At 70.6% G+C, this 54,788-nt stretch carries 57 protein-coding genes, 3 tRNA genes and 1 pseudogene (1 of these 61 running past the window's edge); 32 read left to right on the plus strand and 29 right to left on the minus strand.

From position 1 onward, the window contains the following. The 12 genes and pseudogenes from ASF71_RS21515 to ASF71_RS21570 all read left to right on the plus strand — a co-directional run. Positions 1-978: ATP-dependent metallopeptidase FtsH/Yme1/Tma family protein (locus tag ASF71_RS21515; protein WP_235514686.1), on the plus strand; the 978-nt coding region annotated here is incomplete at both ends. A 1-nt stretch (position 979) separates the two neighbouring features. Next, positions 980-1,664: pseudogene (locus ASF71_RS21520) on the plus strand (cell division protein FtsH); the annotation flags it as partial. Between the two features lie 78 nt (positions 1,665-1,742). Further along, positions 1,743-3,419 (plus strand): carboxylesterase/lipase family protein, encoded by a 1,677-nt coding sequence (locus tag ASF71_RS21525; protein ID WP_056303971.1) that lies wholly within the window; start codon positions 1,743-1,745, stop codon positions 3,417-3,419. Positions 3,420-3,595: 176 nt separating this feature from the next. After that, positions 3,596-4,393 (plus strand): diadenylate cyclase CdaA, encoded by a 798-nt coding sequence (cdaA, locus tag ASF71_RS21530; protein ID WP_056303974.1) that lies wholly within the window; start codon positions 3,596-3,598, stop codon positions 4,391-4,393. After that, positions 4,390-5,364 (plus strand): YbbR-like domain-containing protein, encoded by a 975-nt coding sequence (locus ASF71_RS21535; RefSeq protein WP_056303976.1) that lies wholly within the window; start codon positions 4,390-4,392, stop codon positions 5,362-5,364. The genes cdaA and ASF71_RS21535 overlap by 4 nt, the downstream gene beginning before the upstream one ends. Positions 5,365-5,557: 193 nt before the next feature. Beyond that, positions 5,558-6,220 (plus strand): bis(5'-nucleosyl)-tetraphosphatase (symmetrical) YqeK, encoded by a 663-nt coding sequence (yqeK, locus tag ASF71_RS21540; RefSeq protein WP_056303978.1) that lies wholly within the window; start codon positions 5,558-5,560, stop codon positions 6,218-6,220. 81 nt (positions 6,221-6,301) lie between these two features. After that, complete coding sequence (locus tag ASF71_RS21545; protein ID WP_056303980.1) at positions 6,302-7,633, plus strand: LCP family protein; 1,332 nt, start codon at positions 6,302-6,304, stop codon at positions 7,631-7,633. Next, positions 7,630-8,001 (plus strand): ribosome silencing factor, encoded by a 372-nt coding sequence (gene rsfS / locus ASF71_RS21550; RefSeq protein ID WP_056303982.1) that lies wholly within the window; start codon positions 7,630-7,632, stop codon positions 7,999-8,001. The genes ASF71_RS21545 and rsfS overlap by 4 nt, the downstream gene beginning before the upstream one ends. A 133-nt stretch (positions 8,002-8,134) precedes the next feature. Then, positions 8,135-8,866 (plus strand): winged helix-turn-helix domain-containing protein, encoded by a 732-nt coding sequence (locus ASF71_RS21555; protein WP_056303984.1) that lies wholly within the window; start codon positions 8,135-8,137, stop codon positions 8,864-8,866. Then, entirely contained in the window at positions 8,863-9,843 is a 981-nt protein-coding gene (locus ASF71_RS21560) for a cell wall metabolism sensor histidine kinase WalK (RefSeq protein ID WP_056303987.1), read from the plus strand. The genes ASF71_RS21555 and ASF71_RS21560 overlap by 4 nt, the downstream gene beginning before the upstream one ends. 87 nt (positions 9,844-9,930) lie before the next feature. Beyond that, entirely contained in the window at positions 9,931-10,572 is a 642-nt protein-coding gene (phoU, locus tag ASF71_RS21565; RefSeq protein WP_056303989.1) for a phosphate signaling complex protein PhoU, read from the plus strand. A 67-nt stretch (positions 10,573-10,639) separates the two neighbouring features. Next, a complete protein-coding gene (locus tag ASF71_RS21570; RefSeq protein ID WP_056303990.1) occupies positions 10,640-11,095 on the plus strand; it encodes a peroxiredoxin in 456 nt (151 codons plus the stop codon). A gap of 8 nt (positions 11,096-11,103) precedes the next feature. On the opposite strand, the gene ASF71_RS21575 is transcribed toward ASF71_RS21570, so the two are convergent. The 5 genes from ASF71_RS21575 to nth form a co-directional block, all read right to left on the minus strand. Further along, positions 11,104-12,309: an MFS transporter gene (locus ASF71_RS21575; RefSeq protein ID WP_056303993.1), complete on the minus strand. Its 1,206-nt coding sequence runs from the start codon at positions 12,307-12,309 to the stop codon at positions 11,104-11,106. 30 nt (positions 12,310-12,339) lie between these two features. Beyond that, a complete protein-coding gene (locus ASF71_RS21580; protein ID WP_056303995.1) occupies positions 12,340-12,711 on the minus strand; it encodes a hypothetical protein in 372 nt (123 codons plus the stop codon). A 112-nt stretch (positions 12,712-12,823) separates the two neighbouring features. Then, complete coding sequence (locus tag ASF71_RS21585) at positions 12,824-13,543, minus strand: zinc ribbon domain-containing protein (RefSeq protein WP_056303996.1); 720 nt, start codon at positions 13,541-13,543, stop codon at positions 12,824-12,826. A gap of 11 nt (positions 13,544-13,554) precedes the next feature. Next, positions 13,555-14,784, minus strand: coding sequence for an MFS transporter (locus ASF71_RS21590; RefSeq protein WP_056303998.1), 1,230 nt, complete (start codon positions 14,782-14,784; stop codon positions 13,555-13,557). Continuing rightward, complete coding sequence (gene nth / locus ASF71_RS21595; protein WP_056304000.1) at positions 14,781-15,470, minus strand: endonuclease III; 690 nt, start codon at positions 15,468-15,470, stop codon at positions 14,781-14,783. The genes ASF71_RS21590 and nth overlap by 4 nt, the downstream gene beginning before the upstream one ends. Before the next feature lie 107 nt (positions 15,471-15,577). Between nth and ASF71_RS21600 the strand changes: the two genes are divergently transcribed. Next, positions 15,578-15,799, plus strand: coding sequence for a hypothetical protein (locus tag ASF71_RS21600; protein ID WP_056304001.1), 222 nt, complete (start codon positions 15,578-15,580; stop codon positions 15,797-15,799). Positions 15,800-15,881: 82 nt separating this feature from the next. Then, positions 15,882-15,957 (plus strand) — tRNA-Trp (locus ASF71_RS21605). Positions 15,958-16,014: 57 nt separating this feature from the next. Here the strand turns inward: ASF71_RS21605 and cutA are convergent. Then, a complete protein-coding gene (gene cutA, locus ASF71_RS21610; RefSeq protein ID WP_056304003.1) occupies positions 16,015-16,332 on the minus strand; it encodes a divalent-cation tolerance protein CutA in 318 nt (105 codons plus the stop codon). An 84-nt stretch (positions 16,333-16,416) separates the two neighbouring features. Further along, complete coding sequence (locus tag ASF71_RS21615) at positions 16,417-16,833, minus strand: cell division protein FtsB (protein ID WP_235514687.1); 417 nt, start codon at positions 16,831-16,833, stop codon at positions 16,417-16,419. Positions 16,834-16,870: 37 nt separating this feature from the next. Between ASF71_RS21615 and ASF71_RS21620 the strand changes: the two genes are divergently transcribed. The 3 genes from ASF71_RS21620 to ASF71_RS21630 all read left to right on the plus strand — a co-directional run bounded on the left by ASF71_RS21620 (position 16,871) and on the right by ASF71_RS21630 (position 18,663). Beyond that, positions 16,871-17,359, plus strand: coding sequence for a thioesterase family protein (locus ASF71_RS21620; protein WP_056304005.1), 489 nt, complete (start codon positions 16,871-16,873; stop codon positions 17,357-17,359). Continuing rightward, positions 17,356-17,616 carry a hypothetical protein gene (locus ASF71_RS21625; RefSeq protein ID WP_056304008.1) on the plus strand — a complete coding sequence of 87 codons (261 nt, stop codon included), beginning with the start codon at positions 17,356-17,358 and terminating at the stop codon, positions 17,614-17,616. The genes ASF71_RS21620 and ASF71_RS21625 overlap by 4 nt, the downstream gene beginning before the upstream one ends. A 138-nt stretch (positions 17,617-17,754) precedes the next feature. Beyond that, positions 17,755-18,663 carry an ROK family protein gene (locus ASF71_RS21630; protein WP_056304164.1) on the plus strand — a complete coding sequence of 303 codons (909 nt, stop codon included), beginning with the start codon at positions 17,755-17,757 and terminating at the stop codon, positions 18,661-18,663. 43 nt (positions 18,664-18,706) lie between these two features. On the opposite strand, the gene ASF71_RS21635 is transcribed toward ASF71_RS21630, so the two are convergent. The 4 genes from ASF71_RS21635 to ASF71_RS21650 all read right to left on the minus strand — a co-directional run bounded on the left by ASF71_RS21635 (position 18,707) and on the right by ASF71_RS21650 (position 22,859). Further along, positions 18,707-19,459 (minus strand): TM2 domain-containing protein, encoded by a 753-nt coding sequence (locus ASF71_RS21635; RefSeq protein WP_056304009.1) that lies wholly within the window; start codon positions 19,457-19,459, stop codon positions 18,707-18,709. A 128-nt stretch (positions 19,460-19,587) separates the two neighbouring features. Further along, a complete protein-coding gene (locus ASF71_RS21640; RefSeq protein ID WP_056304167.1) occupies positions 19,588-20,976 on the minus strand; it encodes a nicotinate phosphoribosyltransferase in 1,389 nt (462 codons plus the stop codon). A gap of 129 nt (positions 20,977-21,105) precedes the next feature. Next, entirely contained in the window at positions 21,106-21,405 is a 300-nt protein-coding gene (gene rpoZ, locus ASF71_RS21645; protein WP_014686077.1) for a DNA-directed RNA polymerase subunit omega, read from the minus strand. Positions 21,406-21,542: 137 nt separating this feature from the next. Beyond that, positions 21,543-22,859: a hemolysin family protein gene (locus ASF71_RS21650; RefSeq protein WP_056304011.1), complete on the minus strand. Its 1,317-nt coding sequence runs from the start codon at positions 22,857-22,859 to the stop codon at positions 21,543-21,545. A 132-nt stretch (positions 22,860-22,991) separates the two neighbouring features. Between ASF71_RS21650 and hemC the strand changes: the two genes are divergently transcribed. The 3 genes from hemC to ASF71_RS21665 are packed head-to-tail and all read left to right on the plus strand — an operon-like array spanning position 22,992 to position 25,180. Continuing rightward, the gene (gene hemC / locus ASF71_RS21655) at positions 22,992-23,921 is read left to right on the plus strand and encodes a hydroxymethylbilane synthase (RefSeq protein ID WP_056304013.1); all 930 of its coding nucleotides are present in this window, start codon (positions 22,992-22,994) and stop codon (positions 23,919-23,921) included. After that, a complete protein-coding gene (locus ASF71_RS21660) occupies positions 23,905-24,168 on the plus strand; it encodes a hypothetical protein (RefSeq protein WP_056304015.1) in 264 nt (87 codons plus the stop codon). The genes hemC and ASF71_RS21660 overlap by 17 nt, the downstream gene beginning before the upstream one ends. A gap of 1 nt (position 24,169) precedes the next feature. After that, positions 24,170-25,180 (plus strand): asparaginase, encoded by a 1,011-nt coding sequence (locus ASF71_RS21665; protein WP_056304017.1) that lies wholly within the window; start codon positions 24,170-24,172, stop codon positions 25,178-25,180. 58 nt (positions 25,181-25,238) lie between these two features. Here ASF71_RS21665 and purK read toward each other — a convergent pair whose 3' ends face one another. From purK to ASF71_RS21680, 3 genes are all read right to left on the minus strand, one after another. Continuing rightward, positions 25,239-26,387 carry a 5-(carboxyamino)imidazole ribonucleotide synthase gene (gene purK, locus ASF71_RS21670; RefSeq protein WP_255354765.1) on the minus strand — a complete coding sequence of 383 codons (1,149 nt, stop codon included), beginning with the start codon at positions 26,385-26,387 and terminating at the stop codon, positions 25,239-25,241. Continuing rightward, positions 26,384-26,917: a 5-(carboxyamino)imidazole ribonucleotide mutase gene (gene purE, locus ASF71_RS21675; RefSeq protein ID WP_056304019.1), complete on the minus strand. Its 534-nt coding sequence runs from the start codon at positions 26,915-26,917 to the stop codon at positions 26,384-26,386. The genes purK and purE overlap by 4 nt, the downstream gene beginning before the upstream one ends. 90 nt (positions 26,918-27,007) lie before the next feature. Then, complete coding sequence (locus ASF71_RS21680) at positions 27,008-28,240, minus strand: lipid-A-disaccharide synthase-related protein (RefSeq protein WP_056304021.1); 1,233 nt, start codon at positions 28,238-28,240, stop codon at positions 27,008-27,010. 53 nt (positions 28,241-28,293) lie between these two features. On the opposite strand from ASF71_RS21680, the gene ASF71_RS21685 reads away from it, so the two are divergent. Further along, positions 28,294-29,286 carry an NUDIX domain-containing protein gene (locus tag ASF71_RS21685; protein WP_056304023.1) on the plus strand — a complete coding sequence of 331 codons (993 nt, stop codon included), beginning with the start codon at positions 28,294-28,296 and terminating at the stop codon, positions 29,284-29,286. Positions 29,287-29,364: 78 nt separating this feature from the next. Here the strand turns inward: ASF71_RS21685 and ASF71_RS21690 are convergent, their stop codons facing one another. From ASF71_RS21690 to ASF71_RS21720, 7 genes are all read right to left on the minus strand, one after another. Further along, entirely contained in the window at positions 29,365-31,824 is a 2,460-nt protein-coding gene (locus ASF71_RS21690; protein ID WP_056304025.1) for a phenylalanine--tRNA ligase subunit beta, read from the minus strand. Beyond that, positions 31,821-32,246, minus strand: coding sequence for an NUDIX domain-containing protein (locus ASF71_RS21695; protein WP_235514688.1), 426 nt, complete (start codon positions 32,244-32,246; stop codon positions 31,821-31,823). The genes ASF71_RS21690 and ASF71_RS21695 overlap by 4 nt, the downstream gene beginning before the upstream one ends. After that, a complete protein-coding gene (locus ASF71_RS21700; protein WP_056304027.1) occupies positions 32,243-32,962 on the minus strand; it encodes an aspartate/glutamate racemase family protein in 720 nt (239 codons plus the stop codon). Before ASF71_RS21700 ends, ASF71_RS21695 begins: the two co-directional genes overlap by 4 nt. Then, on the minus strand, positions 32,959-33,267 hold the full coding sequence (locus ASF71_RS21705) for a hypothetical protein (protein WP_056304029.1): 309 nt from the start codon (positions 33,265-33,267) through the stop codon (positions 32,959-32,961). Before ASF71_RS21705 ends, ASF71_RS21700 begins: the two co-directional genes overlap by 4 nt. A gap of 8 nt (positions 33,268-33,275) precedes the next feature. Beyond that, positions 33,276-34,295: a phenylalanine--tRNA ligase subunit alpha gene (pheS, locus tag ASF71_RS21710; RefSeq protein WP_056304032.1), complete on the minus strand. Its 1,020-nt coding sequence runs from the start codon at positions 34,293-34,295 to the stop codon at positions 33,276-33,278. A gap of 257 nt (positions 34,296-34,552) precedes the next feature. Beyond that, positions 34,553-34,990, minus strand: coding sequence for a response regulator (locus ASF71_RS21715; protein WP_056304034.1), 438 nt, complete (start codon positions 34,988-34,990; stop codon positions 34,553-34,555). Continuing rightward, positions 34,977-36,623, minus strand: coding sequence for an ATP-binding protein (locus ASF71_RS21720; protein WP_235514689.1), 1,647 nt, complete (start codon positions 36,621-36,623; stop codon positions 34,977-34,979). Before ASF71_RS21720 ends, ASF71_RS21715 begins: the two co-directional genes overlap by 14 nt. A 75-nt stretch (positions 36,624-36,698) precedes the next feature. On the opposite strand from ASF71_RS21720, the gene ASF71_RS21725 reads away from it, so the two are divergent. The 3 genes from ASF71_RS21725 to glyA all read left to right on the plus strand — a co-directional run bounded on the left by ASF71_RS21725 (position 36,699) and on the right by glyA (position 40,024). Continuing rightward, positions 36,699-38,180, plus strand: coding sequence for a potassium/proton antiporter (locus tag ASF71_RS21725; RefSeq protein WP_056304035.1), 1,482 nt, complete (start codon positions 36,699-36,701; stop codon positions 38,178-38,180). A 5-nt stretch (positions 38,181-38,185) separates the two neighbouring features. After that, complete coding sequence (locus tag ASF71_RS21730; protein ID WP_056304037.1) at positions 38,186-38,704, plus strand: hypothetical protein; 519 nt, start codon at positions 38,186-38,188, stop codon at positions 38,702-38,704. Positions 38,705-38,797: 93 nt separating this feature from the next. Beyond that, positions 38,798-40,024, plus strand: coding sequence for a serine hydroxymethyltransferase (glyA, locus tag ASF71_RS21735; protein WP_056304038.1), 1,227 nt, complete (start codon positions 38,798-38,800; stop codon positions 40,022-40,024). Positions 40,025-40,080: 56 nt separating this feature from the next. On the opposite strand, the gene ASF71_RS21740 is transcribed toward glyA, so the two are convergent. From ASF71_RS21740 to ASF71_RS21760, 5 genes are all read right to left on the minus strand, one after another. Continuing rightward, a complete protein-coding gene (locus tag ASF71_RS21740) occupies positions 40,081-40,395 on the minus strand; it encodes a hypothetical protein (protein ID WP_056304040.1) in 315 nt (104 codons plus the stop codon). A gap of 139 nt (positions 40,396-40,534) precedes the next feature. After that, a complete protein-coding gene (locus tag ASF71_RS21745) occupies positions 40,535-41,137 on the minus strand; it encodes a response regulator transcription factor (protein ID WP_056304042.1) in 603 nt (200 codons plus the stop codon). Next, a complete protein-coding gene (locus tag ASF71_RS21750) occupies positions 41,134-42,255 on the minus strand; it encodes a sensor histidine kinase (RefSeq protein ID WP_056304044.1) in 1,122 nt (373 codons plus the stop codon). The genes ASF71_RS21745 and ASF71_RS21750 overlap by 4 nt, the downstream gene beginning before the upstream one ends. A 153-nt stretch (positions 42,256-42,408) precedes the next feature. Then, positions 42,409-43,230: an ABC transporter permease gene (locus ASF71_RS21755; protein WP_056304045.1), complete on the minus strand. Its 822-nt coding sequence runs from the start codon at positions 43,228-43,230 to the stop codon at positions 42,409-42,411. Between the two features lie 31 nt (positions 43,231-43,261). Beyond that, positions 43,262-44,164: an ABC transporter ATP-binding protein gene (locus ASF71_RS21760; protein ID WP_056304048.1), complete on the minus strand. Its 903-nt coding sequence runs from the start codon at positions 44,162-44,164 to the stop codon at positions 43,262-43,264. A gap of 141 nt (positions 44,165-44,305) precedes the next feature. Here ASF71_RS21760 and ASF71_RS21765 point away from each other — a divergent pair, with 141 nt between their 5' ends. The 8 genes from ASF71_RS21765 (at position 44,306) to queC (ending at position 48,693) form a co-directional block, all read left to right on the plus strand. Continuing rightward, complete coding sequence (locus ASF71_RS21765) at positions 44,306-44,914, plus strand: hypothetical protein (RefSeq protein WP_056304051.1); 609 nt, start codon at positions 44,306-44,308, stop codon at positions 44,912-44,914. Positions 44,915-44,917: 3 nt separating this feature from the next. Then, positions 44,918-45,691 (plus strand): metallophosphoesterase, encoded by a 774-nt coding sequence (locus ASF71_RS21770; protein ID WP_056304053.1) that lies wholly within the window; start codon positions 44,918-44,920, stop codon positions 45,689-45,691. 83 nt (positions 45,692-45,774) lie between these two features. Next, positions 45,775-45,850 (plus strand) — tRNA-Asp (locus tag ASF71_RS21775). 18 nt (positions 45,851-45,868) lie between these two features. Next, a tRNA-Phe gene (locus tag ASF71_RS21780) sits at positions 45,869-45,944 on the plus strand. A gap of 439 nt (positions 45,945-46,383) precedes the next feature. After that, positions 46,384-46,887 carry a preQ(1) synthase gene (gene queF, locus ASF71_RS21785; protein WP_235514691.1) on the plus strand — a complete coding sequence of 168 codons (504 nt, stop codon included), beginning with the start codon at positions 46,384-46,386 and terminating at the stop codon, positions 46,885-46,887. Then, a complete protein-coding gene (locus tag ASF71_RS21790; RefSeq protein ID WP_056304055.1) occupies positions 46,887-47,297 on the plus strand; it encodes a 6-carboxytetrahydropterin synthase in 411 nt (136 codons plus the stop codon). Before queF ends, ASF71_RS21790 begins: the two co-directional genes overlap by 1 nt. Positions 47,298-47,303: 6 nt before the next feature. After that, positions 47,304-47,996 carry a 7-carboxy-7-deazaguanine synthase QueE gene (locus ASF71_RS21795; protein ID WP_056304057.1) on the plus strand — a complete coding sequence of 231 codons (693 nt, stop codon included), beginning with the start codon at positions 47,304-47,306 and terminating at the stop codon, positions 47,994-47,996. Between the two features lies 1 nt (position 47,997). Continuing rightward, positions 47,998-48,693, plus strand: a complete 696-nt coding sequence (gene queC / locus ASF71_RS21800; protein ID WP_056304058.1) for a 7-cyano-7-deazaguanine synthase QueC — start codon at positions 47,998-48,000, stop codon at positions 48,691-48,693. A gap of 51 nt (positions 48,694-48,744) precedes the next feature. Here queC and ASF71_RS21805 read toward each other — a convergent pair whose 3' ends face one another. From ASF71_RS21805 to ASF71_RS21815, 3 genes are all read right to left on the minus strand, one after another. Continuing rightward, entirely contained in the window at positions 48,745-49,647 is a 903-nt protein-coding gene (locus ASF71_RS21805) for a DMT family transporter (protein ID WP_056304060.1), read from the minus strand. A 139-nt stretch (positions 49,648-49,786) separates the two neighbouring features. Further along, entirely contained in the window at positions 49,787-53,875 is a 4,089-nt protein-coding gene (locus ASF71_RS21810; RefSeq protein WP_056304062.1) for a DUF11 domain-containing protein, read from the minus strand. A 32-nt stretch (positions 53,876-53,907) separates the two neighbouring features. After that, positions 53,908-54,788 carry the 3' portion of a hypothetical protein gene (locus ASF71_RS21815; protein WP_056304064.1) on the minus strand. 2,377 nt of this gene lie beyond the right edge of the window, so 881 of the gene's 3,258 nt are visible here — the last part of the coding sequence; the start codon falls outside the window, past its right edge — the gene reads right to left on this strand; the stop codon is at positions 53,908-53,910.

Genomic DNA, 54,788 nt, shown 5'->3' on the forward strand with positions numbered 1-54,788 from the left:
TTCGGGAAGTCGAAGGCGGCGATCATCAACGAGGGACAGATCAAGCTGTCGTTCGCCGATGTGGCCGGCTGCGACGAGGCCAAGCAGGACCTGCAGGAAGTCGTCGACTTCCTGCGCCAGCCCGACAAATACCACCAGCTCGGTGCCCGCATTCCCCACGGCGTCCTCCTCGTCGGTCCCCCCGGCTCCGGCAAGACCCTGCTGGCCAAAGCCGTCGCCGGCGAGGCCAAGGTCCCCTACTTCTCCATCAGCGGCTCGGACTTCGTCGAGATGTTCGTCGGTGTCGGCGCCGCCCGCGTCCGCGACCTCTTCGAACAGGCGCGCAAAAGCGCGCCCTGCATCGTCTTCATCGACGAGATCGACGCCGTCGGCCGCAAACGCGGCATGAACCTCCAGGGCGGCAACGACGAGCGCGAGCAGACCCTCAACCAGCTGCTCGTCGAGATGGACGGCTTCTCCTCGGGGCAGGAGGTCATCATCCTCGCGGCGACCAACCGGCCCGACGTGCTCGACGCCGCGCTGCTGCGCCCGGGCCGCTTCGACCGTCAGGTGGTGGTGGATGCCCCCGACGTGCGGGGGCGTGAACAGATCCTGCGGATTCACGCGCGCAAGAAGCCGCTGGACGTGACGGTAGACCTCGGGGTAGTGGCGCGCCGGACGGCGGGGATGGTGGGGGCGGACCTGGAGAACCTGCTGAACGAGGCGGCGCTGGGGGCGGCGCGGGAGGGGAGGAGTCGGATCGTCGCGCGGGACGTGGACGAGGCGCGCGACCGGGTGCTGATGGGCCCCGAGCGGCGCTCGCTGGTGGTACGGGAAGCCGACCGCAAGGTCACGGCCTACCACGAGGTCGGCCACGCTCTCGCCGCTCAACTGTTCCGAGCAGATTGCTGCCCTCGTGCGCCAGCAGCGCGCCGTGCTGGCCGCGCTGCGCGAAGGCGTGATCGCCGTGAGCTCACGACGTGGCCGGCGGCGAGACGGNCGACCGGGTGCTGATGGGCCCCGAGCGGCGCTCGCTGGTGGTACGGGAAGCCGACCGCAAGGTCACGGCCTACCACGAGGTCGGCCACGCTCTCGCCGCCCAACTGTTGCCGCATTCGGACAAGGCCCACAAACTCACGGTCGTGCCGCGCGGCCGCAGCCTCGGCTCGGCGCTGTACACCCCGGAAGACCGGATGCACCACACCCGCTCGGCGCTGCTCGACCGCATCTGCGTGGCGCTTGCGGGCCACGCCGCCGAGGAGATCGTGTACGGCGAGGTCACGACCGGCGCGGCGAACGACTTTCAGCAGGCCACGGGTATCGCGCGGCGCATGATCACCGAGTGGGGCATGTCAGGAGTCGGGCAGCTCGCGCTGGCGCAGGACAACGGCAATTATCTGGGCTTCGGGCCGCAGGCCGCGCCCTACAGCGACCACACCGCCGCGCAGATCGACGCCGAGCTCGGCCGCATCCTGAACGGCGAATACGCGCGCGCCGTCGCGCTGCTGGGCGAGCACGTGCACGTGCTTCACCGCCTCACCGACGCCCTGATCGCCCGCGAGAGCCTGAGCGGCGAGGACGTGCAACTGGCCCTGGCCGGCGGGCTGCTCGACAAGCCGAGCACCCCCGACCGCGAGGACGACGATCCACCCGCGCCGGTGGGCCTGCAACCCACCCCGGCCTAGGCCGGCTGGCCCCCACCTTCCAACTTCTGCTCAAGGCCGCTCCCACCCGCGCCGGACCCTGCCTCCCTACCCTGAGGCATGGTCCGGTTCCTGCAGGTGGTGACGACTCTGGCGCTTCTCGCGGCAGGGGGGTCGTCCGGGCAGGACGCCGCGCCCCTCCCCAGTGCGTTGCCCCGCCCCCTCACGTTGAACGTCGCGCCGACCCCCGCCGCCGCCTTTCCGGTCCCCGACCTGCGGGTCCGGGTTCACGGGGGTGCGCTGCTGGGCCGCGCCCTGGACGGCGGGATCCGGGTCTGGCAGGGCGTTCCCTACGCGGCTCCCCCGACCGGCGAGCGGCGCTGGCAGCCCCCGCAGCCGCCCGCGCCCTGGACGGGCCTGCGCGCCGCGACCGCACTGGGCGACGTGTGCCCGCAGCCCCTGTCGCAGATGCCCGGCGACGGCCGCAGTGGCGTGCGTGGCGCCGAGGACTGCCTGTTTCTCAACGTCTACGCGCCGCCCCTGCCCACCGCCGGACGGGCGACTCGCACGCCAGTCATGGTCTGGCTTCACGGTGGGTCGTTCCGCAGCGGTGCGGGCAGTGACTACGCGGCCGAAGTCCTCGCCCGCGAGCAGGGCGTGACCGTCGTGACCCTCAACTACCGCCTGGGAGCCCTGGGGTTCCTGGCGGCCCCGGCCCTGGCGGACGGAACGGGCGGCAGCGGCAACTACGGCCTGATGGACCAGCAGGAGGCCCTGCGCTGGGTACGCCGCAACATTGCCGCCTTCGGGGGCGACCCGCGCAACGTCACGGTGTTCGGCGAGTCGGCCGGGGCCATGAGCATCTGTGCGCAGCTCGCCTCACCTCTGTCGCGCGGGCTGTTCGACCGCGCAATTCTCCAGAGCGGGCCATGTACGCCGCAGGGCATCACCACCCCCCTGAGCAGCGCGCTGACCACCGGCAGTGCCTACGCCCGTGCGCTGGGCTGCGCGCCGCAGGACGCCGCCTGCCTGCGCGCCGTGCCGGCTGCCCGGTTGCTGGACGTGCCCGTGCCCGGCAGCCGGGTGCCCGGCGCGGTCGAGCTGGGCATCGTATCGGGGGACCGCGCGCTGCCCCGGCCCCCCGCCGAGGTGTTCGCGGCGGGCGCGGGCCTGCGGGTACCGGTGCTGCTGGGCACCAACCGGGACGAGGGCACGCTGTTCGTGGCCCCAGTAGCGGGCGCCGGACAGGACCTGCCGCTGTGGCAGTTCTGGGCCGTGGTGGCGCTGCTTGAGCGCTGGGACGCGCCGCGCGCCCTCGCCAGCTACCCGGCGGCCGGCGGCACGGTGGGGAACGCGGCCGCCGCCCTGGTCACCGACAGCATCTTCGCCTGCCCGACCAGCGACCTCGCCGCCGACCTCGCGCGGACAGGGCCGGTGTATACCTACGAGTTCCGCGATCCCGCGCCTCCGCTGGAGCTGTCTCCGACCGCCAGCGTGCCGCGTTACGGCGCCTCGCACGCCTCGGAGCTCGTCAGCGTGTTCGGCACGCGCCTCGCCGGGTTGGCCGATCCCGCGCAGTTCACCGCCCCGCAGGCCGAACTCGCCCGCACCCTGCGGACCTACTGGGCCAACTTCGCGCGCCGGGGCGATCCCAACGGACCGGGGCTGGCCCCCTGGGCCCCCTACGACGCCGATACGGGCCGGGTAATGGGCCTTGCCCCCGGGGCCACCGCCGAGTTCACAGGGTTTCGTCAGGACCACCGCTGCGGCCTGTGGGACCGCCTCGCCGTCCGCTGAGCGCAGACGCACACGGCGCGGCGGGTTCTTGGTGGCTCCTCTCCCCTGCCGGCTCAGGTTTTCCTCAAGGCGTGCGGACGCCGGCCGGGCCAGCGCCTCATGGCCTTACGGGGCGCGCCCGTATAGTGGGAGGGCCTCTTTTCGCCCCGCCCCCGCCCCCAAGGAGTCTGCCCCCGTTGCCTGCGCTGTCCCTCGGCCCCGTCAGCCCCCGTGACCTGCTCGATATCCTGCTGGTCACGACACTGGTGTACCAGGGCTACAAGCTGGTCGTGGGGACCCGCGCGGTGAACGTGCTGCGCGGCATCCTGATCTTTGCGGGCGTGTGGGGCGCGGCGCAGATCCTGGGCCTCGTTACCCTCAGTACCCTGCTTGGGCGTGCGGGGACCGTGGGACTCTTTGCCCTGGTCATCCTCTTTCAGCCCGAGCTGCGCGCCGCGCTGGAACGGGTGGGGCGCCCACGCGGCCGCGAGGCCCAGAGCGGAGCGGCGTTGCAGGACCTCGCCCGCGCCCTCGAACGCCTCGCCGAGCGCAAGGTGGGCGCCCTGGTCGCCATCGAGCGCAGCACGCCGCTGGGCGAATACGCCGCGACCGGCGTGCGGCTCGACGCGGTGGTCAGCGCGCCCTTCCTGGAGGCGCTGTTTGCCCGCAACGCGCCCCTGCACGACGGAGGCGTCATCCTGCAGGGCTCGCGGGTGGTGGCGGCGGGCTGCCTCTTTCCGCTGCAGCAGAGCGACGGCACATACCGCCGTTACGGCACCCGCCACCGCGCGGCTATCGGGCTGTCGGAACTGACCGACGCCGTGGTGTTGATCGCCAGTGAGGAACGCGGCAGCATCCGCATCGCACTGGGAGGGCGCCTGGGACCGGACCTCAACGGCAGTGAGCTGCGCGAGCAGCTGCGCACCCTGGTCTACGACTACGGCGGTCCGGGCTACGTGTCCAGCCCGGCGCCGGATACGGGGCGCGGCCCGTGAGCGGCCCCGGCCACCTGCCCGAGAAGGTGCGGCGCTGGCTGCGCCCGGCCTACGTCTGGCGCCGCCTGACCCACAACCTGCTGCCCAAACTCACGGCGCTGGTGGTCGCCTCGGTGCTGTGGTACGTGACGACCGGCGACCGGCGAGCCAACGTCGAGCAGGGTTTCGACGTGCCGGTGACGGTGCGCGACACCACTGGGGGCGACGAGCGCCGCGCCGTCGCCTCACTCAATCCGGACACCGTCCGCGTGACGCTCTCGGGCCGCCCGGAGCGCCTGAGCGAGCTGCGCGGCGCGAACATCGAGGCGGTCGTGGACGTAACCGGCGTCCCCGAGGGCGGCTTCAACCGCCCCGTGACGGTCACGGTGCCGGCCGACACCACCCTGACCCGCCGCAGCCCCGAGCGGGTGCAGGGCTCGGTCGAGACGCAGCTCGCGCGCACGGTCACGGTCACGGCGAGTGTCACGGCCCCCCAGGACAGCAGCCTGCCGCGCTACTCGACCTCGCCGGCCGACGTGACCCTGAGCGGCCCGAGCCGCGCCGTAGCCACCGTGACCCGGGTCGTGACCACCCCGACCGGGCTGCAACCAGGCGAGTCCCGCGAGGTGCGGCTGCTGGCCCTCGACGAGCGTGGTCTGCCGGTCGAGAGCGTGCAGACCCGGCCCACCAGCGTCACGCTGCGCCGGCAGGACCGGGGCGAGGTTCCGCTCAAGACCCTGCGGGTTACGCTGGCCGGCCCGCCCACCGGGCTACGGGTCGCCTCGGCCACCCTGGAACCGGCCAATGTGCGGGTGGTGGCCTCGCCGGCCCTGCTTGCCCGGCTGCGCGAGGTCGTGGGCCGCGTGACCTACCGCCCCGGCACCTACAGCGTCCCTGTCCAACTCGACCTTCCAGGCGGTGCCCAGGCGCTCGATACAGTCAACGTGCGGCTGGTCGTAGAAACGGCAGCGAGCAGTTCACCGTCAAACTGACAGAAGCCTTCGTCCTACAGCTGTGGGATGAATGAGAATCTGTTCAAGGAGTTTTTCAACCAAACCGAGAGCTGTCCTCAGACCTAGAAAGACTGACCTTATGGAATCAGTTCCATGACCAGTGCGGTCTGTGCAGGCTGGGGGGCGGCCTTATACTGACGATCATGTGGTCCGGAAAGGCTTGTCACTCCGCATGAACGTCGCGCTCCGGCTGCCTGCTGCCTGGCCCGCGCTGGGCGCCTGGGAAGCCCGTGTCCGGCTCATGGTCCGGCCCCGGCGCTTCGAGCACGTGCAGCGCGTCGCCACCCTGGCGCGGCAGATCGCCGTCGCCAACCACCTGAGCGCCCAGCAGATCGAGCAGGCCTACGCCGCCGGCATCCTGCACGACATCGCCCGCGACCTGCCCGACGCCGAGCTGCTGCGCCTCGCGCCGCCCGAATGCGACATCGACGCTCTGCATCCGCTGGCGCTGCACGGCCGCGCGGCCCGGACCCTCCTCGAACACTGGGGCTACCGCGACGCGGTGGTCTTGGAGGCCGTCGAGGACCATACGACCGGCCCACGCGGGGGCAACCCGGTGGCGGCGTGCGTCTATATCGCCGACGTCTCCGAACCGGGCCGGGGGGTGAATGACGATATCCGTGAGCTGGCGCTGCACGACCTGGGTGCAGCCCTGAACCGCGCGATCGTCTCGAAGGTCACCTACCTGCAGGGCCGGGGGATCACAGTGCACCCACGGACCATGACGGCCTACCAGGCGCTGGAGCCGGGAAGCAGCGCGGCGCCCACGTCCGTCGAGAATGCCCAGACGGCGTCTGGTACGACCATCCGCTTTCCGGCGCCCTCCCGGTTCTGAGGTTGCGGACGCCGCTCACCGCTTCTCGGGAAGCCCGGCGACGTTTGCCCCGGTTCCCCTGCGCTAAGGTGCCAGACCACGTTGACCCACTCTGATCCCCTGCCCCCCACCCCCCGCGCTGCTGCGCGCCGCGCCAACTCGCTGCTGCGCGCGGCGCAGGCGTTCGGGCTGAGCCTGTCGGCCCTGACCCTGGGCGGCTTCGCGCTGCTGGGCGCGCCCGGCACGGCGGCGCCCGTCACCACGTTGCCGGGCCAGGCGCCGCAGTTCACGGTCCTGCTTGCCGGACGCGACGTGATCTACTGCTACTACCGCCAGCCGTGCAGGAACCAGGATCAGCGCACCGGCCTGGTCCAGACCCCCAACACCGACACCCTGATGCTCGTCAAGGTGAGCGGAGACCGGGTGGACGTCCTGAACATTCCGCGCGATACGACGGTCGGCGAGTTCAGCTGGCGCCAGTCGGCCGCCGCCCAGAAGGTGAACAGCAAATACTGGTCTGGCGGCCCCGAGGCCCTGACCCGCGCGGTCGAGGAGATCACCGGGGAGCGGGTGGATTCCTACGTCGTCGTGCGGACCGACTATGTGGCGCGGGTCATCGACGCGCTCGGGGGTCTGGACGTGACGGTGCCCGAGCCGGGTATCGAGTGGGTGGATCAGGCGGCGGGCGTGAATCTCAAGCTCACGCCGGGCAACCACCACCTCGGAGGCGACCAAGCGGTGCTATTCCTGCGGGTACGCAAGGGCTTCGGGGACGACTACGGCCGCATCGACCATCAGAAGCAGGCCCTGACCCAGCTCGCCGCCCGCCTCAAGTCGCCCCAGGGCCTCGTCGCGCTGCCGACCATCCTGGGCGGGGTGGGCAACGGCGTCGAGACCAACGTGGACCCGAACCTGCTGCCCTCGCTGCTGCCGCACCTGTCGGCCATGCGGCTGCGCTTCGCCACGCTGCCCACCGACACCATCCGGGGCAGCTTCAATCTCGCGCCCGACCGCGAGCGGCTGGCCCAGGTGTGGGGCGCGGCTCCAGTCCGTACCGGGCAGGACGTGGCGGGCACGGCCCGTCCGGCGCCCGTCCGGGTTACTATTCAGGATGCCAGCGGCGCCGACCTCGGCGAAGCACTGGCCCGCGCCCTGAAGGTGCTGGGCTACGCACAGGTGCAGGTGCAGCGTGCGCCGGCCAGCAGCGTGAGCAGTCAGGTGTTTACCCAGCAGGACGTGGGGGCCGCCGAGACCCTCGCCGACCTGCTGGGCCTGCCGCGTCTCCAGGGCGAGCGCTTTCCCGTCGCGCCCGGCGAAGTGGGCATCTTGCTGGGCGCCGACGCCGCGCAGCAGCTCGCCGGTCTGCGTGCCTATCAGACCCCAACCACCCCGACCCCCGTCCCCATCCAGACCCCCACGCCGGAGACCCCATGACCACAGATTCCCAGACCCGACAGCAACTGCGCGCCATTGTGGACGCCGCGCGCGAGCGCCGCGCCGAAGACGTGACCGTCCTCGACCTGACGGGCGTAAGCAGCACCCTCGACTACTTCATCATCTGCACCGCCACGGCCGGACTACAGCTCAGCGCCGTGCAGGAAAACGTCCGCCAGAAGGCGCAGGAGGCCGGTCTGCCGCGCCCCAGCGTCGAAGGCCCCAGCGAACGCTGGCTGCTGATGGCCTTCGGCGGCAGCATCGTCGTGCACATCATGACCAAGGATGCCCGCGAGTACTACGACCTCGAAGGCCTGTGGAGCGACGCCGGGCGCATTGAGTTCCCTGAAGCGCCACGCGCAGAGTAAGACTCGGCGTAACCGCGGAGGTGGCGGGCGTTCCCTGACGGGGAGCGGCTCGCCACCTCCTTTTGGTAGCGGGCGCGCAAAGGTGGCGCGGGGGGCTGACACCCGGCTGACAGCGCGGGTCAGAATGAGGGCAATGAGCCATGTGGTCGTGATCGAGGATGAGGGCACCGTCCGGGATGTGCTGCGCTTTCATCTGGAGCGGGCCGGGCTGCGCGTCTCGGCCTTCGGAAGTACCCGTGAGGCCCAGGACGCGCTGACCGCAGCCGACGTGTTGGTGCTCGACTGGATGCTGCCCGGAGAGAGCGGCCTGGGCTTCCTGCGCCGGCTGCGCGCCGACCAGGAACTGCGCCGGCTGCCGGTGCTCATGCTCACCGCCCGCGCCGCCGAAGCCGAGCGGGTCGAAGGCCTGGAGACGGGCGCCGACGACTACCTGACCAAGCCCTTCTCAGCCGCCGAGCTCGTGGCCCGCGTGCGCGCCCTGCTGCGCCGCTCGCAGCCCGACGCCCCGCAGCACCTGGGCAACGGGCCCCTGAACATCGACCTCGCGGCGGCCGAGGCGCGCATGGACGGGCGTCGCCTGAACCTCACGCGGCGCGAGTTCGACCTGCTGGCCTTCCTGACCCAGCACGCCGGGCGGGTGTACTCGCGCACCGAACTGCTCGACCGGGTCTGGGGCGCGGATTTCCTGGGCGGCGAGCGCACGGTGGACCAGCACGTCACGCAGCTTCGGGCGCACCTGGGCGACGATCCGGGCCAGCCCGACTTTCTGGAGACGGTGCGCGGCAAGGGCTACCGCATGCGCCCCCGCACGGCCGAGCGCGCCGAATCCGGGCGCACCCTGCCCGACCGGGCTGAGTCGGCATGACCGCCCAGCCGAACGTCCCGCTGCCCCCTGCCTCCGCGCCGGGCGCCTGGATGGACGCGCTGCCCCAGGCAGTGCTGCTCACCGAGCGCGGCCTAGTCACGCGCCTGAACGCCGCCGCCGTGCGGCTGTGGGGCGTACCCCAGGAGCGCGCCGCCGGGCGTCCGGTGCTGGAGGTCGTGCGCCGTCACACCCTGGAAACGCTGCTGGAGCGCGGCGGCGAGCTCGAGCTGGAAGCGGGCGGGCGCACCCTGCGCTGCACTGCCACCCGCGACAGAGACGGCTCGGCCCTCATCGTCGAGGACGTCACCGAGCACCGCCGCCGCGAGGCGGAGCTTAGAGAGGCGACGGCCGTCCTGTCGCACGAGTTCCGCACGCCCGTCGCCGCGCTGCGCGGGGTGCTCGAAGCCCTGGAATACGACATGCCCACCGACCTCGCGCAGAACTTCGTGCGGCAGGGGCTTCAGGAGACCGAGCGGCTCGCCCGGCTGGTCGAGGACCTCGCGGTGGGATTCCGGCCCACCCGCGCGCGCACCCTAGCCCTCGCCGAGGCCTTTGCGCGCGCCGAGCGGCTGCTGGGCAGCGAACTCTCGGCGCGGCAGGCCAGCCTGAGCTTCGGGCAGGACTACCTCGTGCGGGCGGACCCCGACAAGCTGCTGCAGGTGCTGCTCAATCTCGTCGAGAACGCCCTGAAGTACGGTCCGGCCGGGCAGCCGGTGGGGGTCGTGACCACCCTGCGCGGCACCTGGGTCGAGGTCTGCGTGCTCGACCGGGGCGCGCCGCTGACCGACACGGACAACCTGTTCCGGGCACACACGCGTGGGCGCGCAGCCACCGGCCAGGGCAGCGGTATGGGGCTGTATATCGTGCGCAGCATCGTGCAGGGCTGGGGCGGCCAGGTCTGGGTCGAGCGCCAGGGCGAGCACAACGCCTTCTGCTTTACGCTGCCGGGCGTGGCGGGCATCGGTGAGCCGCGCTGAGCTATCTCCTCTACCCCCACCGCGTCCTGACCGCAGCCTGACCATTCCCTGACCTGCCGAGTGCTACGGTGCCCCGAGGTTACAAGCATGCGTGAGACCCTGGAAAATGACCTGAGAGCCGTCCTGAACGGCGCCCTGAATATGCTCGGCACCGTCGAGCAGATGCTGCCGGTGGCGGCCGACGTGCTGCTGCGCGAACAGGCCGACCGCCTGGACGAGATCCGCTCGCTTGACCGCGAGGTCGACGCCCAGGAAGCCGCGCTGGAGGCCGAGTGCCTGCGCATCATCGCGCTGCACCAGCCGGTGGCGCGCGACCTGCGGCTCGTGGCCCTGATTCTCAAGAGCCTGTCGGACATCGAGCGCATGGGCGACTACGCCGTGCATGTGGCCGAGGACGGCGCCGAGCTGGCCCAGGCCCCGGCCCTCAAGCGTTACGTCAACTTGGGGCGGATGCTCGAACGCCTGGGCGAGATGAGCCAGAACCTGCGCACGGCCCTGGCCGACCGCGACGTGACCCGCGCCGAGCAGACCACCGTGATGGACGACGAGGTCGACGAGCTGTACGAGCAGATCCAGCGTGAACTCGTGACCTACATGCTCGAGGACCCGCGCAACATCTCCAAGGCGCTGACGCTGATGCGGGTGGGCCGCAGCCTGGAGCGCATCGGCGACCACATGGAAAACGTCTCCGAGCGCGTGCGCTACTGGGTCACGGGCGCGCGCGACTGAGCGCGGCGGGCCGGCTCTGGGCTGGTCCCCTGACCCTTCCCTGGACCCTGCGGGCTATCCTGGCGTCATGAACCTCGTCGGTCAACTGGCCCCCGACTTCACCCTGCCCGCCTCGACGGGGCAGACCATCACCCTGAGCAGCTACCGGGGGCACAGCGCGGTCGTGCTGGTGTTCTATCCGCTCGATTTCAGTCCGGTGTGCAGCATGCAGCTTCCCGAGTATTCGGGGCGCCAGGACGACTTCGCCGAGGCGGGGGCGACGGTGCTGGGCATCAACCGTGACAGCGTTCACGCGCACAAGGCCTGGGCCGCCGAGTACGGCATCGACGTGCCGCTGCTGGCCGACATGCGCCTGGACGTGGCGCGGCTCTACGGGGTCGCCATCGACGACCGCGGGATCAGTGGGCGCGCCGTATTCCTGATCGACAAGGGCGGCGTCGTCCGCTACGAACACGTCGAGGAGAAGACCAGCGACTACACCGTGCGCCCCGAAGCGGTCCTGGCACAGCTGCGGGCGCTGTAGGGTTCCTCTCAGGCCTCGCCGGCCCGGCGCACGAGCCGGCGCCCGGGCCACAGGTAGTACAGCTCGGTCAGCAGGAATACGGCGGCCCCCAGCCCGAACACACCCGCCTGGGAACCGAGCTGCCACGCCGCACCCCCCAGCAGCGGCCCCGCCGCGTAGCCCAGCGACTCGACCGCCATGACGGTTCCCCAGGCGGCGGCGCGGTGCTGCGGCGGCAGGGTGCGCGCCACCAGCCCGTTCCAGCCCGCCATGAAGGCCCCGTAGCCCACCCCCAGCAGCGGCGCGATGATCCATAGCCGCGCCCGGACCTCCTGGGGAGCAGACACGGCGACGAGGGCGAAGACGGCCGCGAGCAGCAGCAGCCCCGGCGTCAGCGCGCGCCGGGGATGAACCTGGTCGGCGAGGCGGCCCAGCACCCCCAGGCTCAGGGCGAAGGCCGCCGCTCCGATCAGTCCCGGCAACGCGAGGTCCCGCAGGCCCAGCCCCAGGTGCGCGAGCAGCGGATACAGCAGCGTGACGAGCAGCCCCGGCGCCAGCGTCTGCGCGAAGGCGGCGGGCAGCAGCACCGCGACCCGGCCCCACTCGCCGGGCAGCCGGAGGCGGGGCGCGGCCGGGGTCGGCCGCTCCGCAGCCGGGAGCGGACCTTCAGGCACGGGCAGGCGCAGGCGCCACAGGCCCAGGGCCAGCAGCAGGGCGAGCCCCTGCGCGCCCAGCAGCAGGGCCCAGCCCCCGCGGGAGCTGCCCTGCAACAGTGGCCCGACCAGCAGGACCCCCGCCAAGATGGCCGGCGCCACGCTGAGGTTACTGACCGCTAGCGCCCGCGCGGTGCGCCCCGGCCGGGCCAGGGCCTGCGAGACGCTCATCAGGCCGGGCCACAGCGTGCCGAACGCCAGACCCCACAGCGCACAGGCCAGCACTCCCCACCAGGCCGAGGGCCACAGCCGCGTCCCCAGCACCGTCAGCAGGCCCAGAAACGCGCCGAGCACGAGCACCCGGCCCAGCCCCCAGCGTTCGGAGACGAGGCCCATCGGTCCCTTGCCGACCGCGTCGGTGAGGTAATGCGCCCCGACCATCGCCCCGATCACGGCCGGCCCCAGCCCCAGCCCCGGCCCCAGCAGCGGCAGCGCCGCCACAAAAAAACCGGTGCGGACCAGCTCCGAGGCCAGCAGCAGCGCCAGAAGCTGGAGCATGGTCAGGGGACGGGTCCACAGCACCCGCCGAGTCTACCGGGCCGGGGCGGGTCCTCAGCCCTGCTTGCGGGTCGCGGGGGGCTCTTCCGGGCGGCCCCCGTCCGCGCGGCGCATGGCGGCCCAGTCCTCGTAGGCCAGGGCGGGCAACAGGGCGAAACTCCCGGCGAACAGCGTGGCGACCGCGCCCGGTACGCGCACGGCCGTCTTACCCTCCAGGACGAGGTACAGCGCACCCAGGGTACTCAGCGCCCCGATATCGGCGAACATCACGCGGGCGAAAGAACTGCGGCGCAGCGTGTCACGCATGCCGAATTCGCCCTCGCGGCGGCGGCCGAGGACGGCAGTCAGGACGAGCATCGCCAGAAGGGACAGCAGCAGCCGCAACCGTTCGGGACTGGGGCGGCGGTAGGCGTCGAGGGGAGGCATGGGTCAGCTTAGGGGGCCGGGCGCACGCTGTGAGGTGCAGCGCGTACAGACTGCGCAAACGAGAGGTGCCCGGCGAAGTCTCCCCCGCCGGGCACCTCTGGACTGGCCGTGCTCAGAGATCCAGACGAATCAGGAACCGGCCGCAGGACGGGCACTTCACCGGGGGCAGCTTGCCCTGGGCAGCCTTCTGCTGAATGTTGACCGGCAGCATCACGTTGCAGGCCGAGCAGCGCCCGCCCTTGACCTCCGAGACGCCCACGCCCTTCTTGGCCCTGCGGATCATGTCGTATTCGCGCACGGTGCGGGCGTCGAGACCGCCGACCAGCTCGGCACGCTCCTGGCGGGTACCCTCGCCCTGGGCGCGCAGGTCCTCGACACGCTGCTCATCGGCAGTTTCCAGGCTGCTCAGGCTGGGACGCAGGGCGCGGTGCTCGGCGCGCAGGCTGGTGGCCCGGTCTCCGAGTTCCTGCTGGCGTCCGCGCAGCGGCGCGAGGTCTTCCTCCATCTCCTCGGCGCGCTCCTGAAGCATCTGGATGCGGCTGCCGTACTGGCTCTGGGCGCGGGCGTCGAAGGCGTTCTTGTCCTGCTCCTCCTGGGCGCGCTTGATCTGCTCGCGGGTGCCAGCGAGATCCTGCTCCTGGGCGCGGAGTTTTTTCTCGACACCCTCCAGTGAGATTTCGGTGTCTTCCAGTTCGTTGTTCAGGCGGTCCTGCTCGGCGCGGGCGGCGCGCAGGTCCGCCGGAATGTTGCCTTCCTCGTCTCGCAGGCGGTCAAGGTTCAGGTCGAGTTCCTGAACACGGTGCAGACGTTGAAGGGGTCCGGTCTCGCTCATCACCTGGCAGTCTAACGCGCTCCGGCCTCGGCGGGGCCGCGCGGCGCACGCATGGCCGGACGGTAAAGCCCCAGATAGATCGCCACGAGGCTCAGGGCGTACATCGCCAGGGTCCAGGCGAACAGGGCGTTAAAGGCCGTCCCGAAGGGCAGCGCGCCGCGCACCACACCCGAGAGCAGGCTGCTGACCGCCCAGCCGGTATCCCAGGCCAGGGTGTTGACGGCCGAGTACATCGGCCGGTCCTCCTCGGGCAGCGCCGACATGGCGTAGGCGCTGTACACCGGTCCCGCCGCGTTCATCAGCGCGCCGCGCGTGAACAGCGCCGCTGTGACCATCCATAGTGAGGGCGCGAACCCCAGCATCGCCAGGAAGGGCAGACTGCTCGCCTGCACCAGCAACACGGCCTGGAGCGGCCCCAGTCGCCGCACGAGGAGGGGTTGCAGCAGGGCCGTGGCCGCCGTCGCCAGACTGGCCCAGGCGAACAGCGTGCCCAGCCCCGAGTAGCTGATGCCGAACTTGCCCTCAATGTAGATGTTCAGGAAGGGAATGGTGGCGCCGGCTCCCAGCCCCACGAGCACGTTCGGCGCCACCAGCCGGGCCATCGTGCCCTTGTCGCGCACCGCCAGCGAGCGCCCCGGCGGGCGGGGGGCCCCCGTGGGTTTCAGGGCCAGAACGGGCAGCAGCCCGGCGAGCTGCAGGGCGGAAGCGACCAGCAGGGCGGCGCGCAGAGCGCCCAGACCGTCCGGCGCCGTGTCGGTCGCGGCGGCGTACAGCTCGGGCACGCGGCCCCCCAGCAGGTTGCCCACGAAACCCGCGCCGGTCATCAGGGCGCTCTGCACGCTGAACAGGGTCATGCGCGAGCGTTCGTCGCTGTTGTTCGCCATGAAGGGGCCGCCCGCGACCACGCTCAGGGCCGCGCCCGCCCCCTGCACGATCGCCCCGACGATGGCGAGGCCCGCTCCCCCCGCCAGGGCCAGCAGCACCAGCCCGACGAGGCTCAGCAGCGCCCCGAGCTTGAGGGTATGCGCGTTGCTGATGCGCCGGGCCAGCGCCACTGCCGGCAGGCTCAGGGCCGCCAGGGTCAGGGCGGGCAGCGCGTTGATGAGGCCTTGCCACTCGGCCCCCAGTCCCAGCGACCGCAGGTAGAAGTTGAGAAACAGCGCCGTGAACGCCTGCGCCAGCCCGAAGCTGAACGCCGACGTAAGGTACAGCCAGAGCTGGCGTGAGAACCGCCAGGTCATGCGGGCCGCGCCGGGGCAGGCAGCCCCACCCCGATCTGCGGGCAGTAAGGCAGCAGGGCGCACTCGCCGCACAGCGGCCGGCGCGCGGCGCACACCCGGCGCCCGTGCAGGATCAGCGCGTGGTGCAAGAAGACCCAGCGCTCTTTCGGAAAGAGCCGCTCCAGGTCGGCCTCCACCCGGTCGGGATTGGTCTGGGCGCTCAGGCCCAGGCGCCGGGCGAGGCGGCCCACGTGGGTATCCACGGCGATCGCCGGATAACCGTAGGCGTTGCTGAGGACCACGTTGGCGGTCTTGCGCCCCGCGCCGGGCAGGGCGACCACCGCCGCGAAGTCGTTCGGCACCTCGCCGCCGTGCCGCTCGACGAGTAGCCGGGCCAGGGCGGCGAGGTGGCGTGCCTTGCCCCGGTACAGCCCGATCCGCCGGATATAGAGCTCGATGTCCTCCGGGGTGGCCGTGCTCAGGGCGTGGGCGTCGGGGTAGCGGCCAAAGAGGGCGGGGGTGGCGGCATTCACGCTCACGTCGGTCGCCTGAGCACTCAGGACCGTGGCGACGAGAAGCTCGAAGGGCGTGCGGTACTCCAGTTCGGTGCGGGCGTCCGGGTAGAGCGTTTCCAGGGCCGCGAGCACCTGGGGAGCGCGGGCCTTCGCGCCGGTGGGCAGGCGCGGCGCGGCAGTCTTGCGGGTCACGCCCCGCAGCCTAGAGCATCGGCCAAATGCCCGCTCCGGCGCTGTCCCGGCCTCACGGACCCCGCGCGCCCCGGAACCCCCCGCCCCCCGGCCCCGTACCTGGGAGCATGAGAGTCGTCTCGCTGATCTTCGGTATCCTGGCTGCCCTGGGCCTCGTCCTGGGCTTCTTGCCCCTGTTCGGATGGCTGAACTGGATCGTGGTACTGCCGCCCGCCCTGCTGGGACTGGTCTTCGGCGCCCTGAGCCGCGACCGCGGCGCCACCACCCTGAGCGCCGTCGTGACGGGCATCGCCCTGCTGCGGCTGTTCCTGGGCGGCGGGATCATCTGAGGGCGGACGGCGCGGGGCCGACTTGCGCGCCCGGCCCAGGTGCGCTACTCTGCTCAGGCCTGCGCAGCAGCCGGGCGAACGCGGGTTCTTAGCTCAGTTGGTAGAGCGGCGGTCTCCAAAACCGTAGGTCGAGGGTTCAAGTCCTTCAGGGCCCGCCAGAAATTTCCCCCACTTCACGGTGGGGGATTTCTTTTTGGGCCGGCACGCCCTGAGCTTCAGGTGACCGGCTCGGTCGACTCGCGCAACCAGCTCTGGAATTCGGGCAGGGCGCGGTCGAAGGGCAGCGCCACGATCTCGGGCACCTCGTAGGGATGCAGCGAGCGCACGCGGGCCTCCAGGGCCGGGTACTGCTCGCCGGTCGTCTTGATGAGCAGCAGGGTCTCGGGGTCCTCGGCGACCTCACCTTCCCAGCGGTAGATGCTCTGCACGCCGGGCAGCACGTTGACGCAGCCGGCCAGGCGCTCGCTGACCAGGGTACGTGCCAGCTCGTGCGCGCGCTCGGGCGGAACCGTGACCAGAACGACCAGTGACATGACGCCACAATAGCGGGCCAGCCCGGCGGCTCGCCCTGAGCCGGCCTTAGCGTTGCCTGTGGGACGCGCCGGCCAGAGGGTGACTCAGGGCAGGCGCACGAGTTCGCAGTTCTCGCCCCGGCCCGGCGTCCTGGCGGCGTCGGGCGCGATCAATACCGTCTCGGTCTTGCCCACGAACCCCTGACAGCGCGCGAGTTCCTGCAGGTAGGCCGGGTCGGCCGCCGAACGCTCGGCGGCCTGCAACACCGCCACGTCGCGCTCCAGGGCGGCGACGCGCACGCGGGTCTCGCGCGTCTCCCGGGTCCAGGTGACGCTGCGGTAGGCGGTGTTGCCGAGCTGAAAGGCGAGCTGCACAATCCCCAGACCCAACAGGAGACTCGCGGCGATCAAGGTGACGGGCAGGCGCTGCCACGCGCGCCAGCGGCCCCGCCAGCTGCCCCTGACGGCGACGGGACGGCCCGGAGACAGCGGTGAGGACGGGGGCGCGCGGTGGTCTTCCATTCGTTTCAGAAGATACGCCGCCCCTACACTGAGGGGCATGAGGACTCCTGACCCCGCCCCCCGCTCCCGCCCGGAGGAGGCGTTCGGGCGCCTGGACTGGCGCGCTCCCCACCGCGCCGGAATCCAGATGCGCTACGGCGATCTCGACACCATGGGGCACCTGAACAACGCCGTGTACGTGCAGTATCTCGAAACTTCGCGCGTGATCCTCATGACCGACCTCGGCGTGCCGCCCAGTCAGGACCGCTCGGTGATCGCCCGGCTGGAACTGGACTACCGGCACGAAATCCGCCCCGGCCAGACGGTGGTGGTCGAGACGCTGGTCGAGCGGATCGGCCACACCTCCTGGACCCTGGTCTCACGCGTGGTGGCCGACGGCGTGCCCTGCGCCTACGCCCGCACGGTGCAGGTGCGCGTCGACGCCGACCTGCGCCCGGTGCCCCTGGCCGGCGACCTGCGGGAGCGGCTCTCGGGGCTGCTGGCCCAGGAGACGGAACCCGTGGCCGGCGCGCCGGGCGGGGCATGAGCCGCGCGGCCTACGAGGACCGCGTGCTGTACCAGGGCGACCCCTGGGTCCGCCTGGACACCCTGCCCCGGCTGCTGGCCGAGGGTTGGCGGCGCACCCTGTCGGCAGGCGGGGTGGTCAGCGTGATCCGCACGCCCTTCCAGTGGGCGATGGCCAGCCCGGTCATCGAGATCGAGACGGGCGGCTACCTGGGCGACGTCGGGCTGTACGTCCCCGAGGTGCAACTTGCAGAAGCGCTGGCCCTGCTGGGCGAGTAGGCTGGCCCGCACGCTACAGTGAGGGTCTGAGCACGGCTGGAAGCGGTTCCTGACCGGGGAACCCCGGCACGGACACCACAGCGGCAGGGAGAGCAGGCGCGCCGCAGGCAGCGGCGGAGGACGGGAGGCGCAGTGACCATGACAGGACAGACGGCAGCGGAGCAGATCAGTATCGGCGTGGACGTGGGCGGCACCAAGATCGCCTGCGGGGTCCTGCGCGGCGAGCACCTTCTGGAGCGCCACGTGCAGCCCACGCCCGACACCGGCTGGGAAGGGGTCCTCGACGCCATCGCCGCGCAGGTGAAAGCCCTCCAGGCCGCGCAACCTGAGGCCCGCCTGATCGGGGTGGGGGTGCCGGGACCGCTGAACGCCGACCGCACCCGCGTCAAGTTCGCGCCCAACATCTACGGCTTTACCGACGTGCCGCTGGTCGACGGCCTGCGCGAGCGGCTGGGGCAGCGCATCATCCTGGAAAACGACGCCAAGGCCGCCGCCCTGGCCGAGGCCCACCTGGGCGCGGCGCGCGGCACCGAGAGCAGCGTGTACGTGACGGTCAGCACCGGCATCGGCGCGGGGCTGGTCCTGAACGGGCGACTGTGGCGCGGCCGCCACGGCATCGCGGGCGAGATCGGGCACATCACGGTGATGCCCGGCGGCCCCGTGAGCGGCGCGGGGCTGGACGGCGCGCTCGAGGCGGTCGCCAGCGGCACGGCCATCGCGCGCGACGCGAGCTACGCCCTGAACCGCGACGTGAGCACCGCCGAGGCCTTCTCGCTGGCCGAGCAGGGCCACCCAGCCGCGCGGCGCGTGGTCGCGCAGGCGCTGAGGCACATCGGCACGGCGCTGGCCGACCTGCAAAAGACCCTCGACCCCGAGGTGTTCGTGATCGGCGGGGGTGTCGCCAGCGTGGGCGACTACTTCTTCCAGGGCGTGCAGCGCGCCGCCGACGAATACTCGAAGGGCTTCGCGCCCGTCACCATCCGCCGCGCGCAGCTCGGCACCGACGCGGGCGTGATCGGTGCGGCACTCGCGGCGCGGCACGGCTGAACAGGGCTGGGGAGGCCGCCACCTGCGGGCCTCCCTACCTCTTTTACAGCCAGGCTTTCTTGCCCACCAGATACTCGCGCGCGAAGGCGTCATCGCTCTTGGTGAGGTAGATGATGCCCTCGACCAGGCCCAGCACGCCCAAAGCGAAGCTCAGGAGGCTGGCCAGGGGCAGGGTGATGAGAAAGCCCACTCCCAGCGTAATGATTCCCAGCAGGGTCGCCAGCACCCACACGCCGACGTTCAGGCCCAGCAGCACGGCGCCGGGACGGTTCATGCCCAGGTAGAACTTGTGTACGCCCAGGCTGCCCAGGAAGATCGCCAGCAGCCCCGCGATCAGCTTCTTCTGGGCCACGTCCCCGCCCGCGAGGCCGCCCACGTACGGAGCCACCGGACGGGCACCGTTCCACGCGTCCCGCGGCGGCTCCTGCGGCCACGCGCCGCGGGACGGCTCCGGCTCGGCATAGGTCGTTTCGGAGAAGGGGCGCCCGGTCGGAGGGGCGCTGGACGTGCGGGCCGGCCCCCCGGTCATGCGGCTCACCCAGGCGTCACTGGAAAAATCGTCGGGCCGGCCTGCACGGGTGGGCTCGGGAATCCGCAGATTTTCCGGGCCTTCCAGTGGGGTCCGCGGCGGCGCCGGGGGCGCCGGACGCTCCTTGCTCAGGTCGGGGCGGCCCGGGCCAGTCTGGGGCGCGGCGGCGGGAGCAGCCGAGGCCCCCAGCACCTCGTCCACCCACGAGGGCGCGTTGCCCTGGGGGGTCAGGTCCGGGTTGCCGGAGGGGTCGTCTCGCTTGGTCATGCTCCACAGTACGCGCCTGCGGGCGGGCGGGTTGCGTCGGCCAAAAGTGGGGCCGGGAAATCAGGGAGAGGCCCAAAGATACAGGCCGCGCCGGACGCAGAGGTCCGGGCGGCCTGGATACCTCCTGCCTACGCCCGTGCGCGGATCTCGTCGAGCGTGTCGCGCACGAGCAGGTCGCCGTCGCGGTACACCGTGCGCATCAGCGAGCCCGGAAAGTCGGTGTCGAAGGTGCGGTACTGCCGCGTGACGAGGCGCCCCCCCTCCTCGACGAGGTCGAGGACGCCGTCCTTGCTGCGTTTGCCAGGATCGGTCACGGGGTCCTTGTAGATACCCCGGTACTCGCCGTCGACGAGGCCCGCGCTGGCCTTGTAGGCGAAGCGCTGCGTGTCGCGGTCCACCTTCTGGAGCAGGGCGCCGCCCATGCCGAACGACACGTTCTCGGCGCTGTAGCCGTCCACCACGAGATTCTGGAGAATCTGCCCGATGGTCTGCTCGTCGATGCCGTCGCCCTGGATCACGCGGACGTGCCGCAGGACCTTGAAGCCCTTGCTGTTGGTGTCCGTGCCGTACTTGGCTGCCAGCGCGTGCACGGCGAGACGCACCATCGCAGGAGGGTCGCCGCTGTCCGGGCGTACAACGAGCGTCGCGCCGCTTTCCTCGACCTCACGACGCAGGGTCTCGCCCCAGTGCACGTTGATGGCGTATTTGAGGTCGTAGCTGTCGCTCACCACCGCGAATACCCCGCCGGGCTTGCCGAAGGTGCGCACCATGTTGCGGTAGGCGTCCACCTCGTGCTCCTTGCCCCAACTGGTGACGGTGCTGTGTTCGGCCGCCGGGATCGAGAACCCCGCAAGGTCGGCGCCGTAGTGGTTGCGGCCCACCCGCAGGGCTTCGAGGGTGTCTGTGCCCTGAAAGTTCACAAGATGGGCGAGAGCGCCCAGGCCCGCGCTCTCGCGGCTGCTCACGCCCCGGCTGCCAAAATCGTGCAGCTTGAAGGGCAGTTCCTCGGCGGCGCGGTCGCTCGTCTCCTCCAGCGCCTTGCCGATGATCTGGCGGATATGCCAGCTCTGGGTGCAGACCGTGATGGGGTACCACACCCGCATCAGCATCGTCTCGAACCAGCCGACGAGCCAGGGCAGCTCGGGATCAGTGTTCGTCACCGACATCAAGACGTTGTGGATAGGGACGAGCGAGCCTTCGGGCACCGCGCGGATTTCCAGCGGCAGCCGCCCGCCGTGTACGCGGACGACCCGCATCCAGCCGTCGTAGGGAAAGGGCTCGCCGTGCGCCTCGATCAGGGTGCGGGCCTCCTCGACCATCTCGGCCGTGACGCGGCGCGTCAGGTAGCGGTCCAGAATGTACTGGAGCCCGAAAAAGCGCGTGACCGGGTAGCGCCCGCCGCGCGACTCGAGGTAGCTGAACAGCCGCGTGGTGCCGGGGGGGTACTGCAGGAAGTGGCTGCTCTTGTAGCTATCGGTGTCGAGAATCAGGTTCTGGTCGGACAGGTGCGCACTCATGGCGGTCTCCTCCAGGGCGGCCCCTACAGGCAGGGCGTCCTTATGTCTCATAATCTAATTCTCTGTTTATGAGTCAGGTGAGACAAAAAGGGAGGAACGGCTGAAACCGTTCCCCTGGAGCCGCGCTGCTCAGTCGCGTTCGCGTTCGCGCTCGGCGTTGAGCTGGGCCTGAATCTGGGCCTGCCGCTGGCGCATGTAGTCCTGATGGAAGCGGCCCTCGTCGATGAGGTTGGTGCCCACCGTGAGCTGGCCGGTGGCGAGTTCACGCATGGCCTGGGTCACGAGGTTGTGGGTCCGCACGCGCTGCTCAACCGGCAGCACGCTGGGCGCGCCGCTGCGCAGTTGCAGGGCCCGCTTGGCCGTAACCACCGAGAGGCGGTACTTGCTGTCGGTCATCGAAAGCAACTTGTCGATATCTTTTTCTGCCATGTCTGTCTCCCCCGCGCCGCACTGGCCTCCTCATCTCCGGGACTGGACCGAGACCGGGGCGCATTTCAGCCACGCAGTCTACCGCCCACCGCCGGATCAGGGCAACTGTGAGGCGCACACTGCCGCGCGCGCGGCCCTCAGACCGTGTGGGTAGGGCCGGTAAAATTCACATCGTCACCCTCGGTGCGGGGAGGCCGGATGAGCAGGCGGTCCACACGCGGGCCGTCGATGTCCATGACCTCAATCTCCCAGCCCTCAATCTGGAGGGTGGTGCCCACGTGCGGAAACTCGCCCAGCAGATCGAGGACGTAGCCCGCCAGCGTGCTGAATTCCTCGCGCGGCAGTTCGGGCAGGGGCAGGTCCTCGCGCAGTTCGTGCATGGCCATGCTGCCGCCCACGAGGTAGCTGCCGTCGGCGCGGCGCACGATCCCTTCCTCGTCGGAAGTGTTCATCTCGACGCCGGCGAGCACCGAGAGCAGGTCGGTGATGCTCAGCAGACCCGTGAAGTCACCGTACTCGTCCACGATGACGGCCAGGCGGGCCTGCCCCTCGCCCTCAAGACGCTTCAGGGCGTCCTCAGCCCACGCCGATTCGGGAAGGTAGACGGCCGGGCGCACCAGATCGGCCAGCGATTCCCCGGTGTGCAGGGCGCGCAGCACATCAATGACGGCCACCTGCCCGACCACCTCGCCCTGTTCGTCGCGCACGAGGTAGCGGTCATGGTCCGAGGCGAGGACCGTATCCACGACCTCGGCCACCGACATCCGCACGTCAAGCGTGACCGCCTCCGAGCGCGGGGTCATGAGGTCGCGGACCCGGCGGTCGTTGAAGCGCAGCATGGCCCCGAAGCGGGCGTGCTCGGCCTCTTCCAGGCTGCCGCTGCGGGCGGCCTGAGACACCACGGCCTTGACGTCCTCCTCGGTGATGACCTCGGCGGACTCGCCCCGGACACCGATCAGGGCCAGCAACCCCCGCGAGGTGACGTCGAGCAGCCACACCACCGGCCGCGCCACCACCGAGAGCCCCGCAAAGAAAGGCGCCACCCGCGCCGCAAGGCTCTCGGGATTACGCAGCGCGATGTTCTTGGGCGCGAGTTCGCCCAGCACCAGCGACAGGAAGGTCACAAGTAGCACCACCGCGATGCTCGCCGCCGTGTCGGCCGCGTCCCCGAATACGGGACGCAGCAGCGGTTCGGCGTAGCGGGTCAGGCTGCCGCCCGCGAACACCGCGCTGATGGTGCCGATGAGGGTAATACCGATCTGCACGGTCGCCAGAAAGGCCCCCGGCCTATCGGCAAGGCGCACGGCCGCCGCCGCACCGCGCTCGCCCCGCGCCGCCGCCGCCTCCAGCCGGGAACGCCGCGCCGACACCACCCCCAGCTCGGACGCTGAAAAAAAGCCGTTGATCAGCAGCAGAAGGATGAGGATGCCGAACTCCAGCACGGGGTTGCCCACGGTTGGAGTGTACGGGAGGAAAGGGTCGGCCGGGCCTTTCTGAAGGACAGTTCAGTGTGGCCCCAGCCCGGAACGGGACAACCCGGCCGGAAAGACAAACAGATTGCCCGCAGGACGTATACTGCTCCGGTTATGCGGACGGTGACGGTTGGCACGCGGGGCTCGGCGCTCGCGCTCGCGCAGACGCGATGGGTCGTGGCGCGGCTCAAAGAGGAATGGCCGGAGACCGATTTCCGGATTCAGACCATCAGCACCAAGGGTGACCGCAGCCGCGAGAGCCTGGGGGCACTGGCCCAGAAAGGCGACAAGGGGTTCTGGGTCAAGGAGATCGAGGACGCCCTGCTGCAAAAGCAGGTCGACATCGCGGTGCATTCGCTCAAGGACCTCCCCACTGCGCAGCCCGACGGCCTCGAAGTGTCGTCCATTCCCAAGCGGGTGGACGCGCGCGACGTGCTCATCGGGCGTGAGGGCATGAAAAAGCTCGCGGACCTGCCCGAGGGCGCGCGCATCGGCACGAGCAGCGTGCGGCGCAAGGCCTTCCTGCGCGCCTACCGGCCCGACCTCGTGGTCAAGGACCTGCGCGGCAACATCGACACGCGGCTCGCGGCCATCGGCGGCGGAGAGTACGACGCGATCATCCTGGCGGCGGCGGGCCTCATCCGCACCGAGCAGCGCCACCGGATCGACGAGTTCGTGGCCCCCGACATCCTGCTGCCGGCCCCCGGCCAGGGCGCGCTGGCGCTGGAGACGCGCGCCGACGATGACCTGAACATCGAGGTGGTGTACGCGATTCACGACCACCTGACCGACGACCGCATCACCGCCGAGCGCGAGTTCCTGGCGGGGCTGGGCGCGGGCTGCATGGCCCCGGTGGGCGCGCACGCGACCATTAAGGGCGGCGTGCTGCTTCTGGAAGGCTGGGTCGGTGGGGTGGACGGCCGCAAGGTGATCCGCGCCGAGAGCAGCGGCGACGTGACCGAGTGCGCCGAACTGGGGGCCGAACTGGCCGCCGACATGCTCGCGCAGGGCGCGCAGGAGCTGATTGATGCCGCGCACAGCTGAGCCGCGTGGACGCGCGGGCCTGGGCCTCGCGCCCCTGAAGCCCGCCTTGGCCGGCCTGAACCTGTGCGCCGTGACCTGGGGCTTGGCCCTGCTGGCCGGCGCCGTCTGGCTGGGCGCGGGCCTGATGGAGCGCCCCGGCGAGCCGCTGGGCGAGGCTGTCCTGGCCGAGCTGCCGGTGACCCTGCTCGTGGTGCTGGGGGCGCTCATCGCCCTGGCGCCGCTGGGCGCGGCCTACCGCAAGCGCTGAGATGAGCACGGCAGCGCAGGACCCTGCACCCGGAGGCCAGCGGCGTCTGGCCGTCATCCATACCGGGGGCACCATCGCCAGCCGGCCCAGCCCCGACGGCAGCGGCGTGAAGCCGCAGGGTGCTCCCAGCGTGCCGGGCCTGCGGGACACGCATCTCAGCGAGTACCTGCCCTTCACGCTGCCCAGCCCGCACGTGACCCCGGCGCACATGCTGCGGCTCGCCCGGCTAATCGAGGAGATCGGCCCCGGCCACAACGGGATCGTGGTGACGCACGGCACCGACACGCTGGAGGAGACGGCGTACCTGCTGCATCTGGTGTTGCCCGCCGGCCTGCCCCCCGTGGTCCTGACCGGCAGCATGAGGCACGCCGGCGAGGTCTCGTGGGACGGCCCCGGCAATCTGCTTGACGCCGCGCTGGTGGCCCTGGACCCCCGGACGGCCGGGCGCGGGCCGCTTGTGGCCTTTGGCGGCGACCTATTCGACGCGCGCACCGTGACCAAGGTGCACACGAGCGCGGTGGACGCCTTCGGGGGCTCCCCCGGCCCCATCGGCCGCGCCGACCGCACCGGTGACGAGGCGAGCGGGTACGGCGCGCAGGTGCACTACTTCGCCACGCCCGAGCCGCGCCCGACCTACGCCCCGGCGGCGCTGGGCGCCCGCGTGGAGGTCCTATACGCCTACGCCGGCTGGCAGGGCGAGGGCTACGCCGAGGCCGCCGCGCGGGCCGACGGACTGGTCATCGCCGCGCTGGGCACCGGCAACCTGCCGCCCGAACTGCTGCCCCTGATTGAGGCGACAGAAAAGCCTGTAGTCATCGCCACGCGCACGCACACCGGCCCCATCCTGCCGGTGTACGGCTACGCGGGCGGCGGCGCGACCCTGGTGGCCGCCGGCGCCATCCCGGCCAGTTTCCTGAACGCCCACAAGGCGCGCCTGCTGCTGCTCGTGCTGCTGAGCCTGGGCATGGACCGGGAGGAAATCCGGGGCGTGTTCACAGGCGGGCGGTACTAGACCGGTGGGGAAGGAGGCGCAGGCGTGCACCGACCAGCGCCCCTCTTCCCGCTGAGACTCAGGGAATCAGTTCCTCCAGCCGGGCCACGCGCTCCCGCAGGGTCCCCAGGTCGGGGGCCACCACGTTGACGTGCCCCAGCTTGCGGCCGGCGCGCGGGGCCTTGTGGTACAGGTGGACATGCGTGCCGGGCAGCGCGTCTATGGCGGCCCACTGCGGCTCCCGGCCCTTCACACCGACCACGTTCACCATCGCGCAGGGCAGCAGCGGCCGCCAGTCGGCGAGCGGCAATCCCAGTACGGCCCGTACCTGGGCCTCGAACTGGCTCAGGCCGCCGCCGTCCTGCGTCAGGTGCCCGGAGTTGTGGACGCGCGGCGCGACCTCGTTCGCGAGCAACGTGCCGCCGGGCAGCAGGAAAAACTCGACGGTCAGCAGGCCCTCCAGCCCCCAGGCCTCGGCGATGGCGCGGGCAGCCTCGCGGGCCCGCGCCTCGGTGTCTTCCGGGCCCGTACTTTCGGGAACAGCAACCGGGTAGACGCTGGTGCGCAGGATGCCGTCCCGGTGCACGTTCTCGATGAGCGGCCCGAAAGCCAGCTCGCCGCCCGCCGTGCGCGCCACGCTCAGACTGACCTCGCGCTCGAAGGCCACCAGACCCTCCAGCACGCAGGACACGCGGCCCAGAGCGGCCCAGGCCTCGGCCAGCTCGCCCTGGGTAGACACGCGCGCCTGCCCCTTGCCGTCGTAGCCCAGCTCGGAGGTCTTGAGGATGCCCCGGCCGCCGACCCGCTCCAGCGCGCCGTCCAAGTCGGCTTCGGTCTCGACAGCCACGAACGGCGCGGTCTGGACCCCGGCCGCGCGCAGGGCTGCCTTCTCGCGGGCGCGGTGCTTGCTGCGCGCAAGCAACTCGCCGCCCGGGCGCACCGGCACGCGCCCCGACAGCGCGTCCAGGGCCGCGACCGGCACGTTCTCGAATTCCAGGGTCACGGCGTCGCATTCGGCCAGGGCGTCCAACCCGGCGGGGTCGGTGTAGGGGGCCTGGAGGTGATCGGCACACAGGCGTGCGGGGGCCTGCGGGTCGGGCTCCAGCACCCGCACCCGCACCCCCAGCGGCAGCGCCGCGAGCGCGAGCATCTGCGCCAGTTGCCCGCCGCCGAGGATGCCCAGGGTCGGGCCCGCGAACGTCTCGGCCTTTCCGGTAGGCGCGCTCACGCCTCGCCCGCCTGGGGGTGGCCGTCAAAATACGGCTCGTCCAGCACCGCCCGCGTCTGGGCCTGCCGGAAAGCCTCCAAGCGGCCCCGCACGCCGGGGTCGGTCGTGGCGAGCAGGGCCGCGGCGAACAGCGCGGCATTCTTGGCCCCCGCCTCCCCGATGGCGAACGTGGCGACCGGCACGCCGGCGGGCATCTGCACGATGCTCAGGAGCGAGTCCTGGCCGCTCAGGGCGCGCGACTGCACCGGCACGCCCAGCACCGGCACGCGCGTGAAGGCCGCGAGCATCCCCGGCAGGTGGGCCGCGCCGCCCGCCCCGGCGATGACGCAGCTCAGGTTCAGGCGTTCGGCCCGCGCGGCGTAGCTGGCGAGCAGCTCCGGCGTGCGGTGGGCCGACAGCACCCGGACCTCGTAGGGCACGCCCAACTCGCCCAGCACCTTCAGTGCCCCTTCCATCGTCGCGAAATCGCTGCGCGATCCCATCACCACGCCCACGCGGGGCGGCTGCACGTCGTTCGTCACGCCCCGCATGGTAGTGGGTTGTAGGAAGGAGGGAGTGGGGAGGGGGCGACAGCCGATCCGTTGGCCCTCTGGCCCGCCGCCCTCCCTTTCCCTGCCCTCCTACTCCCCGAGGATGTCCCGCGCGATCTGCGCCAGCGCCCCGCGCGCGCCCATGCGCTCCTGGCCCTGGGCGCGGGCGAAGGCGAGGCGGCGACTGTCCTGCAACAGCGCCCGCACGGCAGCGGCAACGGCCTGCGGGTCGGGGGCGCTGAGGGTCAGGGCCGCGCCGAGCAGCCGGGCCTGCCGCGCCGCGAAGCCGGGTACGTACTGCGGCCCGGCGGTCGGGAAGCCGATGACCGGCACCCCCAGGGCCGCCGCCTGCTCGCTGGCAGTGCCCGCCGTCCCCAGGGCCAGCCCCCCGGAGTCGGCAGCGGCATGGAGGAGGACCGAGAAGGCGCCGCGCAGCAGTCCCACCCGCAGAGCACCGGGCAGGGCGTCGCCGCGCGTGGCCCAGGCGAGCGAACCGGACTCGGCCCGGACCTCCCAGCCAGGGAGGGGGGGCAGCTCGGCCCAGTCGCGGGGCCACGCCACGAGCGCCTGCGCCTCGGGCAGCAGAGCAGCGGCGTCCAGCATCACCGGCAGTGAGGTCCGGGCGTCGCCACGCTGCCCCGGCAGCAGCGCCAGCACCGCGCGCCCGTCCCGTACCCCCGCCAGGTCGCGTTCGGGCGGCGGCAGGATGTCGGGCGCGAAGCCTCCCCGGTAGGCGGCGTTCACGCCCCGGCGGGCGAGGTGCCGGGCCGAGGCCGCGTCGCGGGTGTAGACCCGCTCGGCGCGGCGGCCCAGCGCGGTCTCCCAGGGCATGAAGGCGTTGGCGCCCAGCGCGTTCAGCTCGCGCAGGTGGTCCCACAGCCCCATGTCCTGGGCGTACAGCACCGACACGAGCGGTTGCAGGTGCACGAGCGGCAGCCGGGGCCGCGTGCGGGCGCCGGGCACCGCTCCTGCGGCCAGCGCCCCGAGCGCCAGCGCGTAGGTGTCGCCCACCACGGTCACGCCCCCGACCTCCGCGCCCCGCAGCCGGGCGGCGACCATCTGCCCCAGCGACGTGCCCACCAGTCCGGCCCGCAGGTCGGCGCGCAAGTTCTCCAGACTGCCGAAGGGAAACCCCCCAGAAGGCAGGTTCAGCGTCGGCCCGGCGACCTCGGCCACGCCCGCGTAGGCCCGGCCCTCCCCCACCAGCGGCAGGGCCTTCAGGATCAGGTCCGGCGAGCGGCGACGCAGTTCGCGGGCCAGCGCCGCGCCGATGAGGTCTTCGGCGTGGCCGTTGGAGATCAGAAGCAGGGCGGAGGCAGGCATTCGCCCTATGTCTATCAAGCCGGGGGGGCCCAGGCCCGCGCTACGCTCGCCACATGTCCGACCTGCTCAGAGTGCGCGCCGCCTGGGGTACCCGCCCACTGCTGGGGGTGGCCGCCGGGCTACTCATCGAGAACGAACGCGGCGAGGCGCTGCTCCAGCGGCGGGGCGACGACGGCCTGTGGGGCTTTCCGGGCGGCGGGGTCGAGAGCGGCGAGGACTTTCTGGCGGCGGCGCGGCGAGAACTGCGCGAGGAAACCGGCCTGGACTGCCCTGACCTGACGTGGCTGGGCCTGCGCGATGGGCTGGTCAGCGGCCCGGACCTGTACCACCGCTACCCGCACGGCGACGAGATCTACATCGTGGACGTGCTGTTCTACGGCACGCTGCCCACCAGCGCCCTGGCCGGGGCCCACCCCGACGACAGCGGCGAGACGCTAGAGCTCGGCTGGTTCGCCCCCGACACCCTCCCTCCCATCAGCGGGAGCATCAATGTGGTGTGTCTGAACATCCTGCGCCGCCGGGCGGGCCTGCCGCCGCTGGCCCTGCCACCCCGACGCGCGCCGAGTCGTGATCCCGGCTACTGGGCCGATCTCTCGGGGCTGCTGCGGGGACAGCCCTGGTTCGTGCCCGGCGCGAGCGTGTACGTGGAGGACGACTCGGGCCGTCTGCTGCTGCTGCGCGACGCTGAGAGCGGCCGGTGGACCCTGCCCGGCGGCAAGCTGGAGCCCGGCGAGAGTCTGGAAGCCTGCGCCCGCCGCGAGCTGCGTGAGGAGACTGGGCTGGAGGCCGCCTCGCTGGAGCCGCTGCACCTCCTGGCCGGTCCGGAATTCCGTTACCGCGACGACACAGGAGTCTGGGATTCGGTCGGGGTGGTCTACCGGGCGCGGGGGGTAAGCGGAGAGGTGCGGCTGCCCGCCGCCGAGCTCACGGAGGCGCAGTATATGCGGGCCGCCGAGCTCCGCGACCTGGACCTGCTCGGGCCGCACACGCGCCGGGCCGTGGCGCTGTGGCAGGAGGCTCAGGCCGGGGCCGCAAGCCCGGTGTGACGGTCCTCGCGGGCGAACGGAGGGACACAGAAGAGGGGCGGCCGCAGGCTTCCACGCCCCGGCGCCCCCCTCTAGCCCCTACTTCTCGCGGATGCTCCAGTTCCGGTCGCGCACGGCTCCGATCAGGCGCTCCATCACCGGGTCCACCTCGGCGTCGGTCAGGGTCTTCTCACCCCGGAAGACCAGGCGCACGGCCACGCTGCGCCGGCCCTCGCCCACCTGCTCGCCCTGGTACACATCGAACGGCTCCACGCTTTCGAGCAGCCCGCCCGCCTCGGCGCGCAGCAGGGCGGCCAGTTCGCCGTAGCTGACTTCCAGCGGCAGGGTCACGGCGAGGTCGCGCCACGCGGCCGGCGCGCGGCTGGGATCGCGGAAGGCCCACTCGCGTTCCGGTAGCGGCAGTGAGACTTCCAGCACGAAGGTGTCGCCCCCCAGACCGAACGCCTGCGCGGTCTCGGGGTGTAGGGCGCCCAGAAAGCCGACCGCCTGCCCGTTCCAAACAACCTCGCCCGCGATGCCGGGGTGCAGGGCGGCGGGGACGGCTTCGCCCCGCAACTGCCGCAGCTCGAAGGCCGCGCCCCGGCTGGCCGCGAAGCCTGCCACCAGCCCGGTGAAGACCCGCAGGCCCCCTGCCACGCCCGGCTGGTCGGTTTTGGGCGCCAGCGGGCCGCGCATGAGCAGGCCTAGGCGCTCGGCCTCGCCGCTGGCCGGGAACACCCGCCCCAGCTCGAACAGCAGCGTCCGCTCGCCTGTGGGGTGGCCCTGCGCCGCTTTGAGCAGGCTCGGGTACAGCGCCGTGCGCAGACTGGTGCGGTCGGCGGTCAGGGGGTTGCGCAGACGCACGCCCGGCGCCTCGGTGCGTGCTCGGGCGGCCTCCTCGTCACTGGTGAAGGTGTAGGTCACGACCTCCTGGAAGCCCAGACCCGACAGGGCGCGGCGAAGGGCCGTGCGCGCGGTGTTCGCCGCCGACGCGCCGACATTGCTGTCGTGGACCCGCAGGCCCGGCAGCGTCTCGGGGAGCTCGGCGTAGCCGTGCAGGCGGGCCACTTCCTCGGCGAGGTCCTGCCAGATCGCCATGTCCACCCGCCAGGAGGGCGGCGTGACGGTGAGGGTATCGCCCTCGCCCGCCACCTCGGCACCCAGGCGGGTGAGGAGAGCGCGCATCTCGGCGGTGTCGACGTGCATCCCCAGCAGCGCGCGGATCTGGTCGCCGGTCGCGTTGATCTGGCCCGGAAGTTCCGGCTTGCCGACGACCGTCATGCCGCCCTCGGGCGCGCCACCGCCGTACTCGGCGAGCAGCCCGGCCACCCGGCACGCGGCGCGCGGCGCGAGCAGCGGGTCCACGCCGCGCTCGTAGCGGTACACGGCGTCGGTCTTGAGACCCAGGCGGGTCGAGGTGCGCCGCAGCAGCACGGGGTCAAAGTGCGCCGACTCGATCACCACGTCCGCCGTATCGGCCCGCACGTGCCCGTGGTCGCCGCCCACGATGCCCGCGATGCCTAGCACGTGCACGCCTGCCTTCGGCTCCCCCGCCGACGCGAAGGCCTCGGCGACGGTCGGCAGGCTGCCCGCTGCGCCGTCGAGAATCAGGAGGTCCTCGGGGCCAGTCTCGTGCGTCTTGCCCAGCAGGTCTTTGACCCGCTCGCCCTGACGCAGCCCGAAGGCCACCATGATCTGGTCGCCCGCGACGTCACGGCGGTCATACAGCGCGGTCGGCTGCCCGAGTTCGAGCATCACGTAGTTGCTCGTGTCCACGATCAGGTCGATGGAGCGCATCCCGCTCAGGGTCAGGCGGCGCTGCATCCACAGCGGGGCGGGACCGTTGTGCACGCCGCTCACCGCACGTGCGGCGAAGTGGTCGCAGCCGAAACGCAGCTTGCGCGAGGGGTCGCGCTCGAGCACGAGGCCCCGCGGCGGCAGGGTCACGCGGACCTGGCCCTCGCCCTGGGCCGGTGCTCCGGCGGGCGGCTCACGCAATTCCAGGTTCAGGAAGGCGGCGAGGTCGCGCGCCAGCCCCAGGGCACTCAGGACGTCGGCGCGGTTGGGCGTGACCTCCACGTCCAGCACGGCGTCGGCACTCCACAGTTCGCGCATGGGCGTGCCGGGGGTGGCCGTGCCGGCGGGGAACAGCAGCAGCCCCGCGCTCGCCTCGCCGATGCCGAGCTCCTTGGCGCTCGCGGCCATGCCCCACGACGCCACGCCCTGCAACGGGCGCACGCCGTACTCGACGCCGCCCAGCGTGGTGCCGGGGGTCACGAGGGCCAGCATGGTGCCGGCCGCGAGGCCCACCGCGTTCGGCGCGCCGCTGGCGATGACCCGCTCGCCGTGTTCGCCTACATCCAGAGTCAGGCGCGTCAGGGCCGTGCCTTCGATGGGCGAGGCCTCCGTCACAGCGACGAGCAGGACCCCGGCGGGCGGCGCGGGCACCTCCTCGACGCCCTCCAGGGGCAGGCCGAGGCCGGCGAGAATGGGTTCGAGCTCATGAACGGGCGGCAGGCCCGGCACGAGGTCCTTGAGCCAGGAATAGGGCAGTTTCATAGAGTCTCCAGCAGGCCGCGCACAGCGGGGCGGATTGTTTCGGGCAGCAGGTTCACGGCGTCTAGGCGCTCCAGCGCCACCCACTGCGGGTCGTAGCGGTTTTCGTCGCTCTGGCGGATGCCCTCGGGGCCGTCGCCCAGGCGCATCTCGCCCGAGACGGCCGATACGCGGAAGTAGTGCTCGCGGCTGCCCAGGGTCTCCAGCACGGCGAGTTCTTCCTCGACCGTCACCACGAGGTTCACCTCTTCGAGCATCTCGCGGGCGCAGGCCTGCGCGGGCGTCTCGCCGGCCTCAATCCCCCCGCCGGGCAGGGTGGCGTAGGCGCGTCCCGCCTTGCGCCGCAGCATGAGCAGCACCTCGCCGGGCCGGGTCAGGATGCCCACGGCACGTTCTCTGCCGGTCGTGGTTTCGGGGACGCTCACGGGGTCACGCCGTCCAGCAGCCAGCTCACGGCCGCCTGCGCGTGCAGGGCCGTCGTGTCGAAGGTGGGCACGGGCGAGTCCTGCGGTCCCACCAGCAGAGGAATCTCGGTGCAGCCCAGGATGATGCCCTGCGCGCCGCGCGCCGCCAGACCCTCCATAACGGCGCGGTAGCCCTCGCGGGCCTCGGGCCGGATGTCGTTGCGGCACAGCTCGTCGAAGATGACGCGGTGGACCTCGGCGCGCTCGGCCGCCTCGGGCACGATGGTTTCGATGCCGAAGCGCTCCTGGAGGCGGTCCTTGTAGAAGGGCTGTTCCATCGTGAAGGCGGTGGCGATGAGGCCCACCCGCTCCACACCCGCCGCCTTCAGGGCCGTGCCCGTGCTGTCCACGATGTGGAGCAGCGGAATGTCGAGCATGTCCGCGATCTGCGGCGCGACGAGGTGCATGGTGTTCGTGGCAATGAGCATGGCTCCGGCTCCGGCATCCTGGAGGCGACGGGCGGCCCCGCCCAGCAGTTCGGCGGCCTCGTCCCAGGCGCCCGCCTTCTGCAGTGCGACGACCTGCGCGAAGTCGAAGGAGTGCAGCAGCAGCGGTGCCGAGTGCAGGCCGCCCTCACGATCGGCGTAGGCCGTGTTGATCTGGCGGTAGTACTCGGCCGTGCTGGTCCAACTCATGCCGCCGAGAATGCCGAGGGTCCGTTGGGGAAGATGGGTCATGCTGATTCTCCGTATACGCGGTGATAAAGGTTGTTCAACACCGGCAGAACTTTTTCGGCTAGAAGCAAGCCCAGGCCGTGAACGTCCTGGTCCTGGATGTCTTGGATGAGCCGCCGCAAGGACTCGGCATCGTCATTTAGACTGCCGACGCCGTAGGTCACGGGTTCCTTCGTCACGTCATACAGTTCATCGGCGTCCAGAATCGTCCAGTACATATCGTCCTGGCCCGGTAATGAGAGCGAGAATCTTCGGACGTCCGCCGCGATCATCTCCAGGGCCAGCGCCAGTTCTTCAGGTTGAAGCATGCCCTCATTCACCCCAGTTCCCCCCGGAACTGCCCCAGCACGCGCGGGTCGTTGGCGTAGAAGTAGCGGATGTCGGGAATGCCGTACTTGAGCATGGCGATGCGCTCCGGCCCCAGCCCGAAGGCGAAGCCCGTCTTGCCCTCGTAGATGCGCAGCTTGCCCTCGGCCTCGCGCAGGTCGTCCACGGCCTTGAAGACATTGGGGTGCACCATGCCGCAGCCGCCCAGCTCCAGCCATTTGCTCTCGCCCCGCGGGTTTTCCCACCACACGGCAAAGTCCGCGCCCGGCTCCACGAAGGGGTAGTAGCTCGGCTGAAAGCGTACCCGCGCCGAAGGACCGTACAGCCCGCGCGCCATCTCGGCGATGGTGCCCTTGAGATCGGCCATGCTGATGCCGTCGCCCACGACCAGGCCTTCGAGCTGGTGGAACATCGCCTCGTGGGTGGCGTCGGTCGCCTCGTAGCGGTACACCTTGCCGCGCACCACGATTTTCAGGTCCGGCTCATGGTCCACCATGTAGCGGATCTGCATGGGGCTGGTGTGCGTGCGCAGCAGGCGGCCGTCTTCGAGCCAGAAGGTGTCCTGAAGGTCACGGGCAGGGTGGTACCACGGGACGTTCAGGGCCTCGAAGTTGTGGTGCTCGTCCTCGACCTCGGGGCCCTCCACGACCGCATAGCCCAAGCGCTCGTAGATGCCCAGCAGGTCGTCGTACACCCGGTTGATGGGGTGCAGGCCGCCGGTCGGCAGTCCCAGGCCCGGCAACGTCACGTCCACCGCCTCGGACGCCAGACGGGCGTCCAACGCTTCACGCTTGAGGATCACCTCGCGCTCGTCCAGGGCGGTCTGCAAGGCCGCGCGCACCGCGTTGATCTCGGCGCCGCGCGCCTTGCGCTCCTCGGGGGGCAGCTTGCCCAGACTGCCGAGTTCTTTGGTCACCAGCCCGCTCTTGCCCACGTACTTCGTCTTGACGGCCTGCAAGGCCTCCAGGGTGGTGGCCCCGGCGATCTCGTTCAGTGCGGTTTCCTGCATATGTCTCTCCTGTGCGAATCTGCGCCGGACGTTTCATGACCCGGCCAAAAGAAAACCCCCGCCGCGCAACAGGTGCGGGCGGGGCCAAGCGCGGCTGACCACGGTTCCAGGTGAACACTTCAGGTCAGCGCGGCCCCGCTCCAGGTAAACGGCGAAGGTGTACCGGGGCGGGGCGTCATGTCACGCAGCGTAGCAGACCGCCCGGCCGCTGCCCCCTGACCGGCGTTCCGGCTTCCCGGACAGCGGGTCAGGCCCCCTCAGGGCCCCTCGCGCGGCGGCAGGGCGGCGGCCCCGAACCAGAAGGCCTCGAAGGACCTGATGACCTCGACGAACTCGCCGACCGTCACCGGCTTGGGAATATAGGCGTTGGCATGCAGGTTGTAGCTGCGCCAGATGTCGCTCTCGGCGCGCGAGGTGGTCAGGACGATCACCGGAATACGGCGCAGCGCCTCGTCCTCCTTCAGGATGTCGAGCGCCTCGAGGCCGCTCATACGCGGCATGTTCAGGTCCATCAGGACCACATCGGGCGCCGGCGCTCCTGCGTAGGCGCCCTCGCGGCGCAGGAAGGCCAGCGCCTCGACGCCGTCGCGGGCCACGTGCAGGCGGTGGAGAAAATCGGCCTCGCCGAAGGCCTCCTCGGTCAGCAGGATGTCGGCCGGGTTGTCCTCGACCAGCAGGATCTCAATAGCTCTCATGGGGCAGGTCTCCGAGGGGCGCCGCGCCCGCGGGGGCGTCGGGCAGGCTGAACGAGAAGATACTGCCTTCACCCGGCACGCTGTCCACCCAGACCTCGCCGCCGTGGTGCTCGGCCGCGCTGCGCGTCACCGCCAGCCCGATGCCGCTGCCCTCGTAGGCGTCGTTGGCGTGCAGACGCTCGAAGACCCCGAAGATCCGCCCGAAATACTGGGCCTCAATGCCGATGCCGTTGTCGGACACCGACACCACCCAGCGCCCGGCCTCGCGCCTTGCCCCCACCGTCACGTGCGGGGTCCGGCCGGGCGCCCGGAACTTCAGGGCATTGGTGAGCAGGTTCAGGACCATATGGCGCAGAAGTTCGGCGTTGCCCTGCACGGTCGGCAGCGGCCCGACCTCTATTACGGCGCCCGTCTCCGCGACCTTGGTGCCCAGGTCGGCCACGATCTGCGCGCTCAGCTCGGCCAGATCCACCGGGGCGCTGACCGGCTTGGCGCTGCGCACGCGCGAAAAGGCCAGCAGGTCCTGGATGAGGTTTTTCAGGCGCTGCGTGGCCGAGATGGTAAAGGCGATGTACTGGTCGGCCCGCGCGTCGAGCTGGCCCCCGTAGCGCCGCGCGAGCAGTTCGGTGTAGCTGCCGATGGTCCGCAGCGGTTCTTGCAGGTCATGCGAGGCGACGTAGGCGAAGCGTTCGAGTTCGCGGTTGCTGCGCGACAGATTCACGTTGCTCTCGCGCAGGGCCTCGCCCGCCTCGGCCAGCGCCCGCTCGCGCTGCTGGACCGCCTGCGCCATGCGCCCGAACTGCCCACCCAGCACGTCGAGTTCCCGCACGCCGGTCCGGGCCAGGGGGCGGCCGTAGTTGCCGGCCGCCAGTTCGCCGGCGCCGCGCGTGAAGTCCTGCACGCCGCGCGACACGGTGCGGGCCGAACGCCGCGAGGCCCACAGCAGCAGCGCCGCGCACAGCAGGACGCCGGCCGGAGTGCCCCACTGCACTGCACGCAGGGTACGGCGGCTCTGGTCGAGGGCCGCCGCCAGGCGCTGGTTCTCGTTTTCGGCCATCAGGCCCAGCAGCTCGCGCGCCTGGGCCAGCTGCCGCCGCCCGAGGCCCTCGGCGACGAGCGCCGCCGCGCCGGCCAGCGACCGCCGCCGGGCCGTGATCTCCTGGGTGGCGGCTCCGGTGGCCCAGGCCCGCACCTCGGTATTCAGGAGGTCCAGGCTGCCGAGCTGCCGGGCCGTCGCTCCCTGCGTGCTTAGGCGCCCGACATCGCGCGTGAACGACACCTGCGCGCGGGCGTAGGGCTCCAGGTAGCTGTCGTCTCCTGTAATCACGAACCCGCGCTGGCTATTTTCCAGGTTCACGATGTCGCTCTCGAGCGAGCGGATCAGGTTCAGCCGGGCCTGGGAGGCCGTGACCTCCTGCACGCTGCGCCCGTTGACCCCCACGCCGTACAGCACCGCCGCCGCGAGCAGCACGAGCAGCAGCAGCGGGGCCAGCAGCGGCCGCAGGATCAGGCCCGAGAGTGTGGCGCCGTGCGGGGGGACGCCGGTGTCCGGTCCACCGGGCCCCGGCGCTCCGGGCGCCAGTCCGGACACCGCGGGCGCGGGGGGGGCGGACGTGGGCTGGGGCGCGGGCATGGCGGCCCCGATTGTAGGTCACCCCGGCAACCCAGCCGGCCGGCCGAAAGACGCGGGCGTGCGACCATAGACCTTATGGGCGAAGTACATGCGGAACCTTATCTCCTGGTGGTCGGCGTTTTGCTGATCGCCAGTCTGTTGGTCAGCCGACTGGGCGGGCGGCTCGGTATTCCAGGACTCTTGCTGTTTCTGGGTGTGGGAATGGTCGCGGGGTCCGACGGCCTGGGCATTCAATTTCACGACTACGCGCTGGCGCAGACACTGGGCATCGTGGCGCTGTGTTTCATTCTCTTTCAGGGCGGCCTGGACACGAGCTGGGCGCACACCCGCCCCGTGGTGCGCCGGGGCCTGAGCCTGGCGACCATCGGCGTGCTCGTCACGGCCGGGGTCATGGCGGGCTTCGTGCACCTCGTGTTCGGGTGGCCCTGGCTCACGTCCTGGCTGCTGGGCGCGGTGGTCAGTTCGACCGATGCCAGCGCGGTCTTCTCGGTCCTCAAGGAGCGGGCGCTGGGGCTCAAGGGCGACGTGGCCCCGCTGCTGGAATTCGAGTCGGGCGGCAACGACCCCATGGCCGTGTTCCTGACGGTCGGGCTGCTCGAACTCATCGGGCATCCGGGCATGGGCGTGCTGGAGATCGTGCCGCTGTTCCTGCGCGAAATGCTGCTGGGCGCGCTGCTGGGCGTGCTGCTGGGCCGCGCGGCGCTGTGGCTCCTGAACCGGTTGCAGCTCCAGTTCGAGGGCCTGTACTCGGTCCTGAGCCTCGCGCTGGCGCTGACCATCTTCAGCGGCACGGCCGTGCTGGGCGGCAGTGGCTTTCTGGCGATCTACATCGCCGGGGTCATCCTGGGCAACGCCGACTTCATCCACAAGCGCAGCCTGATCTCGTTTCACGACGGGCTGTCGTGGCTCATGCAGGTCGCCATGTTCCTGACGCTGGGCCTGCTCGTCAACCCGCGCGAACTGGTGCCGACCGCCGGGCTGGCACTGGCCTGCGCCCTGGTGCTGGTGTTCGTGGCGCGCCCCCTGAGCGTGTACCTCAGCCTCGCGCGCGCCAAGATGCCTTTCAACGAAAAGAGCATGGTCGCCTGGGTGGGTCTGCGCGGAGCCGTGCCCATCGTGCTGGCGACCTTTCCGCTGCTGGCGGGGGTGCCCGAGGCCCAGACCCTGTTCAACATCGTGTTCTTCATCGTCCTGACCAGCGTGCTGCTCCAGGGCACCACACTGGGGCTGGTCGCCCGCTGGCTGGGCGTGCGCGAGGCGCTGCCGCTGCGCACCGCCTACCCCATCACCTACACGCCCACCGGCCAGGGCAAGGGCGGCATGGTCGAGGTGGACGTGCGGGCGGGCGGCGAGGCCGACGGCGCGCGCATCGTGGACCTGCACCTGCCGCCCGAGGCCCTCGTCATCCTGATTCACCGTGCGGGCGAGTTCCTCATTCCCAAGGGGGCCACCGAGCTTCAGGCCGGCGACAGCGTGCTCGTGCTGGCACAGGACCGCGACCTCGGGGCCGTACGTCAGAAACTGGGCGGCGCGGTGCGGCCGGGGCAGCTACCATGAGCCTCATGCGAAAGTTTGTGGTGGCGGGCGTGCTGGCGACTCTGGGCGTGGCCTCGGCCGACGTGTACGTGCCGGGCACCACGGTGTCCTACGACGTGTCGCGCGAACAGACGACCGGCAAGAACACCAGCAACATCTTTCTGGACGAGGTCAACGACACGGTCAACAAGACCTTCGTCGCCCTGATGTGCCAGGACGGGGCCTTCGTGTTCTACCTCACGGCCAAGGACCCGCTGTACACCCTGGCCGACTATAAAACCAGGACCACACCGCCCCTGAGCTATCAGGTGGACGCCGGCACTCCGCGCACCGTCGCGTCCGTGTGGTCGGGCGAAGAGAACAAGCCCAACCTCAATGCCCTGTTCGTCCCCAACGAGGTCGACGCCCAGCTGCTCGCGGCCTTCCGCTCGGCCCAGAGCAAGGTGGTCATCCAGGTCAAGCGGGTGGGCCTGCGCGAACTGACCTACACCTTTCCGGTGCGGGGCCTGACGCAGGCCATCGCGGCCGTCAAGAACTGCAAGTAGGGGCGGGCGCCGGGAGCCTGCCCGGCCCCTCCTCGTCTGACCTGCAAAGACACCCTCCCTCCGGCGCCGGGGCGAGGGTGTTACGGTGAAGGCATGACGACCGCCGAGAACCCCGCCCGTGTCCGGGACACGGCCATTTTCGACCTGATCGCGCAGGAGGGAGAGCGCCAGCGCGTTGGCCTGGAACTGATCGCCTCGGAGAACTTCACCTCGGCGGCGGTGCGCGAGGCCCAGGGCAGCGTCCTGACCAACAAGTACGCCGAGGGCTACCCCGGCAAGCGCTGGTACGGCGGCTGCGAGGTCGTCGACAAGGTCGAGCAGCTGGCCATCGACCGCGTCAAGGAACTGTTCGGCGCCGCGTGGGCCAACGTGCAGCCGCACTCGGGCAGCAGCGCCAACCTCGCGGTGTACAACGCCCTGATCGAACCGGGGGCCACCGTGCTGGGCATGGACCTCTCGCACGGTGGGCACCTCACGCACGGCAACCCGGTGAACTTCTCGGGCCTGCGCTACCAGATCGTGGGCTACAAGGTCAGCCCCGATACCGAGCGCCTCGACATGGAGGAAGTGCGCCGCCTCGCCCACGAGCACCAGCCCAAGATGATCATTGCGGGCGCCAGCGCGTACAGCCGCCACATCGACTTCGCGGCCTTCCGCGAGATCGCCGACGAGGTGGGGGCCATCCTGTTCGCCGACATCGCACATATCGCGGGTCTGGTCGCGGCGGGCGAGCACCCCAACGCACTGCCCCACGCCCACGTGGTCGCCAGCACCACCCACAAGACCCTGCGTGGCCCGCGCGGCGGCATCATCCTGAGCAACGACCCCGAACTGGGCGCCAAGATCGACCGCGCCGTGTTTCCCGGCTACCAGGGCGGACCGCTGGAACACGTCATCGCCGGCAAGGCGGTGGCCTTCGGCGAGGCCCTGCAACCCGAATTCAAGGCGTACGCCAAGCAGGTCATCAAGAACGCGCAGGCGCTGGCCGCCGCCTTTGAAGCGCGCGGCTACCGCGTGGTCTCGGGGGGTACCGACAACCACCTGCTCGTGCTCGACCTGCGCGCCCAGGGCCTGAACGGCACCAAGGCGACCCGGCGACTCGACGGCAACTCCATCACGATCTCCAAGTCCACGCTGCCCTATGACACCGAGAAGATCATGCACGGCGGCGGCATCCGCCTGGGCACGCCCGCCGTCACCACGCGCGGCATGTTGGAAGCCGACATGGACACCATCGCCGGCCTGATTGACCGCGCCCTGAAGGAAGAGGACGTGACGGCCGAGGTCCACGCCTTCGCCGGGGGCTTCCCGCTGCCCTGAGCCCGTGCGCTGCTGGCGGCCGGCAGGGGACACAGAACGTCCCTGCCGGCCGCCTTCTACATCACGACGTCCAGACCGCTCAGGCACTCCTCGGCTATCGCGCGGGCCAGGGGGTCGCGGGTGCTGCGAGCGTAACTGACGCCGATGTGCAGGTGTTCCTGCCCGGTCTGGTCACCCACGAGGGCAAGGGTCTGGTAGAAGGCCAGATGCACGTGCGCGAGCAAGATGTCGCGGGTGCGCTCGGGGGGCAGACCACGCAGCCGCCGCAGGGCGTCGCCGTAGGCTACCTTCGCGCGGCGCTGGTCGCCCTCGACCGCCCACTCGCGGCCGAGTTGCAGGTCGCGCGCGGCACTGAGGTAGGCGGGCCTCACGTGGCCCTCCAGAGGGTCGCGCAGGCAGGAGGGTCCCGGAACATGCAGCCGATTCTAGCCCGCGCTGCTGCTCAGGGGCTCCACGCCTGACCGGAGACGCCCTGGCTAGTCTTCACGCGCAGAGACGGAAGTCCGCGGCTCAGAGCCAGCCCTTCTCGCGCGCCCGGCGGGCCGCCTCCACGCGGTTTTCGGCCGCCATCTTGCCGATGGCCTCGGAGAGGTAGTTGCGCACCGTACCCTCCGAAAGACCCAGGCCGGCGGCGATGGCCGAGGTGCTCGCTCCGCCCTCGGCGGCGCCCAGCACCTGCCGCTCGCGTTCGGTGAGGGGACTGGGGTCGGCCCACGCCTCGCCCGCCAGCGCGGGGTCGATGGCCCGCCCGCCCGCGTGCACCTGCCGGATGGCCTGCGCGAGTTCGGCGGCGGGCGCGTCCTTGAGCAGGTAGCCGCGCGCCCCGACCTCCAGCGCGCGGCGTAGGTAGCCCCCGCGCGCGAAGGTTGTCACGATGATGACGCGCACCTCCGGCAACTCGGCGCGCAGGCGCTCGGCCAGGTCCAGGCCACTGCGGCGGGGCATCTCGATGTCTGTGACCAGTACGTCGGGCCGCAGCGTGCGCGCCAGCACCAGCGCCTCGTCGCCTTCGGCTGCCGCGCCCACGACCTCCAGGCCGGGCTCCAGCGACAGCAGGGCCGTCAGCGCGCCGCGCACGAGCGCCTGGTCCTCAGCCAGCAGCACCCGGATCACGCCCGCACCGCCGCCGGGCCGCTCAGGCGCTCGGTGACGGCCGGAAACTGGGCGCGCAGCCGCGTGCCGCCCCGGCCGTCACGGTCCAGCGTGCCGCCGATGGCCCGGACCCGTTCGCGCATGCCAGTCAGGCCGCTGCCCTCGGGGGCCTGACCTCCCACGCCGTCGTCGCGGATGTCCAGGGTGTAACCGCGCGGCCCGGCCTCCACGGCCACCCGGACCTCGCTGGCGCGGGCGTGACGCACGACGTTGGTCACGGCCTCGCGCAGCAGCATGGCGGCGGTGGCCTCGACCTCACGGGGCAGCTCGGGCAGGGGCCCGCCGATCTTCAGGACTACGCCCGCCGTGTCCAGGGCCACCTTGGCGCGGGCGAGTTCGGCGGTCAGCCCGCTGCCCTGGTAGCCGCGCACCGCCGCACGCACCTCGTGCAGGGCCTCACGGCTGATGCGCTCGACCTCACGGATCTCGGCGGCGGCCTGGGCCGGGGCACGCTCGGCGAGGCGGCTCGCCAGTTCGCTCTTGAGGACGATGACGCTCAGGGTATGGCCCAGCAGGTCGTGCAGGTCGCGGGCGATGCGCTCCCGCTCGGCCTCGGCAGCCAGCTTCTCCTGCTCGCGCTGCAACTGGGCCAGCCGCGCCTGGGCGACGTGCCGCAGGAACCCGGCGTGGTTGGCATAGGCCGTGACCAGGGTGAACACCACGTTGGTCAGCAGCCACGGCAGGTCGTCCAGGGTGTAGCTTCCGCTCCACAGCGGCAGGGCCATGACGAGCGCCGCGAACAGGCCGCCCCACAGCGCCACGTGGCCGCGCGACTGGTAGCCGATGAGCGCTCCGGCGTACACCAGAAAGGCCGAGGCCCCGCTGCCTGCAAGCACGAAGGTCACGCCGTAGGTCACCAGCGCCGCACACCAGCCGATCAGGGCCCACCGTTCGTGGCCCGCCCGGCCGCGCCAGAAGGTCAGCACATAGATCACGAGGAACCCCGCCAGCATCCCCCAGAACAGCGCCGTCTCGGCCAGCGTATGGGCCTCCTGCAAGAAGCCCATCACCGGATAGGCCAGGAACATCAGCCAGACGAAGGGAAACAGATCCCAGAAATAGCGGGGCCTGAGGGACATCGGACACCTCCAGAGGGCGGCGAGAACGACAAAGGAAATAGGAAGCGGTGGCCCGCGGCCCCTTCCCCATCATGCACCCGCCCGCCGGAACGACGTTCATCTGCCTGACCTTCTGCCTGTTCCTGGCCCGCCACCGGACTCCGGACGCGGGGCTTAGCCTTCCCGGCTCTCGTCACGCTGCATTCCCCGCAGGGCCACCAGCCCGAACACGGCTGTGAAGGCCAGCAGCGCCAGCCAGTGCCCCGGCTCCTGAGCACCCTGGCCCGCCACCGTTCCCACGCCGATCTGGCCCAGGTGATAGGCGGGAAGCCACGGCGCGAGGCCGCGCACGAAGCTGGGCAGGCCCTCGAAGGGAATGAAGAGCCCCGAGGCGAAAGCCATGATGACACTCACGAGCTGCGCCGTGATCTGGGCCGCCTGCGGGTTGGCGACAAAGCCCACCGCCAGCCCCAGGGCGATCAGCGGCACCATGCCCAGCAGTAGTTTGCCCAGGGTCAGCAGCGCCAGCCCCGCGCCCATCGTCACGCCGCCCGCGAAGTGCGCGAAGGCGTACAGGGCCGCCAGGGCCAGCGTGCTGAACAGCAGAGCCGCGAGCACCTTGGCCGCGAAGAACAGCGCCGAGGGCATGGGCGAGGCCCGCAGCAGCCGCAGCCAGCCGCCGACCCGCTCGGCCGCGATGCCCGACCCGAAGCTGAACATGGCGAGGCTAAGGAGCGAGTAGATCCCGAACCGCACCAGGATGATCTGCCCGACGCTCACGCCGCCCTCCGTGACCTCGCGCACGGCGGGCAGCCCGAACAGCGCGAAGAACAGGATGGGGAACCCGACGGTCCCGGCCGCGAACATGGGGTTGCGCAGCATCCGGCGCAGTTCGGCCAGCGTGAGCTGGGTCAGGGCGGGAAGCAGGGGCGCGGTGCGGCCGGCGGTGGGCTGCGGCAGGTCGGTGGTCGGGGGAAGATCGGTGAGCTGGGTCATAGCAGGACTCCTCGGGAGACGCAGGGGGGCTTCAGGCCTGGGCGGCGGAAGTGGAAGCAGGACGGGTCAGGTGGAGGAAGGCGTCTTCGAGGGTGGCCCGCGTAACTTCGAGACCGCGCAGTTCGGTGCCGCCCAGGAACAGGGCGCGCAGCGTGAGTTCGGGGGTGCGGGTGCGCAGCTCGGCGTGTCCGGCGGCGTCCACCCGCGCCTCTTCCACGCCCGGCAGGGCGCGCAGCTCGGCCAGCACGAGGTCGGAGACGAACCGGACCCGCGCGCGCCCCACCCCGGCACGCAGGGCGTCGGGCGTGCCGTCGGCCAGAATCTGCCCGCCGTTCATGACGACCACGCGGTCGGCGGCGCGCTCGGCTTCCTCGAGGTAGTGGGTGGTGAGCAGCACTGTGCGGCCCGCGCCGCGCAGCCGCGACACCGCCTCCCAGAAGGCGATGCGGCTGCCCGCGTCCATCCCGGTCGTCGGCTCGTCGATGAGCAGTACCGCCGGGTTGCCGACCACCGCCAGGGCAAAGGCCAGCCGCCGTTTCTGCCCGCCCGAGAGCGCTCCGGCGCGGCGCCCGGCGAGGCTACCCAGATCGGCCAGAGCCAGCGCCTCCGACACCGCCAGCGGCTGCGGATAGAAACTGGCGAAGAGCTGCACAGCCTCGCGCACCGTCAGGCCGAGCGGAATCGCGCTTTCCTGCGGCATGGCCCCCACGCGCGAGCGCACTCCGGGGCGCTGCGGGTCCCCGCCCAGCACCCGCACCTCGCCGCGGGTGGGGCGTGCCAGCCCCAGCAGCAGCGAGATGGCGGTGGTCTTGCCGGCGCCGTTGGGCCCCAGCAGCGCCGTCAGTTCACCTGCCCGCACCTCCAGCGTCAGGTCGCGCAGCGCCTGCACCGCCCCGAAGGTCTTGTCCACGCCCCGCAGCTCTATCGCGTTCATGCCTTCATGGTGCGCGCCGGCCGGCGCGCGGCCCAGTGCGCGCTGTCAGGTGGCGGGGGTGACAAGTGTCACAGGGGGGGAGGCGTTCGTCTCTCCTTTGCCCTGCACGCCCCGCCCGCCACTTCCCGCTAGACTCGCCGCATGGCCGACCTTGACCGCGTGCGTGAGGCCCTGCGCGCCAGCATGACCGCCTGGGCCACCCTGGAAGTGCGGGGCGACCAGGCCCGCGTGATTCCTTCTCCCGACCTCGATTCCCTGGTCGCCCACCTCGAACAGGCCGACCCCGGCTGGAGTATCGGTTGGAGCTGCGACGCCACTTCGCCCTACGTGGTGCACGTCCGGCTGGATGCGGGCGGCGTATCGCGCGGGGGTCTGGGCAGCGGCCCGACCCTGCACGACGCCCGGCTCGCGGCCCTGGCCGACGCCGCGCGGCTCTACGGGGTAGGTACGGGCGGCGAGGGCCACTGGGTCGAGTACGACCCCGAAGACGGCCCGAACACCGCCGACCTCGACGCTGACCTAGGCGAAGACGGCGCCGCTCCCGCGCCCCGGCCCGCCGCGCTGCCCCCCGAGCCGCCGCGCGACCCGCAGATGGACAAGGCGCGGCGGCACATTGAAGACCTCATCGACCAGCTCAAGGCGGCGGGCAAGAGCGGCGAGGCCACCCGCGTCCTGCTGCGCGGGTACGGCGAGACCCTCGAGGAGAGCCGCGCCATCTACAAAGAACTTCAGGCCATCCTGCGGGGCTAGGACATGCACAAGCTGATCGCCATCGGAGACGTGCACGCCGATTTTGGACTGCTGTGGGACGCCCTGCGCGCCGCGAGTTGCGTGGACGCGCAGGGCCGGCCCACCGCCCCCGTCGTCTCGGGGCTGTATCAGGTCATCCTGATCGGCGACCTCGTGCATCCCAAGAGCGCCGAGGGCTACGCGCGCCTCATCGGCGCCGAGGCCTTCGACCCGCGCGACGAGGAACACCTCCTGAAAGCGGCGCGTGAGCAGGTCCGCGAACTCGGACGCCTGCGTGCCTATCAGGAAGCGGCGCCGCACAGCGTGCATATCATCCTCGGCAACCACGACGACGCCGTTCTGAACCCCAAATTCGTGCTGGGCACGAGCGGGGGCCTGCGCCACGTCGAGTTCGACCCGGGACGCGGCGGCGTGATGCTCCCGCCCCACCTGCACGAATGGATGAGCGGCTTCGTGCGCGAGCTGCGCATAGGGGACGTGCAGTTCGCCCACGTCTCGCCGCTGCCGGCCCACCTGCACTACGACGACCTGTTTTACGCCGACCACAGCTCCAAACGCTGGTTTCGCGAGACGCCGGAGTATGTGCAGATGGCCGGACTGCGCTTCGGCGTGTACGGGCATACCCAGCCCGGCGGCGGCATCCTCTTTCACCACGACCCTCAGGGCGAGCTCAGCTTCGCCATGATCGACGCCCTCCAGGAGCGGGAATACCTGGAAGTCATGTACGACAGCACCGAAACCGCACAGCTACGCAGCGTCTGCGCCGTCCCCTTCTGAGGGCTGCGCGCGTTGTTGACAACTGTGGGGTGCGCGGCTATCCTTAACCCCGCTGCTTTTCGGAGTGGCGAAAACACCAGACTGGTCCGGTAGTGTAGCGGTTAGCATATCTGCCTGTCACGCAGAAGGTCGCGGGTTCAAATCCCGTCCGGACCGCCAAGTCCCCTCCGGGGGCAAGGCTAGGTAGCTCAGCTGGTAGAGCAAACGATTGAAAATCGTTGGGTCGCCGGTTCAAATCCGGCCCTGGCCACCAAGAAGACCCCCGCCCCATCCGGCGGGGGATTTTTCGATTCTTCCGCTCAGTGGGGCGGGCCGCAGATGCCGCCGCGCGATCTCGACTGGGGAGGGCATGGCACCCTGTGGGCTCTGAACCGGGCTGCGCGGCGGCTGGTCCTGCACTCCACAGGCAACCGCCTGCGCCAGCCCCTGACCTGTACACGTTCCCGGCCCAGAACTTCGTGGTAGTCGGACGGCCGTGAAAGCCCGCAAGTAGGCGCGAACCAGGCACACCTCTCCCGTCAATCCGGCGGGGGCTTTTTTGTACCCCCCTGTGCCGCGTTGTCCCGCCGCGCCGCGCCTCCCAGGCCCGATACTGGTGGGCGCTGCCGCATCGCGGCGGACATTCTTCATGCCGGACGACCTGTCTTGTCGTCCCGGTCGCCCACGCAGCGACTGCCCCGAGGAGCCCCACCATGACCATTCAGGACCAGAATCGCCCCGCCCAGAGCCAGGACCAGAACGGCTGCGCCCCCGCCAACCCCGGTTTCGACCGCCGCTACGACGTGCAGGGCCTGGATGCCATCGACGTGGCCGTGCTGGGCACCTTTCCAAACGTGCGGGACGACGATCCCGTGCGCTACCCCGGCGAGCCGATGCAGGTCGAGATCGTGACCGACGAGTTCAGCCCGGTGTGCCCCTGGAGCGGCCTGCCCGACTTCGGCCGCCTGGAGATCAAGTACCTGCCGCGCACGAGCTGCGTGGAACTCAAGAGCCTGAAGTACTACCTCACGAGCTACCGCTTCGTGGGCATCTACCACGAGCACGCGACCCAGCGCGTCCTGGCCGATCTGGTGGCGCTGCTCGACCCGCTGAGCATGGAGATCCGCTGCGACTACGGGATGCGCGGCGGCCTGAACACCATCTGTACGGTGCGCTACGTGGCCCCCGACCACGCCCTGCCCGGCGCGGCCCGCTGATGCCCTGGCGACTGGCGACCGAGTTCACCTTCGACTCGGCGCACACCATCGTGGGCTACGACGGCCCCTGCGGGCGGCTGCACGGCCACACCTACCGCGTGCGGCTGGAGCTGACCTCAGAGCGCCTGCGGCCGAGTGCGCATGTGGGCCGGGCGATCATGGTGGCCGACTTCAAGACCCTGAAGTGGGCCAAGAAGGACATCAAGGCGGGCGGCCTGGACCACGCCTACCTCAACGACCTGCCGGAACTGGGTGACGATACGACGGCCGAGGTGATCGCGGCGTACATCCACCGCCACACGGTGGCGCGCGTGCGGGCCGACCTGCCGGCGGGCGACGACGGCGCCGACCTGAAGTTGCGCGTGACGCTGTGGGAAACGCCCGACAGCAGCTGCGAGTACTGGGAGTAGCGGGCCATGCGTTATCCCGTCTACGAACGCTTCTATACCTGGCAGGGCGAGGGCGTGCACCTGGGGCGCGCGGCGTACTTCATCCGGCTGTACGGCTGCCCGCAGGCCTGCGCGTGGTGCGACAGCGCCGGCACCTGGCACAAGGATTTTCGCCCCGAAGGCGTGACCCTGATGTCGGCCGAGGACTTGGCCGGGGCCGTGCGGGCCGAGAGTCCGGACGGCGCCTTCGTGGTCGTCACGGGCGGCGAGCCGATCCTGTTCGACCTCGCGCCCCTGGTGGATGCCCTGCACGCCCTGGGCCGCCGGGTGCACATCGAAACGAGCGGTATCGCGCCTCTGCGTGGCGACCTGGACTGGGTGACGCTCTCGCCCAAGCCCTTCGGCCAGTGGCCGCTGCCAGAGGTGGTCGCCCGCGCCGACGAGGTCAAGCTCATCGTGCATGAGCCCGGCGACATCGGCGCCGGGCTGGAGACGCTCGCGGGGCTGCGGGAGGACGCCGTGGTCTGGCTGCACCCCGAGTGGAGCAGGGCCCGCGAGCGCGACGCCGGCGTGCTGAACGCCATCACACAGGCCGTGAAGGAAGACCCGCGCCTGCGGGCCGGATACCAGATGCACAAGCTCTACCGCGCCGACGACCTCGACGCACACAGCGACAAGCGCCTCATTCCCCTCGGCGGGAATCCGGGGCTGGGGTACTAGCATGACTGACACACAAAAACGCGCCGTGGTACTCCTGTCGGGCGGACTGGACTCCAGCACCGTGCTGGGTCTGACCGCGCGCGAGGGCTACGCCTGCACGGCCCTCTCCTTCCGGTACGGGCAGCGGCACACTGTCGAGCTGGAACGTGCGGCCCTGATCGCGCGGCAGTTCGGGGCCGACCACCGCGTCATCGACATCAATATCGGCAGCTTTGGCGGCAGCGCCCTGACCGACGAGCGCCTGGAGGTGCCCACCGGGGGGACCCAGGACGGCGTGATTCCGCCGACCTACGTTCCGGGGCGCAACACGGTGTTCATCGCGGTGGCGCTGAGCCTCGCGGAGGCCATCGGCGCCGAGCGGGTCTGCCTGGGGATCAACGCGGTGGACTACAGCGGCTACCCCGACTGCCGCCCGGAATACCTCGCGGCCTACCAGACCCTTGCTGACCTCGCCAGCAAGGCGGGACTGGAGGGGCGCGGCGCCGTGCTCACCGCGCCCCTGCTGGCGATGACGAAGGTGGACATCGTACGCGCGGCGCTGGACCTCGGCGTGCCCATTCAGGCCACTTGGAGCTGCTACCAGGGCGGTGAGGAACCGTGCGGCGTGTGCGACTCGTGCCTCATCCGCGACCGCGCGCTGGCCGAAGCCGGACACCCCGAGCTGACTGGACCAGCCTCGCCCTACCACCAGGGCTGAAACTGGACAGCGGCGCCGAGAACCTCCCGGCGCCGCTGTCCAGGGGCTCTCTCAGCGCTCGGAGGCCGGAGTAGGCAGTTCGGCGTGGGGTGTGGAGTCGCCGCGCGTGCTGAGCATTGTCGCCCCCACGACGAGAAGTCCTCCCAGCAGCCCGCGCAGCCCCACCTGTTCCCCGATGAGCACAAAGCTGAAGGCGGTGGCCGTCACCGGTTCCAGCGTGTAGACCAGACTCGCCTCGGCAGCGCTCACGTGGCGCTGGCCGACCGTCTGGAGCAGCGTGGTCAGCGCGGTCGCCACCACGCCGAGGTACAGCAGCGGCCACCACGCCTCCGGAGGGGGCAGCAGCCGGCCCGGCTCGGCGATCACCGCCCAGACCAGGGCCAGTCCCGCGACCGACAGCACCTGCGCCAGCGTGAAGGGCAGCGGCGCGTGGCTGCGCGCCATCTTCTCCAGCGTGACGATGAACCCCGCGTAGGTCACGGCGCAGGCCAGCGCCCACAGGTCGCCCACCACCAGTTGCCCGCCTTCCCAGGACAGCAGGGCCAGCCCCGCGACCGCCAGCGGCAGGGCGGCCCACAGCGCAGCCGGCATTCGGCGCCGCTGCGCCAGCACGAGCCAGGTGGGAACCAGCACCACGCTCAGCGCCGTGAAGAAGGCCGCGCGGTTGGCTCCCGTCGTCTGGAGGGCCACCGTCTGGGTGCCGTAGCCGGCGATGAGCCATGCCCCAAGCAGAAGACCGTCGCGCCACAGTGGCGTGGTCGGCGCCGCAGCGGGCCGGGCCGGTCGCAGCAATAGTGCAGCAGGCAGCAGTGCCAGTGCCCCGATGATGAAACGCCACGCGATGAGGACCGCCGGCGGCAGCACCTCGCCCAGCTGCTTGACCACCGCGAAGGTGCTGCCCCAGACCGCCGTCACGAGGATGAGGAGGAGCAGGCCGCGCAGACGAGGGGTCATCGCGGCCTTCCGGCCCAGGCCGGACGACCGGCGCGGAGAAACTTCAGATCGGACACGACGAGAATTGTAAGGAGAGAACAGCGAAAGAGGCAGGAACGTCTATCGGCGTTCCTGCCTCCTGACTCCGCAGAGGTGCGGATCAGTTGATTGTGGCCCGGAAGCAGAAGCTGCCGGTGGTGTTGATCGCCAGGGTGCCGATGGTCGCTGTCACCGTCTTGGTCGCCGTCACCGTACCGTCGGTCGCCGTCACCGTGCCGTCTGTGACACCGGTGGTCGCTCCCACGTAAGCCGTGCTGGGCGTGACCTGCATGTTGCCCTGCTTGACGAACAGGCTCCCAGCAACCAGTGTGGTGTTCGCCGGCACCACGTCATTGATCTTGTAGTTGTTCAGGGGCAGGCTGCCGTAGTTGGTGAAATCAATGCAGTATTCCACCACGTTGCGCGGCAGTCCGGTGCCGGTGCTGCTCCAGGCCGGCGAGGTCGCCGGGATGGGCGCGGCGGCCGGCGACGAGCCGATGTTGTGGACCTGCTTGAACAGGGCCGTGTAGGCCGTGCCGGTGGTCGCCGTCGCAGCGGGGGTAGTGGCGGCGTTCGTCGCGGAGGCCACGACGCTGTTGACCAGCGCACTCTGGGGCTGGGTCGCCCGCAGGGTCGGCGCGGGGGGAGCCGTGACGGTGACCCTGAACGTACGGGTCGCTGCCGAACCCGTCGCCAGGGTTCCGACCGACCAGGTCAGGTTCTGCCCGTTCTGGGTCGCCGCCACCGGATTACCGTTCTCTGTGACGGTAGGCGTGCCGACATTGGCCGGCAGTACGTCTGTCAGTGTCACTCCCGCAGCCGCAAGAGTCCCGTTGTTGGTCACCGTGATGGTGTAGTTCAGCACGGGCGGCACCGGCTCGGCTCCGTTGACCGAGTTGGGGTACAGCGCCACCGTCCGGTCGACCGTCTTGGTCACAGCGAGGATCGGTTTGGCCGTGTCGGTCACGGTCGGGTCATTGGACGCCAGGGTATTGGGATCGTCGCTGAGCACGCTGGTCGTCGCGGCGCTGCCGGTCGAGTTGTCCGAGTAGGTCGCCGTGGCCTGGTTGCTGACACTGCTCGTCCCGGCATTGATTGTCACCCGGAAGGTCAGGGTCGCCTCACGGTCAGTCGTGACTGTGGGGGTGCTGTCGGCCTGAAGCACACCGTTGGCCGCATTGGGACTTTTGATGACTCCGGGCGTGGCAAAGGGCATGGTCCCATTGACGTCGGCTACCGTAGCCATGTTCAGCTTAGTGCTGCCCGCGACATAGGTTGCCCCTGCAGGAATGGAGTCTTGCAGCGTCGCCTCGGCCGCGCTGATGTTGCCACTGTTCCTGACGATGATGGTGTATTCGAGGGTATCGCCCGGAAGGATCAGGCTGCCCGCACTGCCCGCGACTTTCGCCGCCGTCTTGGTCACACCAATGACCGGGTTTAGGGTGGGATAGCTACAGCTTGCCAAGTCGGTGCTCCCCCGTGCAGCGCTGGCGGCAGCTGTCTGGGTAACCGTGAGGGTCGCTAGATCGACCGCAATAATCCGGCCGTCGGAGGAACTCGCATATATGGTCTGCCCTATAGCTGCATATCCACCATAGGTATCGCTCGTTCCGATATTCGAATCGTTCAGGCGGCCCAAGAACAACACACTGCCGTTAGGGCGCACGAGGAAGGTATCCAGATACGAACCGCTGCTCCCGTTGTTTACGCTTAGGAACAGGTTACCAGCACTGTCGGCAAAGAAGTCACCACTCCCTGAAATGGTCGGCGCGGGTATCAAGCCAGAAGTGTCGGCATAGTTCAGGGTTATCGGCCCCGAAATGGCATAGGGGGCTGTCGTCTGGAACGTCCAGAGACGCGTGTCGATACTGAAATATCCGACGCCGTTCGGATTAGCCGCAGTCGGCTTGGTCACGGCCATTCGCAGAGTTCGCACGTTACCCGGAATCGCGACACTAGACAACCATTTGCCCGTCGGTACATCGTAGATTTGCAAGACACCATCTGCCGTTGCCACAAAAAGCTTGGTGCCATCGGCACTTACAGCCAGTGCAGCATTGTTATTGGCCGTACCTAACGGTACGGTCGCAATCGTAGTCTGGACCGTACCTGCCGGCGTCAGGGGAGCAATCGTCCTGTAACTGCTGGTCCCATCGGTGACCAGTGCATAGAAGTTATTCGTACAGGCCAGTGGCGGACCGGTAATTGCTACGTCTTCATTCGTGCTGCTGCCGGAGGCGTAGTTGCTGCCCCCCACCGTGCCGCCCACCGTGTAGGCGCCGCCCGGCGTGACCGTCTGCGTCACCGTCCGGGTCGGGTCTGTAAAGCTGACCGCCGCTGGGTTCTGGTAGATCCCGGGCACTGCCGAGTTCAGGTTCACCGTGAAGGTGACGCTAAGGCTTCCCCCCTGCGGCAGGGTGACGCTGTTGGTCGGAGTACCACCTGGCGTGCCGAATCCGGCAGTGGTCGTGCCTGTGGCCCCTAAACTGGCTGGGCCACTCGCTCCCCCGCTGTAGGTAGTAGCTGTGGTGGCGCCATAGGTAAAGGGCGTGGGCAAGACGTCGGACAGGGCCACGCCACTGGCGGTACCACCTGTATTGTTCACCGTGATGGTATAGGTAGCCGCCGTATCGGTGGCCGAGAACCTCGAAGGCGTGGAGGTCGTCTTGGTGACCACCAGGTTGGGAAAGCAGGTCGTCGTGGCCGAGGCGCCGGGAACGCTGGTCACTGCAGCGGCTGTCTGCGCTGCTCCAGCTGCACCGTTCGTCGCACCGAACGTGTCAGAGAGATTATTAATGTCGCGCGTCGTGCCACCAGTGCCGCCAGCCACCGAAACGGAGGCAGGACTCGAAAGCACGACGAAACCGCCGCCGCCGCCGCCGCCAGGCCCGTGTTGGCGGGGATTACCGCCCCCCGTATTGCTTCCCCCATTGCCCCCCGTGGCCGTGACACTCAGGGTGCCAGGCAGTGCGTTCGGAGAAACCACCATGATACTGCCGCCCGCGCCGCCCCCACCGGAACCGTCGTTGACCACCGTATTGTTGGCACTCGCGCCGTTGGCAAAAATTCCACCAGTCCCCGTTACCGTCCCGGCCCGCACCAGAACGGCGCCGCCCCCTGCCGCGCCACTGCTGGCCAGACCGTTCGCCAGATCGCCCGTTCCATCGTTGGTCGAGCCCGCGCCGCCGCCACCGCCCAGTACCAGTTGCGACACGCTGTTGGGGGCGGCTGTACCGCCCCGGCCGCCAACCGCCGCAGCGTTCGCCCAGGCATTCCCCCCGGTCCCGCCAGCACCTCCGCCGGCACCACCACCACCACCGCTATTGTTGAAGTTGTTGCTCGGCGAGGAGTCAGTGCCGCCGCCACCCGCGTTGCCGGGAGCACCGCGCGCGGAACTGCCGTTCGGGTAGCCTTCCGCACCCGTATCGGAGGCCACACCGCCGCTCAGCACATACCGGGGGGTACCGGCGATACCTTCACCTTTCTGTCCGTGAAAGCCGACGGTGCCGTTGGCTGGAGCAGGGCTCCGGAAGGCTATGGCCGATCCGTTGACGTCCCCGGTCAGTTGCCGGCCCACGCCGCCGCGAAAGCCCAGGCCGGTCGTGGTGATGCTGCCACCGTTCAGGTTCAGAGTGCCCGCCACGTCGATGCCCACCACGCCGCCGGTCGAGCCGTTCCAGGCCGGCGCGGTGATGGCCGTGGCCCCAAGAGTCGCGCTGCTGTACTGCGGTACCCGGATGACCTGGAAGCGTTTGGCACCGCTGGTCGCGCTGTAGGCCGAGTTGGTGTAGCTATTGATCAGACCGCCGCCGCTGCCGTCACCCCGGATGCTCACGCTCCCGTTGCCGCTGGAGGCGGAGGTCGCCACGACATACTCGTACTTGCCAGCGTTCACAGCAGTCGCGCCTGAGCCGGAGGTTCCACCGCTGCCGTAAGCTGTACTGTCGGCCGTATTGAGGGTCGCGTCCTGCATCTGCATGACCAGCAGCAGGTCCCCCGCCGTGATCTGGGTACTGGCACCTGTGCTGGCCCCCAGCGAGAGGGTCATTCCCCCCGCAGAGGCGCTGACCGTTCCGGGATAGTAGGTGTTGACGATGCCCGTGATATTGGTGCCCACGCCGTCTTTGCCGGGCGAGGCACAGGTGATGGCCTGGCCCGCCGATCCCAACGTGACCAGTCCCGTCACCAGCCAGGCGCAGGGCCGCCACATGCCGCTTTTCCTTTCTTTCAACATGACCGTCCTCACTTCTTCTGCCCCAGCGTCTCGTCCAGCGTCAGGTCCAGGCGCAGGTACGCGCCGGGCCGGGTGTAGGCCGCGCTGCTTGTCAGGCCGTCGAAGCCCTTGAAGTTGTACCCGGCGGTGAGCCAGGTGCCCGGCAGGGCGCGGAAGCTGCCTTCCAGGCCCACGCCGTACTGGGTGGTCTGGCTGGCTGGCTGGCTCAGCACGCGGCCCCAGGCGCCCACGCCGAAGCGTTCGCCCAGATAGGCCGTGCCTCCCAGCGACCCCTGCCACGTGAAGCTGCCCTGATCGGCCAGCAGCGTGCGCGTCTCCAGGCCGCCACGCAGCGCCCAGGCGGGCTGGCGGTACTCGGCGCTCAGGCCGGTGTTCAGTTCGGGGGTGCCGCCCGCCAGGCTGCCCTGAAGGTAACGCGCGTAGCCCAGGCTGCTCAGGCTGTTGCCCCGGTAGGCGTACCCCAGGCTCAGGCGCTGGCCGTCTCTGCCTTGACCGTACTCGGCCAGGCCGTCAGCGCTCAGGGTGAGCTCGTCGCTCAGGCTGCCAGTGATCCCGGCGCGCACGACTACCCCGAACTGCCCGTCCTTGCGGGTCACGTCAGTGCCCAGCGCCGCGCTGACGCGGTCGGTCTTGTAATTCAGGTCGGCCCCGGCGCCCATTTCGGCCGTGCCGGTCGCCATGCCGTACAGCGCGCTACCACGCAGGCCCAGCGCCAGGCGGTCGTTCAGCGGCAACGTGGTCGTCACCCCGAAACGGGCGCGGTTGCCGGCGCCGCTCGCGGTGGGCAGTTCGTAGCCGGCGGCGTAGGTCGTGTTACCCACCGTACTGTCCAGGGTCAGGGCGGCGACCTGGCCTTCACCCCAGGTCACCCGGTCACTCAGGCCCAGGC

Source organism: Deinococcus sp. Leaf326 (assembly GCF_001424185.1).
Lineage (GTDB): Bacteria > Deinococcota > Deinococci > Deinococcales > Deinococcaceae > Deinococcus.

Bases quoted from the DNA above. Each gene is read 5' to 3' on its own strand.
- ASF71_RS21805 (WP_056304060.1), bottom strand. From the start codon at position 49,647: ATGACCCCTCGTCTGCGCGGCCTGCTCCTCCTCATCCTCGTGACGGCG.
- ASF71_RS21640 (WP_056304167.1), bottom strand. From the start codon at position 20,976: ATGAGTGCGCACCTGTCCGACCAGAACCTGATTCTCGACACCGATAGC.
- ASF71_RS21590 (WP_056303998.1), bottom strand. From the start codon at position 14,784: ATGACCTGGCGGTTCTCACGCCAGCTCTGGCTGTACCTTACGTCGGCG.
- ASF71_RS21665 (WP_056304017.1), top strand. From the start codon at position 24,170: ATGAGCACGGCAGCGCAGGACCCTGCACCCGGAGGCCAGCGGCGTCTG.
- ASF71_RS21570 (WP_056303990.1), top strand. From the start codon at position 10,640: ATGAACCTCGTCGGTCAACTGGCCCCCGACTTCACCCTGCCCGCCTCG.
- queC (WP_056304058.1), top strand. From the start codon at position 47,998: ATGACTGACACACAAAAACGCGCCGTGGTACTCCTGTCGGGCGGACTG.
- purE (WP_056304019.1), bottom strand. From the start codon at position 26,917: ATGCGGGGCGTGACGAACGACGTGCAGCCGCCCCGCGTGGGCGTGGTG.
- ASF71_RS21725 (WP_056304035.1), top strand. From the start codon at position 36,699: ATGGGCGAAGTACATGCGGAACCTTATCTCCTGGTGGTCGGCGTTTTG.
- ASF71_RS21715 (WP_056304034.1), bottom strand. From the start codon at position 34,990: ATGAGAGCTATTGAGATCCTGCTGGTCGAGGACAACCCGGCCGACATC.
- ASF71_RS21755 (WP_056304045.1), bottom strand. From the start codon at position 43,230: ATGACCCAGCTCACCGATCTTCCCCCGACCACCGACCTGCCGCAGCCC.
- ASF71_RS21525 (WP_056303971.1), top strand. From the start codon at position 1,743: ATGGTCCGGTTCCTGCAGGTGGTGACGACTCTGGCGCTTCTCGCGGCA.
- ASF71_RS21700 (WP_056304027.1), bottom strand. From the start codon at position 32,962: ATGACCCATCTTCCCCAACGGACCCTCGGCATTCTCGGCGGCATGAGT.
- ASF71_RS21730 (WP_056304037.1), top strand. From the start codon at position 38,186: ATGCGAAAGTTTGTGGTGGCGGGCGTGCTGGCGACTCTGGGCGTGGCC.
- ASF71_RS21705 (WP_056304029.1), bottom strand. From the start codon at position 33,267: ATGCTTCAACCTGAAGAACTGGCGCTGGCCCTGGAGATGATCGCGGCG.
- ASF71_RS21580 (WP_056303995.1), bottom strand. From the start codon at position 12,711: ATGCCTCCCCTCGACGCCTACCGCCGCCCCAGTCCCGAACGGTTGCGG.
- ASF71_RS21635 (WP_056304009.1), bottom strand. From the start codon at position 19,459: ATGACCAAGCGAGACGACCCCTCCGGCAACCCGGACCTGACCCCCCAG.
- ASF71_RS21630 (WP_056304164.1), top strand. From the start codon at position 17,755: ATGACAGGACAGACGGCAGCGGAGCAGATCAGTATCGGCGTGGACGTG.
- hemC (WP_056304013.1), top strand. From the start codon at position 22,992: ATGCGGACGGTGACGGTTGGCACGCGGGGCTCGGCGCTCGCGCTCGCG.
- glyA (WP_056304038.1), top strand. From the start codon at position 38,798: ATGACGACCGCCGAGAACCCCGCCCGTGTCCGGGACACGGCCATTTTC.
- ASF71_RS21720 (WP_235514689.1), bottom strand. From the start codon at position 36,623: ATGCCCGCGCCCCAGCCCACGTCCGCCCCCCCCGCGCCCGCGGTGTCC.
- ASF71_RS21770 (WP_056304053.1), top strand. From the start codon at position 44,918: ATGCACAAGCTGATCGCCATCGGAGACGTGCACGCCGATTTTGGACTG.
- ASF71_RS21810 (WP_056304062.1), bottom strand. From the start codon at position 53,875: ATGTGGCGGCCCTGCGCCTGGCTGGTGACGGGACTGGTCACGTTGGGA.
- ASF71_RS21625 (WP_056304008.1), top strand. From the start codon at position 17,356: ATGAGCCGCGCGGCCTACGAGGACCGCGTGCTGTACCAGGGCGACCCC.
- ASF71_RS21585 (WP_056303996.1), bottom strand. From the start codon at position 13,543: ATGAGCGAGACCGGACCCCTTCAACGTCTGCACCGTGTTCAGGAACTC.
- cutA (WP_056304003.1), bottom strand. From the start codon at position 16,332: ATGTCACTGGTCGTTCTGGTCACGGTTCCGCCCGAGCGCGCGCACGAG.
- ASF71_RS21685 (WP_056304023.1), top strand. From the start codon at position 28,294: ATGTCCGACCTGCTCAGAGTGCGCGCCGCCTGGGGTACCCGCCCACTG.
- ASF71_RS21760 (WP_056304048.1), bottom strand. From the start codon at position 44,164: ATGAACGCGATAGAGCTGCGGGGCGTGGACAAGACCTTCGGGGCGGTG.
- rsfS (WP_056303982.1), top strand. From the start codon at position 7,630: ATGACCACAGATTCCCAGACCCGACAGCAACTGCGCGCCATTGTGGAC.
- pheS (WP_056304032.1), bottom strand. From the start codon at position 34,295: ATGCAGGAAACCGCACTGAACGAGATCGCCGGGGCCACCACCCTGGAG.
- ASF71_RS21600 (WP_056304001.1), top strand. From the start codon at position 15,578: ATGAGAGTCGTCTCGCTGATCTTCGGTATCCTGGCTGCCCTGGGCCTC.
- ASF71_RS21765 (WP_056304051.1), top strand. From the start codon at position 44,306: ATGGCCGACCTTGACCGCGTGCGTGAGGCCCTGCGCGCCAGCATGACC.
- queF (WP_235514691.1), top strand. From the start codon at position 46,384: ATGACCATTCAGGACCAGAATCGCCCCGCCCAGAGCCAGGACCAGAAC.
- ASF71_RS21795 (WP_056304057.1), top strand. From the start codon at position 47,304: ATGCGTTATCCCGTCTACGAACGCTTCTATACCTGGCAGGGCGAGGGC.
- ASF71_RS21680 (WP_056304021.1), bottom strand. From the start codon at position 28,240: ATGCCTGCCTCCGCCCTGCTTCTGATCTCCAACGGCCACGCCGAAGAC.
- yqeK (WP_056303978.1), top strand. From the start codon at position 5,558: ATGAACGTCGCGCTCCGGCTGCCTGCTGCCTGGCCCGCGCTGGGCGCC.
- ASF71_RS21660 (WP_056304015.1), top strand. From the start codon at position 23,905: ATGCCGCGCACAGCTGAGCCGCGTGGACGCGCGGGCCTGGGCCTCGCG.
- ASF71_RS21790 (WP_056304055.1), top strand. From the start codon at position 46,887: ATGCCCTGGCGACTGGCGACCGAGTTCACCTTCGACTCGGCGCACACC.
- rpoZ (WP_014686077.1), bottom strand. From the start codon at position 21,405: ATGGCAGAAAAAGATATCGACAAGTTGCTTTCGATGACCGACAGCAAG.
- ASF71_RS21615 (WP_235514687.1), bottom strand. From the start codon at position 16,833: ATGGAAGACCACCGCGCGCCCCCGTCCTCACCGCTGTCTCCGGGCCGT.
- ASF71_RS21560 (WP_056303987.1), top strand. From the start codon at position 8,863: ATGACCGCCCAGCCGAACGTCCCGCTGCCCCCTGCCTCCGCGCCGGGC.
- ASF71_RS21555 (WP_056303984.1), top strand. From the start codon at position 8,135: ATGAGCCATGTGGTCGTGATCGAGGATGAGGGCACCGTCCGGGATGTG.
- phoU (WP_056303989.1), top strand. From the start codon at position 9,931: ATGCGTGAGACCCTGGAAAATGACCTGAGAGCCGTCCTGAACGGCGCC.
- ASF71_RS21690 (WP_056304025.1), bottom strand. From the start codon at position 31,824: ATGAAACTGCCCTATTCCTGGCTCAAGGACCTCGTGCCGGGCCTGCCG.
- ASF71_RS21620 (WP_056304005.1), top strand. From the start codon at position 16,871: ATGAGGACTCCTGACCCCGCCCCCCGCTCCCGCCCGGAGGAGGCGTTC.
- ASF71_RS21750 (WP_056304044.1), bottom strand. From the start codon at position 42,255: ATGTCCCTCAGGCCCCGCTATTTCTGGGATCTGTTTCCCTTCGTCTGG.